Below are 41,604 nucleotides of genomic sequence, written 5' to 3' on the forward strand. Positions count from 1 at the left end.
AGGGTCCAGAGGTTAAATACCTCTCCCAAGAGACCGAATATATGGCTGCAATCTTGATTTCTGTTGGAAACATCAATTTCTGTAAAAACTTGGCTTGCAATTGGGGAGGAGTCCATATATGACTCGATCATAGTCTTGCTGCCAAGGACTAAATGACTGGCGCACTTGCGATTTCAGGTTAGCGATTCCGTCATAATAAGCGGCAACCGACTGATTTCGGTAAACCTGCCCATTGACAATGACTTGTATAGAACTGTTGCCGTGCGATTTGAGCAAAACCGGATTAAACAGATAATTGGGCTCGACTCGCGCGGACCCTGCCTGCCCGCATTGGGCTCTGGAAATTCCCCGTTTTCTTTCATGACGCTGGGGTTGTTGGATACATTTATGAATAATTGATAATTTTCCAGATAAATTTTTTACTGGCTGGTAACTGGCATTAGCTTGTAATTTCAGATAATTAATATAAGGGATTATAGAGATTAATGTTTAGGCCCAGAGGAAATCATCCTGAAAAATCCTTGCAGGCGGCAATGGAAAATACCATTAACAGGGCGTTAATAGCGCCAGCGTGTCAGGAGCCTATGCCCAATTTCCATTCCTGGTGAGGATTGAGCATAGGTAATGAATATCCAATAACGGTTAAGTAAGCCGTTATTGATCTAAAGGAATCCTTATTTTCTGACCCGGATAAATCAGATCAGGGTCTCTAATAACCTCACGATTTGCCTCAAAGATGCGCGTATATTGGCCGGCATTTTTATAAAATTTCTGGGCAATCCTTGATAAGGTATCGCCGCTTTCGATTATATAATATTGAACATTTTCAGGTTCAAGCATGGCTTTAACATTGGCATCATCGCTTGCTTTTACAGCGGAACCCGAGACATTAGCAATGTCAAGCTTGGATATTACATCGGTTACTCCTTTTACATTGCCGGCCATAAGAATCGCTTTTTGGGCGGCTTCAGCGCTTGCCGCAATGCCGCTTAAAGTTACTATTCCGTCTTTGTAAGTAACGCCCAATTGTTCAATTCCAGGATTATTTTCCAAAAGGTGCGCAGATATTTTTTCAGCCGCCTCTCCTTCCCTATTAAATAACTTATTTCCTATCTCTTTGATAAAATTGAATAAGCCCATCACTTTCTCCTTATAACCATTCGTTGAAAAGTCTTGGCAATAATCGAATTCAGCATTAACAAAATTGATGACTACGCGAATATTAGCAGCCTATTTGCTATACATTGTAATCATAAACTGTAAATCCCTATAAGACAGTATAATATTTTTTTAATCGCTTTTATCTGCTGTTTCAGTTCGTTATCTAACATGGATTGAAAAACGGCTCCTGATAGAATCCGACAGCCCTTCTGTTAAGTTGCAATTACAGCCCTCTGCTAAAGACAGGCGAAGTTCTGTTTGCTCAGTGGATGTTTTCTTACCGGTTCCGGCTGGCTCGAGTAAGAAGGCATTTTTGCTAGGTGATAAAGAAGCGGTAGTTATTAAAATAAGCCGGAGCTGGGCGGGGCTCACCGGTCTTTTGCCCCAGACGCCATGTAGCAAATTTTAAATATCTGTCCATAATGAATAATAAAGATACTCGATCAGATAAGAATACGTGTTCCGGAAGCGACAGGAAAGCTGTGCAAACCCCGATGATTCAGCAGTGTGTTAATGCTGAACTATAAGGAATTTTACTTAACTTATTTGATTTGTTACGCTAAATGCTACACTAAAAACGCACATGATTGACAGATTGCTTACTGCGAATTTTTTGTGGATGCTTGAAATTTTTTTCTTAAAAAAGCCCAAAACGGTCGTTTTTCTCCCATATAGAAATTAGGAACACAAGGTAGACTCGCCTCATTACTAAAAAATGATGCTTGCCTGCCATGTTACCCATCAATTTACGATGCCGTCATCAGTTATCGGCTCAACATTTCTCCGAATTCTGTTCCAGGCGAGGTTTCAGCCAAAAAATTAGACCTCTAGCGTTGCCTATTCTTGGTTTGGGGTTCATTTTTTTCGGCCAGACATGCAGAGCGCTTGAAACGGCATCTTTACCCAAAAGGGTTATCATTCCGGTCAGTTCAAAAGTTTCCAGCCATTTCCCTGCCAAATTGCAAAACACGCTTTGGTGGAAGGTAGCCAAACATCATCAACTGGATCCTTACATTTTATATGCCGTTGCGCTGGTTGAATCAGCCAAAGGGACTCCTTCAAATCATGTGACTCCATGGCCCTGGGCAATTAACAAGTCCGGCAAATCCATCATTCCCGGCTCGCAACAGGAAGCGCGGACCATCTTAAATAAAACCCTTGCCGAGGGTAGCCGAAATATCGATGTCGGACTGATGCAAATCAACCTCCACTGGCATAGACATCGGGTCGGCAAACCTGAGCAACTGTTGAACCCTGTCACGAACGTACAGATCGGTGCTTTAGTCTTGGCCGAAGCCATCCAATCAGCACCCCATGATCTGGTTTTAGGGATAGGGCGCTATCACAGCTGGCAAAATACCGAAGCCGCAGTGATCTATGGGCGCAGGGTGCTGGCGGTGGCGAATCAAATCAGGGCAATACTCTGATCGAGACCTGTATGGATGAAAATATCTACAACCTAAATCTGGATTATTTGATTCTGGCTCATGCGTTGATCCAGTCCGGCCGTAAACAACAAGCCATGGTCCGTCTCGGCTTAACACCGGAAGCGGTGACCATTTGGGCTAAAATGCCAATTGATCAATTGAAAGTGCTGGCGCGAAGCGATGTGCTCAGTTTTGCTCCCCGTTTCCCCGTCAATTCGTGGCGGACATTCTTGCGTAACGAACCCATGGTGAGCGAGCCTTTTGAACAACGCGCTCTCCGTCTGAGAATGTTTTTAAGCAAACCAGGAGGCCAGTCATGATAGCTGAAGGCTTGTCTTATGAGGAACAGTTGCAAAACTACCATTTGGCGTATGAGCTGCTCAAACGAAAGCTCAGAACATCATATGTCAGCCAACTGATTAAAAGCATCAGTTTGCCGGAAATTCGGGATATTCATCGCGCCATTCACCAAGGCGAGAGCCCGAGTTCGGGATTGCTTCCTGCTATCGAAGCCATCCCCCAAGTCCGAGAGTCTATGCTGTACATCTCTCTGTTTGCATCTCTTTATCGAGGTGCCAGCCAGATTGATATCAGGGCTGAAATGGATGTGCCCGCCATTATTTTTGCCTGGGATTTTTTTTGCGAGACATTCCCCAACTATGTGCGTGAGCGCAGACCTTATGGCAAAGTGCGCCCCGCCAATTTCAGCGAAGCCTGGGTCATCGCGCAAGCGCTAAAAATCGGCTTGGCAGCCTTGCATTATTGTAAAAGCTGTCATGGTGATCATATCGTTATCTACATCAAGTTTCCGCCCACCTGCCAGATTTGTGTAATCGCTCAATTGCGAAAAAGGGAAAACACTCCTGGCTTGAGGTAACGGCGGAATTTGAGTTTTTGTAAAACTCTCGGTTTGATCGGGCAGATTTATCCAGCACTTTGGCTTGAACCTGATACTGACAGTCTTTGTTCGGCCCAGACCCTATATTGATTTTTGAATGTCCGGTTTATATTAGATTGTCGCGGTAAAGATATCCATTGCTGGGCACCCCCCCGCACAGATCCCGGCGTGCGCAATTCACGCACCGGGCTCCCACCTCGGGTGAGTAACGGCAAAGCGTCTGTCAGGCCATGGATGAAGAATACGCGGAGGCGACAGCCAATGCGCGGCCAATCGTTTGATCCGCTCCCGGGAGAACGTATCTTTCTGACTGCGCCGTCGTAGCGCCCATAACCAATATCGGACCACCTGATGCCGGAATGAACTCAGCCGTTCGGCATTCGTCGGTACGGCATGATAGGCGAAATACCCCTGCAATACCTGGCGAAGCTTTGCGCCTTGTTCCGGAATCGGGTGATGCCGGCTCCGATGCAAGTCCTCCCGGATTTTCCGCAACGCCGCCTGCATCCGATCACGACGCATCAGACGCTGGAGCGCAAACCCGCCGCTCCGGGTGCGGCCACAGATGTGCGTGAACCCCAGGAAGTTGAACGTCTCCGGCTTGCCCCACTCCTCGTGCGGCGCGTTGTCTCGCCGCATGGCGTCCGAACTCGATCAACCGGGTCTTCTGCGGGTGCACCCAGACAGTTCGAACTGCTCTACGCGCTCCTGCATCTCGGCGAGGAACCGTTCGGCATCGGCTCAATGCTCGAACCCGACGACGGTATCATCGGCGTAACGAACGACAATCATGTTCCCGTGCGCCTGACCGCGTCGCCACCGGTGCGCCCAGAGGTCGAAGATGGTGTTCAAATAGACGTTGGCCAACAACGGGGAGATGACCGCTCCTTGGGGCGTGCCCGTTGCCGCCTGTGTCACTCTGCCCTCTTCCAGGACTCCGGCCTTTCACCACTTGCGAATCAGCCGTAAGAGGCGAGGATCACCTATGCGATGCTCCAGGAACCGTATCATCCATGTATGACTGATGCGATCGAAGAACTTCTCGATGTCGGCGTCCAGGATGGCGTTCACCCGGGTGCGCATGATCCCAAACGCGAGCGCATCCAGCGCATCATGCTGGCGTCGCCCTGGCCGGAATCCATAAGAGAACCCCAGGAAATCAGCCTCATATATGGCATTCAACACTTCCACCACGCCGCGCTGGACGATCTTGTCTTCCAGCGCGGCGATGCCGAGCGGCCGTTGGCTGCCGTCCGACTTGGCGATGTCTTTTCGCCTCGACGGTAACGCCCAATAGGCCCCACGCTGCAGGCGCGATTGCAGGTCAGCCAACCGGTTCTCCAGGTCCTCTTGGTAGTCCCGCCACGCCATCCCGTCCACGCCGGGAGCCGACTTCCGTTGGAGCCAGAAGAATGACTCGCGGAGCAGGTCCCTATCGAGGTAATGGAACAGCGCCGTGAACCGCTCCTTCATCCTTTGCCTTGCGGCTTGCCGTACACGGTCGAGTCGCTGGGACACGGCAGCCCGGCCCTGAGTCCGGTCCGTGTGTAACCCTACCGTGTTCCCCTTGGCCCCCGGCCTTCGCTCCCCTGACTCCGCCCCCGGTTCCCCGGGTTTGTTCGCCAGCTTCGACGCTACTGTGCCGAGGTCCGACTTCTGCCGCCCGTACATCATCGGCTACGGCTCCTCGCCTTCCCGATGCGACCCTGCAATGTGACCACCGCCAGGGTAGACGGCAGATCTCCCGGTTTCCGAACAACGAGCTTACGTGCATGCCAGGTTCTCAGACGTTGCCGGGTCAGTAGATCGCTTGCGATAACGCGTTCTACCGTGTTGCCTTCCGCCCAACACGCAGCGTCGGCACCCGGATTCAACTTTATTTCGCGCCTCAATGGCTGGCCTGCATGTTCCCCTGCCGACGCTTCGCCGACATCCTCACCGATGCCAGCGCACGGCTCGGGGCCGATGTGGATCGCTAATCCTTTATCGTAGTGGACTTGCACCACCTACTCCTTGCCGGCCTCCCGGCGCACGTATTGAAAAAGGCGGTTTTTCGAGAGATATCTGGGAAGGTTTATTGATGGGTTGTCGGAATTTTTCGGAAGCTGACGGCTGATTTTTGAATTCTCGTTGGATAAACTCCCTTACTTTCACCGTTAAGCGGGTATCACCATGGCTTTCGGTGCTTTTACTGCCAACCTCTTCGCCATTCGCCTGAGATTTTGCGCGGTTGCCACCAAGAGGAACTCATCCCGGGCACCGCTAAAACCTCTCAGCCGTAGCTTATCTAATCGCAAGATCCGCTTGAGATGGGCAAACAGCATTTCCACCTTCTTGCGCTCCATGCTGGATTGCTGATAGGCATCGGTTTTGGCAATGGCCGGTGCCACATCGCGGGCGGATTCGTGAGGGCTTCGGTCAATATTGCGCTGAGCCATATTAGGACAGCACTGCACCTTGAGTGGACAGGACTGACAATCCTGTTGGCTGGCACGATAGCGATAAGGGTTTTTCTTTTTGCTGCGCCACGCGGTCTTCAGGAATTTCCCGGCAGGACAAATATAACGATTGTTTTCGGCATCAAACCTGAAGCCGGACCGGCTGAAGGTACCGTCTTTGCGTTCGCTTTTATCCCAGACGGGCACATGCGGTTCAATGTGCTTTACATCGACTAGCCAGCCCAAGATCGCTGCGGTGCCATAGTTGGTATCACCGACCAACCGTTCCGGTTTGAGATCAAATGTCTCTTCGACGCGTTCGATCATGGTTTGGGTCGCTTCGGCTTCGGCGGTTTTACTGACCGCTGAAGCTTCCACGTCGACGATGATACCGGCTTTGAGATCCACCAGATAGTGGGTCGAATAGGCAAAAAAAGGAAAACCACCGGCAGCCGCTGTCCAGCTCGCCGCCGGATCGGTCAAAGAAATTTCCTTCGGCGTCGGCTTGGGATCATTCGTTTCTTCGAGTACTGCAAGGTACTCTCGAATGGGGCGCGTGGCCTGCTCAGGATCACCCCAGTCCATGTCGCTGTCACCTGCGACCCGGCGTTGCTGCTTCACATCGGCTTTGATAATGCTGGCATCGGTAGCAAAGCCTTCGCCACCCACCAGACCTTCGGTCATGCACCGCTGCAGTACACGCTCAAATACCCAACGAAAGGTCTGGCTGTCGCGGAAGCGGCCATGACGGTTCTTCGAGAAGGTGGAATGATCAGGGATAGGATCGTCTAGATCCAGTTTGCAAAACCAACGGTAAGCCAAATTCAAATGGACTTCTTCACACAGACGACGTTCGTTCGGAGCGAATCCCGAAGCAATAACCGAGAATCAGCATGCGGATCATCAGTTCAGGATCAATCGAAGGGCGTCCGAGGGGACTATAACTGCGCTAAGTGCTGGCGTAAATCGCGCAGGTCGAAATAGCGGTTGATGCCGCGTAGCAGATGGTCTTTCGGAATAGGGTTTTCGAGACTGAAGCAGAAAAATAATTGCCTCTGAATTCCGGATTGTTGACCCATCATAACGTCACCTCGTGATCAAGTCGGTGTTGGGCCTATTTTACTCCTCTTAGATCTATCTATCAGGAGACTTTTTCAACAAAATTTATCAGAAACTGCTCATTTAACGTCTGAATTCACTGGTCTGCGCAGCTTGCCGCGTTAGTCCAGTAATAAAGTGTTATTAGAATGTTTTCTTCTCGGCTTTTTGGATATTTTGCTCCGTTTCTGTGCCCTTGCGGACGCTTAAAAGTAGCTGAAATTTCACTTAACCGACTGTTCGATTTTTCCGGGACAGCTCTCTCCTCTAGAGGGGCTGCTATGATAGACTAAGTTTTCTAAGAGTTTGATAACAATTTATATTAATTAAAAGTTATAACCTACCGTCTTAAATTAAAACAATGGATATTGCTCCTAAAACCGACATTCAAGTCAAGATTCATTTTGGGCATGGTCTAGGAGATTGTGTTTATTTCGCACATCAGCTTCCGCTATATGTAAAGCGCGGTTATGAAATTACACTGTCCTGTAATTCGGATAAGCGAATCTTGTTTGAACCATGTGGCGTCAAAATAACAGATGATCGGGATGGTTCTCCAGAGGTTTCATGGGATGAGTCAGAACCAGTCAGCAACGTAACCGCAAATAATTATTGGATATGTAACAAAGCTGGGATTAACATTGGGAATCCACCAATGCCAAACATTGGCAATACTCAGGATCTTTGGCACGAATTCTGTAACGTCAAACTTGACGCAATATCTTTGATTCCCAAAGAAGATTGGGATGCAGTAAGAATCTTTTTAGAGCAATTACCTCGTCCAGTTATTTTGATTCACAGCATTGGTAATTCTTTCCAAGAAACAAAAAGCCTATCTCCGCAATTAACGATTGAACTTTATCGTAACTTATTGGACCGTTTTGAGGGTACCTTGGTCTTGCTTGATTGGGATAATCGCATGCCAAAACTTGCAAGCTCCCGTGTTCGGCATTTAACCGATGATTGGATGTGGATTGAGGTTCCGCGGCTGTTGGCGTTAATTGAAGAATCAGATCTGCTTATTGGTATTGACAGTGGCCCTTTCCACTTGGCCCGCTACACAAATACGCCGGCACTCGGCTTATTTCCAAACAATTATCATTATCCTGCTCGAATCGCGTTACCTCGTGATAAACAACTCACCATTGTCCCTCGGAATAGCACAATTGAATGGAATAAAAAAGTACGTATTGCATACAATATCGTACACTGCGAAGGCGATTCAATTACACCTGAATTCATTGCCGATAACGCGATGCGGATGTTGCAACCTGCGCGTTATTTGGGCGATGAGCGCATTGGCGCTGATGTTCAACTACAACAATTTGTTCTCGATTGGGAGCATGGCTATGCAAACGGATTAAGTCAATATGTTGATCGTCACCACAGTTATGATCTTGTGCTAAAGGAGATCAGTAACCGATTTTCTCATCCATTAATTGTCGAGACGGGCTGTATCAGAGCGGATGAAGATTGGCGCGGCGCTGGTTATAGCACCTATTTGTTGGGGGCCTATTTGCAACGTGTAGGCGGTGAGTTAATCTCAGTGGATATTAGTCCCGACAACTGCGATTTTGCTCGTTCGGCAACTGAAGAAATGTCATGCGTGACAATTCAGTGCGAGGACTCAGTTTCATTCCTAAAGGAATTTGATCGTCCAATTGATGTCCTGTTGATTGACAGTCTTGACACAGAAAGACCGGAATCCGCCGAGCATGCAATCAATGAAGTTCAGGCTGCGATGAAAAATTTACACAGGTCCTCGTTGATAATTTTTGATGACACTGTCTATCAAAGTCAGGCCTATATCGGTAAAGGCGCTAAAGCAATCCCTTGGCTCTTGGAGAATGGCTGGCAGATCCTTTACTCCGGTTATCAAACATTGCTTACGAGACCCCAGAATGTATTTATGAATAAATCATTACGAAAATTGATTCTGAGATGTCCACTCAGCCCTGGCGATATCTTAATGCTCACAGCGGCAGTGAGAGATTTGCACAAAACACATCCAGGCAAATTTTTAACCGATATACGAACAACTTGTGCAGAGATCTGGGAGAACAATCCCTATATAACGCAAATTGATGAAAATGATTCAGATGTTGAAGATATATATTGTGAATACCCCCTTATTAATCATTCCAATCAGCTTCCCTATCACTTTATACACGGCTTTCGATTATTCTTACAGGATAAACTTGGAGTTGAAATAAAACCCCATGCATTCAAAGGCGATATTCATCTCTCAGCGCTCGAAAAAAGCTGGATGTCACAAATTGAAGAAAGCGAAGGTTTAGGTACACGTTTTTGGATTTGCGTCAGTGGTGGCAAGTTGGATTACACCGCGAAATGGTGGGATCCCGATCAGATGCAACAAGTTGTGGATTACTTTCGAGATCGTATACGCTTTGTACAGTGTGGTGAGGCTAATCATATTCATCCTAAATTAAGAGGGTAATCGACCTGGTGGGTCAAACCGATCTACGTCAAATGATCAGATTGTTGTCTTGACCGCCGCATTGCAGGGATTTCGAGAGAGAGGGGCCGGACAATCAACAATTAGCGCCTTATCGAATCTGTTCGAAAACAAAGCCGAGTCAAATGCTGGCCGACGTGAGCGACAGCGTCTTGCCGAGCGAACTCCGAACATCGTTGTCATGATCGACGAATTGGCCGGCGGTGGTGCTGGATCGCCGTTTGTACACACAATAGCGCGATGGCTTGAAAACGAGTTTCTTGAGTGTTTCGAGGACGAGCCAAGTCCGTTTGCTATTACCTTAATTATCTCAGATGCATCTTTAGGCAACGAGATTGTATTGTCACGCTACCTGGATGCCGGCGAGCGAACGCCCGATAAAATTCTCGTATCGAGGTCATCAGGTGAGAGCCGCTTTCGCATCGCAGCAACCGATGTCAGGATCGGCGGCGTCAACCGTCCAACATTGCATGTGATGACCAACAGTTTTCCAGCAAGCTCGTTGCATATCCGATACCAGACAAAGCTCACCGCGGTTCGCATTGAAGAACTGAGCAATGGAACGCTGGAAACCCCACGGCAAGCGGTCAGAAGAGTAGCTGAAGACTCATCGCTAGACTTGGCCGTAGTTGAAATTCGGAAAGCCCTTGGAAAAGGAGCCGCCCAGGTCATCTATTTCGCCCAAGACAAACGTTTTCTCAGTGATTTACGTTCGCGATTGGCCAACTTTGAGGATCTCAGGCTGAACACTGACAATGTTCAGATCCTTGATTCATCGATTCCAGGATGGCGGAGAAAACAACTCATTGAACCGAAACTACGCGATTCGATCAAGATTTTCCTGATGACGTCGTCCGGGGCAAGAGGCGTGTCTTTCCCACGCACAGACTGGATTATCGCAAGTGTTCCTCGCTTCAATGTCGAGTCGTCGTTGATGGAGATCGCTCAACTGATCTACCGCGGGCGTGGCACCTATCTCGACGAGAATGGCAGCGAAGTTTCCGGGGATCATGCCGCTAGGCATTTAGTCATGCCGGTCGAAGACTTTATAGTTTCCGACCAGATAATCGACAAGCGGCAATGGTTGCGACAATCCATTGACCTGATGACGCTGCTGGTAATGCTGAGAGCCACCATCTGGACACGGATTACGGGCGCATCGGGCCTAAGGCAGCCGGTAGCATTGGTTCCAGTCGGCGCGGTGGGTGTCGAAGAGCTGGTCAGTTTAATGTCAACGAACGTCACACGTTTTATCGAAGAAGCAGAGGTATTCGCACGCCGAAGCTCTGACGCAGATCTCAAACGTCTCGTGAAAGCCGCACAGGCAAATGTCGCCGAACTGTTTTCACGACCGAAGCTCCATGCCAGTGCGCGTGGAGAAAGTGACGGCAGAATTTATGCAAAGCCAAGCGATCTTGTAGCGCTCCACTCGCTGGTAGTAAATGCTGTCGGGCCTCTTCTGGTTTTTGCCGAAAGCAAGTCGCTACCCGATCACGTATATTTCGCCGGACCAGTCATCGTTGAAAACTGGAGCAATTTTACCAAGCAGGAAGCATTCTCGTTTGAGGGGCACAAAACCCAAGAGCATCCCCTCAGTAGTTCATTACTCCGTCAATTAAGTGAGATTGATAAAGAGCGAACCTTCCCAGCGTCGTTACGAAGCCCAGCCATCAACCTCTACAAACTGCTGATCAGAGAGAAACATAAAGCCGCACGAGAATATACCACTATCAAGGATCTAAAATCCCCGAATACGTGGGTGGGCGTGCCTACTGGCTATGTCCAGTTCCTCAATACAGACGATACCACTGAAGGGCGTCCTTTTTATCTTGACAACCCTGAGTTGTGGCTTGACGCTCTCGCCGGTTCTTTGTCCGCGACTTCGGCAATTATTCCACCTCTACCGCGATTTCAAACATTTCCTTGGGCAGCCAGCGTTGGCAATGCAAATCCGCTCAGGTTGGACCAGGTATTTGACGACCGATATTTCATGGCATCCAATGAGATGAATCTCCTAAACACCTTGTTATTGTCGGCTTCAGAGGATGATTCTGAGGATTGATGTATGGGGTTGAGGCGTAGAATGGGTTTGAGGCGCACTGGAACGAAAAACCGAGTTAGCTCTTATGCTGCCGCGCTTTGGAATGACATCAAGTGGCAAAAATAGATCTTTTTCTGACTGCTAACCAAATTTTTTGACGGGTAGCAGTTATGTAAAGCAGCCAGTTTTTACAATAGAAGAAACCGTATTCATTAACCGATACGAGAAGATATACAGAAATTATCTAATTATTTATTAACCGCCAATTGGAGTTAAGATGAACAAAACTGATGCGGAAGTTATTGCGGCGATAGACAAGGCCAGGCCAGGAATCAGCAAATATTTGGCACTAATGGATCGACTCTACTCCGTAGATGTTTCAAGGGATGAAGACTTTCAGAGGATGTATAACGACTTCTACAAGATGCGACAAAGACAAGCCGATTGGTATTCGTTCTATTACGATCTATTAGAGAGATCGAAGAATTCGCGGCCTTCATTCAAAACTATCCTTGAATTATTCTATAAGAGGTTTAATCGCTGCGAAACATCATTTTCAAGCAAGTTCGTTGCTACACTGGATCCTTGGAAGCCAGTATGGGATAAGTATGTTATAGAAAACGTTAACCCAAACCCTGATGGTGGTCCTAATACGAGGCTTGATATTGCCCTAGCAAAATACGCCAGACTTCAGAAATGGTATTCAGAGTTCCATCAATCGGGGGAGCGGAAAGAGATGGGTTTTTCTATTCAATGAGAACGTCCCAATCTATTTCCGCATATCGGACACCAAGAAGATTGACTTCATCCTTTGGCAAATGCGGGACGATGACTAACTACTCTCTTACCAGTTGCGACGACTCTGAAAGGCCTCGACCTGAGCATAAAAGTTGAAAAGTTGAACGGCACTTTTCAGGCCGATTGTGTTGAAAAAAGTCCTTTTTGGGATAAAAAGCTGGCTTTCTGCACAAATAAAAAACAAAGAAAGTCTGGAACTTGCCTGGCCATTGACAGACTGTCGCCAGCTAAGACTAAAAAATAATAAACAGCCAATTAACCCATTTAAATTGGTTAAAAAGGCAAACCAATCCTTGACATCTCCCCCTACGATCTCGTAGTTTTAATCTATTTTGCTCGGATAAAACCTGTCGAAAACGGAAAAAACCCACAACTCCTTAATCATTTGTCGCTTCCCATTTGAGGAAGAGGCAATTACCCGGAGTTTAGACGATGGAAGATAGATGGTTATCCGTTGATGAAATTGGAGTCTATCTCGGCGTAAAGAGAGATACCGTCTACAAATGGATCAGTGAAAAAGCCATGCCTGCCCACAAGTTAGGCCGTCTTTGGAAATTCAAGAAAGACGAAGTCGACGACTGGGTTCGTAAAGGCGGAGCAAGTGAGACTCTTGGTGAGTAAATTGGTAGAGAAAAAAAGTAATTTTGAAAAGTTAGGGTTTGCCTTTCCGTTTGGGAGTCCCCACGTTTCCCGCACAATGATGCTTTCAGAATTGGGCGCCTTGCTTGAATATGTAAATGAACCTAAGGCATCGCGTGCAGAATATGTGCGGGCAATTATAGAAAACAATTGCCTTGGAAAGAGAACAGAGAAAAACCGCATGATATCAAAACGATATCTTGTCGAGCTGTATTCTCTCGACCCAGAAATCCCGCTATTCCGAGCTCTTCTGTTTTTTTGGCAGCGTGATCCAAATGGACATTCATTACTTGCCTTACTTTGCGCTTATGCCAGAGACACTCTTCTCAGAGCAAGCGCCAACTATATTCTCCCACTTGGGGAGGGCACTTTAATAACCCGCGAGACCATGGAGCAGTTTTTAGATGGCCTCGATCCGGGAAGATACAGTTCTGGAAAACTGGCTTCCAACGCCAAGAATCTAAATTCCACTTGGACCCAGTCAAGCCATCTCAGAGGGCGCACCAAGAAAGTACGCACGCGTGCTGTTCCTACTGCGGGAAGTGTCTCCTATGCCTTGTTTCTCGGATATTTAACAGGGGATCGTGGAGCTTCACTTTTCAAATCAGAATACATCAAACTGCTCGATTGTTCGTTTGAAAAAGCCATCGAGTTTGCGGAAGAGTCTTCTCGTAAGGGCTGGATTGTGTTCAAACGTGTCGGTGATGTCATTGAAGTTCTTTTTCCTAACCTGATCAACGCGCAAGAAATGGAGTGGCTCCGTGAGCAAAATTAAACGCCTCATTCAAACTTACAGCAAATACATTGCAGTGCCATGGCGAGACGACGCTGCTGCTGCGCAGCGCGTTATTTTTTGTGTTTACAATGAAACCGAAGAGCGCTGGTTGCGAGCTAAAATCGATGAATTCGAGATCGCAACCCGTCAAGCAGATCATGATTGGGCTATCTTTGATCTAACCGACACTTTTGCTACTTGGCTTTCGTCCCAACGATACGCTCACAGTTATTTCCAGAAGCCGCATTTGCTACCTACACTGCAGCCGAAATACCTCACGTATATCATGGAGGAGTTTGCGACTTTTCTGAAGAAAAACGAAGTTGGCGAAAACTCAGTAGTGGCCGTAAAAGGCGTGGGATCGTTATTCGGTTTTTTGAAAGTTAAAGAGGCCGTCGACAAGCTCGCGCCGATGGTGAAAGGAAGGCTCCTGATTTTTTTTCCGGGAAGCTACGAAAATAATAACTACAGACTGCTGGATGGATATGACGGATGGAACTATCTCGCTGTGCCCATTACTGCGGATAAGGAATTTTAACAAGGGGCAATAATGAACAATCGAGACATTTATCAAAAAGATCCAACTACTCAAAAACTAGTCAATGAAGGGGTGGCTAGCGTGAACGACGAGCAAACTAGCCAAGCTCTGGCTGTGCTTCGTTACGAGTTGGAAACCTTCGTCTGCGATGGTCAGTATGAAAAAGGTATGGCCCACCTTCTTGAAACTTATCTGAAAAACATCGACCAGGCCCAACAGCCGGCGGTGTGGATTAGCGGTTTCTTCGGCTCGGGTAAATCTCATCTGGTTAAAATGCTCCGGGCATTGTGGGTAGATACAGTTTTCGAAGATGGCGCAACGGCTCGGGGCATTGCTAATCTTCCTCAAAGCATCAGCGAAAGCTTAAAAGAGCTGAACATACAAGCTAAACGCCATGGCGGTCTTCATGCCGCATCAGGTACCCTCGGTTCCAGTTCGAGGGACAAGTCGGTACGCATGGCGTTGCTTAGCCTGATATTTAAATCAGCCGGCCTACCTGAACAATATCCGGTAGCCCGTTTTGTCATATGGCTTAAACACGAGGGAATCTACGAACAAGTGCGCAGCCATGTCGAGCAAAACGGTTTCGACTGGAATGAAGAGCTCGACAACTTCTACGTTGCGGAAGGTCTTCATGACGCATTGGCGCAAGCTAAGCCCAATCTTTTTCCATCTCCCACATCTTGCGTCGAGACATTAAACAATCTATACCCCTATGTTCAGGATGTCTCGAGTGACGACATGTTGAAGGTGATGCGTCAGGTATTAACTCGAGACGGAAAATTCCCACTGACGTTAATTGTTCTTGACGAGGTGCAACAATACATCGGTGAAGACAGCCAGCGATCTATTGATGTTCAAGAGGTCGTTGAAGCTTGCTGTAAGAATATCGGCGGCAAACTTCTCTTCATTGGCACTGGGCAAACCGCTGTCACCGGTACCAGTAACCTGAAAAAACTGGAAGGCCGTTTCACTATTCGCGTAGAACTGTCCGATGCCGATGTCGATGCAGTCATCCGTAAGGTTATTTTGGCAAAAAAACCCGAAGCGAAAGCGCCTATTGAACAGATTATGCAGACCAATCTAGGGGAGATTTCACGTCATCTTTCAGGCACCACCATCGGTCACCGACAAGACGATATTCCCTTTTTTTCGCAAGACTATCCTATCTTGCCAGTACGGCGCCGTTTTTGGGAAAACACGTTGCGCGTACTCGACCAGACCGGTACTGACAGTCAGCTTCGTAACCAACTCAGCATGATCCACAAAGTCATTCAGACGAACCTGAACAATCCTTTAGGGCATGTGGTTCCGTCGGATTACCTCTATTTTGATTCAGCTGACAAGCTGCTCCAGTCTCGTATCTTACCTCGCAAGGTCCACGAAAAGACCCTAAGCTGGCTCAAAGGCTCAGATTCCGAACGTCTTATGGCACGAGCCTGCGGCCTTGTTTTTTTGATCAATAAACTGGGCGGAAGCAATAACGAAATCGGAATTCGCGCCACCATCGATACCTTGGCCGATTTGTTGGTTGAGAACCTTTCCCAAGGCTCCAGCGTTTTGCGTGCGACATTGCCTGCCATGCTCGATAAGTGTGATTTGCTGATGAAGGTCGGAGACGAATATCGCATCCAGACCGAAGAAAGCGCGGCCTGGAGCGATGAATTTCTTAGCCAGAGGTCCAATTTGGCCAACGAAGCCCATCGCATTGATGCCGAGCGCGATGACCGCATTCGCAGAAAATTTGGTGAGATGGTACGCAAACTCTCGCTGACTCAAGGCAGCTCCAAGGTCACGCGGGATATCTCCCCGATTTTTGACTCTCAGTTACCGAATGACGCAGGCCAACGCATATGTGTCTGGGTGCGAGACGGGTGGAGTATCGACGAAAACTCTGTACGTGCCGATGCACGCCAGGCCGGCAACCAATCACCTACAGTCTTTGTGTTCATTCCGAAACGTTCTGCCGATGATCTCCGCCATCACCTGATTGATTTTAAGGCTGCCAGTGCCACTTTGGATAAGCGCGGTGTGCCGAATACGCCTGAAGGAACTGAGGCCCGAGCTGCCATGGAAACCACCAAGCAAACCGCGGAAGGAAAAATTCGTGAATTGTTGGATGATGCATTCTCGGGCGCCCGCGTTTTCCAAGGTGGCGGCAATGAAATCCTGGGAAATAATTTGCAGGAAATGGTTATGGAAGCTGCCGGCAATTCATTGCAACGCCTCTACCCGCAGTTCTATTTAGCCGATCATGTCGGCTGGTCCAAGGTATATGAAAAAGCCCAGAAAGGGGCGCCCGATGCTTTGAAAGCGGTTGGCGATGACGGTGAGCCGGATAAGAACCCGGTATGCAAGGCTATTTTAGGATACATTGCTGGCGGCAAAAAAGGTGCAGAAATCCGCGGTGAATTCGAAACTTCACGCTATGGTTGGTCTCGTGATGCGGTGGATGGCGGGATTCAAGTTTTACTGGGTGCCGGACTCATTAAAATCGACAAAATAGCAGGCAATAGCAATAATCTGCCTGCTCCAACTGAATTAGAGCGTAAACAAATTGGACAGGCTGAATTCAAGGTAGAATCGGCTACCATTACTACACCCCAGCGCATACAAATTCGTAAACTATTACAAAAAGTTGGCCTTACTTCCAAGCAAGGCGAAGAGCTGGCGTATGCGCCGCAATTTCTGCAAAAAATGTTTCAGTTGGCTGATCAGGCTGGGGGAGAGGCACCCAAACCGGCCAAGCCGATTACTGCGTTCCTGGATGAAATTCGTCTTACTGCCGGCAATGAACAGCTATTATCGCTTTATAACCGTCGCGATGAGCTATCTCAATGCATAGAAATGTGGACCGAACTTGCCGAACGAATTGGCAAGCGCTGGCCAAACTGGATGATTCTAAAACGTTTAATGGCTCATGCAGCCAGTCTTCAGGATGTCGAAGTTTTTTTGGCTCAGGTCAACACGATCGAACAACAACGCCAGCTTCTTGACGAGCCAGATCAGACCGTTCCATTGGTCGCTAATCTGACGCAGCTGTTGCGCGATGAACTCAACCGTTTGGATACCGAATACAAAACACGACATCATCAAGGTATGCAGAGGTTAGCCGAGGATGATAATTGGCAACAGCTTGAGCCAGAGCAGCGTAATGCCTTGCTGGCAGAGCAACACCTGACACAAGCTGACATGCCAGTTGTCAAGGTGGCTTCAACAGATGACGTCCTTAGCACTCTTGGACTGCTCCAATTAACGGCCTTCAAAGTCAGAGTTGCCGCCTTGAATGCCCGGTTTAACGAAGTATTGATAGCAGCCGCGGAGCTTCTTGAGCCACAGGCACAATTCGTATCCTTGCCAAGCCGGACAATCCGAACAGAAGAGGATATTGAAATGTGGCTAGAGGATTCGAAACACTCGATTCAGAAGGCGCTTGAATTGGGGCCTGTAGTTATTCACTAAATAAGGATCAAAGGAATGCTGCCTTTAGACAAATCTTTACGCAATAAACTGGAAAGAACGATCAAAGATGCCCGTGATATTGCCGAAGCTGCCGCTAAAGCCGCGTTGGAACAGCTTGGCGTCGGCGAAGCTTCGCCGTTTGTTCATTTAAGTGAAGCCGAACGTGAGTTGCGCCGCAAGCTTCGGGTGCATGGACGGCAACTGGGCGATGTGCGCTATGCGCAAATCGAGACTCAGGAAGTCGATCGGCTGGTGGAAGAAGTTGCCTACGAGCATTGGCACCGCATGCTCTTCGCTCGCTTCCTGGCAGAGAACAACCTGCTGATGTATCCGGACCCGGATGAGCCGGTGGCTGTCACTTTGGAAGAGTGTGATGATCTGGCCGCCGACGAAGGCGCGGCCAATGGCTGGGAGTTGGCGGCCCGCTTTGCGGCGCGGATGCTGCCGCAGATTTTTCGGCTCGACTCGCCGGTATTTCAACTTAGCCTTCCTCCGGAACATCAGCAAAAACTGGAACATCTGGTTACTGATCTGCCGCAGGAAACCTTCACGGCGTCCGATTCGCTGGGTTGGGTTTATCAGTTCTGGCAAGCCAACAACAAAGACCGCATTAATAAATCCGAGGTCAAAATCGGCGCCCGCGAATTGCCCGCGGTGACCCAATTATTTACCGAGCCCTACATGGTCAGCTTTCTGCTCGACAATGCGTTGGGGGCCTGGTGGGCGGCACGTCGTCTGACTGAAACCGACCTGAAAAGTGCTGCCAGCGAGGAAGAATTACGCAGCAAAACCGCCATTCCCGGCGTGCCGTTGGAATATCTGCGCTTTATTCAACAAGAGGATAATTCCTGGACACCGGCTGCTGGTACCTTCGAGCAATGGCCGGAACATTTGAGTGAACTGAAAACCCTCGATCCCTGCTGTGGTTCGGGTCACTTTTTGGTTGCAGTCTTTCTGATGTTAGTGCCGATGCGCATGGAGCTGGAAGGCTTGAACGCGCGTGAAGCCGTCGATCGCGTGCTCAGCGAAAATATTCATGGCTTGGAGCTGGACCAACGCTGCGTCGAATTGGCGGTGTTTGCCCTGGCGTTGACGGCCTGGCGTTATCCCGGTGCGGGCGGCTATCGTGGTTTGCAGGAATTACATCTGGCTTGTTCCGGGCTTTCGGTTAGCGTCGCCAAGGAAGAATGGAAACAGCTTGGCTTGGGCAAAAAGAACCTGACCATTGCGCTCGACTGGCTGCACGATACGTTTAAGGACGCACCCGTTCTTGGCAGTCTTTTGAATCCGGCCAAAACTCAAGCTGCCAAAATTGTCGAATGGGATGAGCTTTCGCGAACCTTGACTCAAGCACTCAGCCAAGAGCAAACCGACGAGCAGCATGAAATTGGCGTGGTGGCTCAAGGTTTGGCCAAAGCTGCGATCTTATTGGCTGGACATTACCAATGGGTGATAACCAATGTACCCTACCTAGCGCGGAGCAAACAAAATGAACGATTGCAGGACTTTTGTGAACGACATTATCCAGCCGCCAAAAACGACCTCGCCACCATCTTTCTTGACCGCTGCCTAGAACTCTGCATCGAGGGTGGCACATCAAGTATTGTGCTTCCACAAAACTGGTTGTTTTTGACTACCTACAAAAAGTTCCGCGAGAAGCTGCTGAGTAATGACACTTGGCATTTCATTGCACGCTTGGGGCAGCAGGCATTTCAAACACCTATGTGGGATTTCAATGTCCAATTAATTAGCATAAGCCGAAGTAAAGCAACACGACAATTAGGTGGGCTATTTGGCGATGCCGATGGAGACAATTTGATTCGCGGTGTGGATGTTTCCGAGCTCCGAAGCGCTGTCGAAAAAGCTAAGCAGTTACTTACTACTGAAATAATAAGCGTTAAACAGAGCAAGCAATTGGATAATCCTGATTGTATTGTTCAACTAAATGAGCACACTGCTGAAGCCCTATTTGCAAGTTTTGCGTCGTACTTTCAAGGAACTTCAACCGGTGACAATCCAAGATTTGTCGGATCATTCTGGGAGATTGGAGTGATTGCCGAACCCTGGCAGTTTATGGAGACAGTCTCCAATGAGTCGCAGCACTTTGGGGGAAAAGGTTCAGTAATAAACTGGGAAGTAGTAAATTCGTTTGAAGGATCTGCAGTCCGTGGCTGGGATGCATTTAGCCATAAAGGTGTGGCGATTGGCCAGATGGCACAATTACCAGCAACTATTTACTTGGGGCAACGCTTTCCTAATACCACTCCAGTCATAGTTACGAAGCATGAGAGAACTTTGCCAGCAGTTTGGGCGTTTTGCATGTCTGACTCCTTTTCGCTTGAACTGCGTAAAGTTAACCAAAAGTTGAGTGTCGACAATGGGTATGTTGGCAAGATACCTTTTGACCTTGAACACTGGACCAAAATCGCCGAAGAACAATACCCCAATGGCCTGCCGAAACCGTATTCCGACGATCCTACCCAATGGATTTTCCACGGCCATCCCTGTGGTTCGGTGATATGGGATCACAATGCAAAATGGACAGAACAGGGCACATTACGAACCGACGACACCGTTTTGCAAGTCGCCGTCGCCCGCTTGCTCGGTTACCGATGGCCTGCCGAGTTGGATGCCAAAATGGAGCTGGCCGATCAGCAACGCGAATGGGTCAACCGCTGCGAGTCCTTGCTGCCTTTTGCCGCCGATCGTTTGCTGAATCTATTGGCCGCGGCCTATGGCGATGCCTGGTCCAACGACATTCTGGCACAACTGCTCAAAAGTTCCGACCATGCCGGTAAAACCCTGGAAACCTGGTTACGCGAGAAATTCTTCACTCAGCACTGCAAGATCTTCCAGCATCGCCCGTTTATCTGGCATATGTGGGACGGTCTACGCGACGGCTTTGCGGCGCTGGTCAACTATCACAAACTCGATTACAAACTGCTGGAAACCCTGATCTATACCTATCTTGGCGATTGGATTCGAACGCAGAAAGATGCCATTGATAAAGGTATTGATGGTGCCGAGGAAAAACTCGCCGCCGCCGAAAATCTGAAGAAAAAATTGGAACTGATCCTTGAAGGTGAAGGTTATCCTGATAAGGAAAATCCAGAGAAAAGTTATGGCTACGACATCTTCGTGCGCTGGAAACGACTGGATAAACAACCCATCGGTTGGAACCCGGACTTTAACGACGGCGTCCGCCTCAACATCCGCCCGTTCCTGTCAGTCCCCGATGTCGGTAAAAAAGGCGCCGGCGTCCTCCGCGACAAACCCAACATCAAATGGGACAAGGACCGCGGTAAGGATGTGGAATCCGCGCCGTGGTATCACCTGTTTAATGGCGATCGAATCAATGATCACCACCTAAGCCTGGCCGAGAAACGAGCCGTACGAGAGAAGGAGTAAACATATGGTCAACACCTATACAAAAGCCCGATTCTGGAAATGTGCGCTACAGGTCAACCCAGCAGGCTATATTGCTTATCGTGGGACCGATCATGGTATGACGGAAGAACAATACAATCAGGAGCTCGTTAGATTGGCTTTGGAAAATGACATTAAAGTCGTTGGTCTGGCCGATCATGGTAATGTGGATGGCGTGGATGCGATCCGTAACATAATGAATCAGAATGGAATATTGGTATTTCCCGGCTTTGAGATTGCTTCCTGTGAAAAGGCCCATTTCGTCTGCCTCTATCCTGAAGATACAACAACCGTACAATTACATCGTTACCTTGGAGATCTCCAACTTCTGGATCCTGAAGATGGAGTTTGTCCGTCTAGCCTAAGCGCTCAACAGCTTCTTCAAAAGGTAGAAAATGAGCAAGGCGGTTTCATCTATGCGGCCCATTGCACCGATGATAGCGGACTCCTCAAACTGAGGCTCAATCACATTTGGAAAAACGAGTTATTAAAAGCGGCGCAAATACCGGGAGCTCTGGACGACCTAAAAAATGAAGTAGGGAATGGATACAGGCAAATTTTGTTGAATAAAGACCCCGGCTATAAACGAGAGCTTCAGATAGGAATCATTAATGCGAAAGATGTAGCCAACCCCGGCGACTTGGCTAATCCCAAAGCGTCCTGTTTGATCAAAATGACTAAACCTTCCTTTGCTTCTTTCAAGCTGGCGTTTCAGGATCCTGAATCTCGAGTACGCCTTAATAGCGATGTAGCGGAAAAATATTATTCTCAGCTCGAACGGATGAAGATTACAGGGGGATACCTAGATGGTATTGAAATTGAATTCTCTGAACATCTTAATTCAGTGATCGGTGGGCGTGGAACTGGAAAATCGACTTTATTGGAATGCATTCGTTATGTTTTGGGAATCCGCCCCATAGGAAAGATTGCACAGAAGCAGCATGATGAAATAATCAAGGAAAATCTTGGAAAGACCAAGGCGCGCGTTGAACTGACGATTCGTTCTTCGGACATGAATGGTAAGCGTTTTAAGCTGTCTCGCCGTTATGGTGAAAGTATCAGCGTACAGGATGAGGAAGGTAAACCATCGGCTTTTACCCCAGTAGACCTTTTACCTGGGATTGAAATCTATGGGCAAAACGAAATTTATGAAATCGCTCAAGACGCCAACAGTCAGCGCCAATTGCTGGAGCGTTTTTTAGAAAAAGGCCTGACCGATGTGGAAAAAGCCATTCATGAAGCGATCGGAAGACTGTCAGAAAACCGGAAAAAACTGGTTGAAGCCCAAAGCGGCGTTTCTGTCATTGAAGATGAGGTCGCGCGCCTGCCTAAATTAGAGGAGCAGGTCGGCCAATTTAAGACCCTAGGGATCGAAGGCAAATTGAAGATCGTTCCGTTGCTGGAAACCGAGAAACGGCTTTTAAAACGAGTATTGGAAGAGGAAGGTCCAAATCTGAAGAGGGGCTTTCTAGCTATACAAGACTGCCTTCCAGACACCACTTTCCTCAGCGACGTGGCGTTGGACAAGTTGCCTCATGCCGATAACCTACGAGAAATTCGGGCTGTCTTGAACACCATGCGCACGGAAACGGAAGCCATTCTCCAACAGTGGTTAGAAAAATATGGTCTGTGGGAAACTCAAGTTACATCATTTGCTAAAAATTTAAACACAGGTATTAAGAACGACGAGGATGCGCTTGAAAAAACCTTCAAAGAGCTACCCGCATGTGAGGGCAAGACAGGCAAGCAAATCGGGATAGAGTATCAACGGCTGATGCAGGAAATTGAACGTATTCGTCCCAAGCAAACACTGATTGCAACACGTAAACAACTGCTCAGTGAGTTACATAATCAACGCAGAATGATATTGGTAGAGCTTTCCGCAAAGCGGGCAGAGCGGTCGGCGCAATTTGAGCGAACTCTCAAAAAGCTGAACAAGCGACTTACAGGAAAACTTCGCCTGCAAATTAAAACTGAAGCCAATCGTACGCCCGTCATTGATTTCCTTTTGGGGTGCAGATTGGACGGAGTTGGTGAAGGCCGATTGTCATGGATAAGAGAGGCTGACACATTTTCTCCTGTTAGGCTGGCCGAGTTAATTCGGGCAGGAACAGAGGCTTTGCGTGACGAAAAATGGGGAATCACTCCAACAGTCGCTGAAGCACTCGTACGCCTAACGCCTGAAAAAATCTTGGAATTGGAGGAAATTGAGCTTTCCGATTCGATTGAAATTGAATTGAACACTGCGCATGAAGGCCAGGAAAATTTCCGGCCACTCAATAAACTCTCTACGGGACAGCAGTGTACCGCTATATTGCACCTTTTATTGTTGGAAAATTTGGATCCGTTGATTATGGATCAGCCTGAGGATAATTTGGACAATGCTTTCATTGCTGATCGGATTGTTACAGAGTTGCGGTCAGCAAAAATTGCAAGGCAGTTTATTTTTGCTACGCACAACGCCAATATCCCTGTGTTTGGTGATGCCGAGTGGATCGGAGTATTCGAGGCTTCTGATGGTCAGGCGCACATGCCTGCTAATTCACAAGGAGCGATTGATGTGCCCCATGTTCGGGATAAAGCCGCAGACATTCTGGAGGGCGGGAAAGCGGCATTTAATCAACGGAAAGCGAAATACGGCTACTAAGAATAAACCATGCTTAAAACAGAGCTTTTAGAAATCATTGCAAATGGCGAGAACTCCGGAGTCGAGTTTAAACGAGATGACATTCGCCCAGAGCAGTTGGCCAAGGAGATCGTAGCTTTTGCGAATGTTCAAGGTGGACGGATTCTACTTGGCGTCGAAGATGACGGAGGTATTACTGGTTTGCAGAGGGATCAGCCCCAGGAATGGGTATTGAATGTTTTCCGAGACAAGGTTCACCCGCAGATCATTCCCTTTTACGAAGAAGTAATCATTGAAGAAAACGTTAGAGTTGGCGTCATTTCTTTATCACCTGGAATATCTAAGCCATATGTTGTTCGCCATAATAATCGTGAAGAAACATATATCCGTATGGGGGATCGGTCTGAAATTGCTACTCGCGAACAACAGATGCGGCTGTTTGAAACGGGAGGAATGCTGCATGTTGAGGTGTTGCCCGTTGCTGGAACGTCTATTGCGAGTTTAGATCTAGATCGCCTGGATTATTATTTGCGCTCTGTGATTCGGGACCCTGAAATTCCTACAAATGAAGGTGAATGGATTGAGCGTCTCCTTGGATTGGGTTTAATGGCAGAAGATGGCATGGGCAACAAGGTTTGTTCAGTAGCGGGGCTTTTATGTTTTGGAATAACCCCCAGGCGCTTTCTGCGGCAGGCAGGTTTGCGTGTGATGGCTTTTGCCAAAAACGATAAGGATTATCAGGCTCTTCTGGATGTCCAGTTAGATGGTCCCCTTGTTGGCCGTTGGCAAGTTGATGAGAAAAGTCAGAGACAGCTTGTTGATGAGGGACTTATCGAAAAGTTTGCCGCTACAATTGAGCCGTTTGTTTCTAAGGAAACATCGGATATCGATGCAAATATGCGACGTGAAAAAACCTGGCACTATCCTTGGGAAGCGATCAGGGAAAGTGTTATTAACGCCTTGGCCCATCGTGATTGGACGCGGTCAGTTGAAATAGAGGTTACTGCTTATGCTGATCGTTTAGAGATTATAAGCCCGGGCAGGCTCCAAAACTCAATGACGGTCACAAAGATGATAGCGGGGCAACGCTCCTCAAGAAATCCTCTGATGGTGGACATTTTGCGTGACTATGGGTACGTTGATTCTCGTGGCATGGGGGTGCGCACCAAAGTGATTCCTCTCATGAGAAACCTGAATCATACAGAGCCTGTTTTTGAAGCGACTGAGGATTACTTGAAAACAGTGCTTTTTATGAAGAGGTCTGATGAGCAAGATTCTTAAACACCTTCTGAAAGCCGTTCGCGAAGCCTCGATATTCAACCCTGAAACTCGGGTTGCTCCTGTGTGCATTCTTTGGCCTGACCGTGATCGCCAATGGGAAACAGTTATTCCTCTACTCCAGGTTGAATTGCCTGAGTTGTTCATTCTGGGCGACTATGCTCCTGATAAGCGCATTGGGCCGGCCATTTGGTTGCGTTGTGTTATCGCCGGCAAGGGTGATCATGCTTTGTCAAAGGCGCATCCTCCCATTTTTTATTTACCCGGCGTAAGCCGTCAGGATTTACGTGCAGTCGAAAGTTGCCCTGATCTTCTGAAACCGTTGGCAGAGCTTCAATACCGTGGTGTTATCTGGTCTCAGATCAACGCCAAGGATTGGACGATATTAGCCTTTATCAAATCCGATCAAGGTGGGCTAGGGCTTGATGTAGCGCAAGATAATGACACTAAAAATGCGATGCAACTGGCTCTTCACCGCTTGCTGGACGAAGATATTGAATTAATCAAGGGTAAACGACTGGATAAGGATTATTTCAACACTTTATTATCGGGAGGCGACCCGGTTAGAGACTTGCTGCAATGGCTGGATCAGGAGCATGCATTTAAAAATGCACGGACTGAAAATGAATGGATGGCTTTTGTTGCAGTGTGTAAATCGCAATTGGCGTTTAATCCTCAACAAGAAGGGGTTCTGGCCGGTGCTGAAAAATTAGCGAATCATCAAGGCCCCTGGCTAGGCGTTTGGGAACGGTTTTGCGAAGCCCCGCTTAGATATCCAAATATTCCGGCGCTCATTCGAAAATGCAAAATGCCGCACCCGGATATTTTTGCAAATGAATCGACTTTTGGCGGATGGCCGCAATGGAATGAGGCTGAGGAAAATGGTTTGCGTAACCGATTATTATCTTTAAATAATGGGCTTGTTCAGACGGTACGGTCTGAATTGCAAGAATTGGATCGACAACACGGTCCGAGGCGGCAACTGGTGTGGGCCGAACTAGGGGAGGCCCCCCTGGACAAGGCATTGGAAAAATTATTAGAGGTTGCTGAGTTAACGCAAATTGCTTGTGCCTCCGGTACGCTTGAAGAGCTATCTGCTCATTATAGAAGCGTGGGTTGGCGTGTCGATGATGCGGTTTTAAAAGCATTGGCTCTGATTGAAAAAGTTGTGGATCTTGAAGCCGTAACGGCGGTGATTCGGGCACTTTATTTGCCTTGGCTAGAGAATTCGGCGCGCTATTTGCAACAACAGGTGGGAGTATCAGGTTATCCAGGTGAAGCTCTTGCGACTGCAAAAGCAACTGCATACCCAGAAGGACAATGTCTGCTATTTGTGGATGGACTGCGCCTGGACGCGGCTAAGCGTCTACGCGAAATGCTTGAAAATTTAGGTCTGGATGTGACGGAAAAAGTAATCTGGACGGCATTGCCGAGTGTAACGGCTACCGGGAAAGCCGCAGTTTCTCCTATTCGAGATAAGATCACTGGCAATGATGGTAATAGCGATTTTGAGCCGTGTGTCATGGCAACCGGCCAATCTCTGAAAGGCGGTTACCATTTTAAAAAGTTAATCCAAGACTCCGGCTGGAAGATTCTTGATCATATGGATAATGGTGACGGACAGGGCAATGCCTGGTGCGAATTCGGTGATATTGACCATGAAGGTCATGATCGAGGCTGGAAACTTGCCAAACACCTGGCTAATTTGCTGAAAGAAATCAATGAGCGTATCGATGCCCTTTTAAAGGCTGGCTGGAAAAGTGTTCGTGTAGTTACCGATCATGGTTGGCTGCTGATGCCTGGCGGATTGCCTAAAACCGAGTTACCCAACACGTTAACCGATAATAAATGGGGGCGTTGCGCCTGCCTAAAACCGGGTGCTTCCACTGATCAAAAGCTTTATGCCTGGTATTGGAATCCTTCTCATCATTTCGTGCTGGCCGATGGCGTCAGCTGTTTTAAAAATGGCGATGAATATACACATGGAGGGCTGAGCTTGCAGGAGTGCTTGACCCTTGAATTGACGGTTAGTCGAAATAAATCCGTTATGCCACCAGTCTCAGTTAAAGTGACCGATCTAGTCTGGAAGGGATTGCGTTGCACTATCGGCGTAGACGGTTCATTTGCGGGGTTATCGCTTGACATAAGGCAACAGGCTGGTGATGCCTTAACGAGTGTAGTTGTTGAACCAAAGTCTCTGAAACAAAATGGGGCTGCCTCAGTTCTCGTAGAGAACGTAGATTTGGATGGCCAAAAAGTTGTTTTGGTACTGTTAAATGATGAGGGTTCCTTAGTAACGCAAATGGATACAGTAATCGGAGGAAATTCGGCATGATTGAGTTGGATTCGGTTGATCGCAAGGCAGCATCTGTTCTTGATGGGTACTTGGTTAGAAAGGATCTGGTTAGAACTTTTAGCCGTCAATTTCCGGTACCGACTTATGTGGTTGAGTTCTTATTAGGTCGTTATTGCGCCAGTATTGATCAGGATGAAATCAATGAAGGACTCGAAATTGTTCAACGCCAATTAAAGTCGCGCACCGTAAAAGCGGGTGAGGAAGAGCTTTTTAAGGCGCGTGCCCGCGAAAACGGAGAAGTTAAAATCATCGATTTGATTTCTGCGAGACTGGATGCTCGGACAGACTCCTATGTTGCAACTTTGCCGAGCCTTCGTTTAAACGATGTTCGGATCAGTTCCGAATTGGTCAATACGCATGAACGCATATTGACCGGTGGCTTTTATGCTGAAATTTCGTTGACTTATGATGCATCTATTGCCCAGGAAAGCAACGGACGGCCTTTTGGTGTAGATTCGCTCAGAGAAATTCAACTTTCCAAACGCGACGTTCTAGATGTATTGGCTGAAGCGCGCAAAGGTTTTACGACAGAAGAATGGAAAGATTTTTTGTTCAGATCAATTGGTATTGAACCGGTCGATCTGACCGAAAGGCAAAAAAATGCATTGCTGCTGCGCATGGTGCCTTTTGTTGAGCGTAATTACAATCTAGTCGAACTTGGACCTAGAGGAACAGGTAAGAGCCATCTATTTCAGCAAATCTCTCCGTATGCACACTTGATATCCGGCGGTAAGGCTACTGTCGCTCGCATGTTCGTTCATATGGGGACGGGGCAAAGAGGCCTTGTTTGTCAATACGATGTTGTGTGCTTCGATGAAGTGTCAGGCATTTCATTCGACCAGAAAGATGGTGTGAATATCATGAAAGGCTACATGGAATCAGGCGAATTCAGCCGCGGTAAGGACAATATTCGCGCTGATGGAAGCATTGTTCTAGTTGGCAACTTTGATGTGGATGTCGAGCATCAACAACGCATCGGTCATCTGTTTGGCCCGATGCCTCAGGAAATGCGGGACGATACCGCTTTTATGGATCGCATTCATGCTTATTTACCCGGTTGGGATGTGCCGAAAATAAATAAAGAATTGCTGACCAGCCATTTTGGCCTAGTCAGCGATTTTCTTTCTGAATGCTGGAGCCAGCTACGCAATCAAAGCCGGGTCAGTGTTATGCAAAACCGGGTTTTCTTAGGCGGCGCACTGTCCGGCCGCGATACCAACGGTCAATAAAACGATAAGCGGTTTATTGAAACTGCTCTATCCAGACAGTGAAAGTTTTGTTGCTGAAGAGGATTTGGAATGGGCTGTTCGTATTGCGATGGAGGCTAGGCGCCGGGTCAAAGAACAACAAAAACGGATTGGCTTTGCCGAGTTTCGGAATACACATTTCAGTTATGTGATGGGAACCGATGGTGTGGAAAAATTTATTTCCACACCGGAATTGCAAAGTGAGAACAGCATCGGGGGTGATCCGCTAGAACCCGGCCAGGTTTGGGTAATCAGTCCTGGTGGGGGCGATGAGAATCCAGGTCTTTATCGGATTGAGGTCAATGAAGGCTCCGGTAACGGAGTGAAAATTCTAAATAAACCTGTGCCGCCTGCTTTTCGCGAAAGTATGGGCTTTGCTGAGCAAAATCTATATGCCCGTTCCAAGCAATTAGTGGGCGATAAAGATCCACGACATCATGAATTTACTGTGCAGCTTAGGGCTTTTGATGCTTCCAAGTCGGGATCAAAATTGGGGGTGGGGGCGATCATTGCGTTGAGCACTGCTCTCTTGAAAAAGAGTGTCCGTGGTGCACTTATTATTTCTGGTGAAATCAATCTCGGGGGATTAATTGAACCCATTCATAATCCGGTCAATATTGCCGAAATTACCGTAGAAAAGGCGCTATAGCGTTACTGATGCCCGTGTCATGCCGTCGTCAGTTATTTGATCTTTCTGATGAAATGGCGACCAAAGTTGATATCCAGTTCTATTCGGATGCCCGTGATGCCTTACTGAAAGCAATAGTTGAATAGCGCATCAGGATTATCAAGATGATTTCTGTAAACCTGAGTAGCATTTCTAAAAAACGTAAATTAGGGAATTCATATTTTTTAATCATCCTCAATCCGATCGTAACAGTCTATAAAATAGCATTTCAACTACTTTGCCCAGCTTGACGTAGTGTATTGAATGCTTTAATAATTCACCTTGAACGTCGGGCTGTCCTCTGGGCGCGTCTTGCGGTGATCATAAATCCGCGTCGTGGCGATGTTGGCATGGCCGAGCCACTCCTGCACCTTAGCGATATCGGCCTGATGGTTAAATAGACGGCTACCGGTTGCCAGATTTTGTTTCTCTTTTTCCCTTAATAACTTTTTTGCGAACCAACTAATACAGCCCTAAGCAGGAAGGATTCCCTACCGACATCCACAAATTTGGAGAAAGACCTTTCAGTTCTCAGTGGCCTTTCCTTCGGATTCACAATCGTTGCCGTTTTCAGACATTGTCTCCGGTTCCGCCATTAGCCCCGATTCTTCTCGGGCTGAACGCACTTCCTCACCTTTCCCTTGTGCATAAGCTGCCTGATGCGCCCGCTGTTCAATCGAGACAATGCGCCGGGCTAATCGGTGTAACCGCTGTTGCCATTGATACCTTGCGGTTGAGCATTGCTTGCTGGTCAATATCTGGCAAAGCCATAGTGTGTCCACGGCGATCATCAGTTGATCCAGCAAGCGGATCAGCTCCACAAACTGAGCGATTTGCGGTGAGGTGATGCGGGCTTTGAAATCCGTCGGGTGGGTATAGCGAGGCGATTCGGCTATGCCGTTATCGGCGCAGAGTTTATCGAGCCGCGCTTTTTCCTGCTGCAGTTGCAGTGCACAGTCGCCGATCATTTGACTGACGATCTCCTCGATATCATCGATCGCCTGTTCCGCGCCGACGATTCGCAAGGTGACGTCAATCGCATACAGGGAGCGAATCAGGCGGCCGTAACTCCGGCGAATCACCCGAATGGCTTGTTCACTCTGGATTTTAATCGTGCGTTCAAAAACCGGACGACTGATGGCCGGACGAACGGTTTTCTCTGGTGCTGTTGTGCCTGCCATGCCATTTCCTCTGAATAATTGCCGTATCACGCCCGATAGTAAGTTGCTTTGTTCTGACCACTCCTGCAAAAAATGGCCGATTTAACGATCTATTGCTGACTGTAATCGGAGATTATCCGCTTCAATATTTGGCAATGGCGCTGAATTTCGTTGTTAACATCAGCCTGGCTTTTTCCATGGGTACTTTTTTGCTGATCAAGTGGAAACATAACATTTCCTGCCGTCTTACGAGACGCTGTGGACCGACTTTGCGTCGGCGTTCCGCCTTCAGGCGGCGTGGATGGTATTCATCGACGAGTCGGGTGCGTTAAGCCCGATGATGTGAGTGCATTGTGCATTTGTTAATCCTGTTCTGGGAAAGCCAATTCCCCGGTCGGGTTGATTCGTCTCCCGAGCATCTAACTCACAGCCGTGCCGGTGGGTTTTAATTCAGTCTTGATCCGGGCACGGACGGAGGAGGTCTGTAGTATGGCAAGTCGTGGTGTTAACAAAGTCATCCTGGTCGGCAACCTGGGTGCCAATCCCGATATCCGGTTTTTAGCCAATGGCGACCGGGTCACCGTGATTCGTCTGGTAACGGGCGAAGTCTGGAAAGATCAAAACGGCACTCGGCAGGAGCGCACCGAATGGCATCAGGTGGTGTTTTATCGCCGCCTGGCTGAAATCGCCGGTGAGCTGTTGAAGAAAGGCAGCAAGATCTACGTCGAAGGCAGTTTGCGAACCCAGCAATGGGAGAAAGACGGTGAGAAACGCACGACCACCGAAGTGGTCGCCAACGATCTGCAAATCCTGGATCGGGCATACGGTCACGAATTTGCTTTCGGGAACAACGATAAGCACAATTACACCAAACCTCGGCAAAACCGTTCGTACTCATCGGCTCGACGCGGATGAGAGGGGCAGTGATCCATTGGTGAGTTAATTCTTCAACTCACAGAAAAAGTTTTTCAACTCGAGTATTCATTAACCCTGCCGCTGCAGTTCTCGCTGTCTCGGTATTTTTTAACCCCATGGGGATGCCATTCCCCGTCTGGGGCATTGCGTCCTCACTTTATTAAGGAGAAACGCAATGAGCTATCCATCCAAAAACACGCAGCCAAAGACCCGGAACCTGCCGATGCCGGTCGACGCGCATCAGGTTTACGGGCTCTCGGAGCAATCCTGGAAAGTCCTTACTGAAGTGACCTTTCCAACGGCCAAAACCCCGGAAGCCATCATGATGGCGCTGGATTACTGCAGGGCCCGCAAGCTCGATATTTTCAAAAAACCCGTGCATATCGTACCGATGTGGAGCACCGCCTTGGGGCGCAATGTGGAAACCGTCTGGCCATCGATCATGGAAATACAGACCACGGCAACCCGGACCGGGCTTTGGGCGGGCATGGATCGGCCGATCTGGGGGCCCGATGTCACCCACACCTTTACCGGCAAATTCAAAGACGACACCGATACCTGGCAGGAAAGCACGGTCACCGTGACTTTTCCCGAGTGGGTGGCGGTCACCGTTTACCGTCTGGTCGGTGGCCGCCGCTGCGCCTTTACCGAGGAAGTGTACTGGATGGAAGCCTACAGCACCGCGGGCGGTAAAAACTCTCAGCTGCCGACGGCCATGTGGATCAAACGCCCAAAAGGTCAGTTAGGGAAATGCGGTAAAGCCGCCTCGCTGCGCGCGGCCTTTCCGGAGGAATGCGGTTATGCCGCCGAGGAAATGGACGGCAAAAGCCTTGACGATCTGAACGACGGCGCCGGGATTAACGGCAGTGCCAGCCGTGTCGATGCGATCGATGGCGACACTGCTGCCGACACCGGCCCCCGTGTGATCGATCTATCGATGGTCAGTCCCAAGGTCCAGAAAGCGGTCGCGGAACTGGTCAGGCGCACGGCCATGGCCGGTGCCTGGAAAGCCGCCTACGACTATGCCAACAACAAGTTCGCGGGACTGGAATTGACCTATGCCATTACCGAACTGGACCAAGCGTCACAGGCGGCGAAAGCCACATCGAACGCCTTCGATCCTGGAGATCAGGCCATCGACGAGGCTTCGATGCCGCCGGTTTCCACTGTCGCATCGGAAGCCTTGCATAAGGCCCGTGAGACCTTGGGCGCGTTGCGCTAGTTGAGGTCAAGCCTTTCCTTTTCACGCCGACAATCCAGTTGGTCGTTATCCACCCTTCCAGGGCGTCATGTTTCTCCCTCGGGGTGAATGGCATGACGTCCTGCATTAAAAGGAGATGTCATGAACGCCATCGATCAATCATTCAATCGAATACCTTGCCATACGGACTGGCATCGCTACGACTCGCCCACCGTGATCCGTCGGCATGGCCGCAGTTTTTTGGAACGGGTCTGGAAACCGGAAGGGGCAGTCAAAAACACCGCTACGTTATCGAAAGACCAGCTTCACAGCCTGGTCGAGAGCTATGGCGGTCGCTGTGTGACGACGTCGGATTCCATGCTGCTGATCTTTGATGACTATCACTGGACCCGCCGTTGCGATGCCCAACTCGTCAAGCTCGGTCAACCGACGCAGCGTTGGGGGTGCTACATCCAGCTGCACGGGGTGGAGTGATGAAAGTCATCAATGTTTCGCAGCGCTCGCCCGAATGGCGGGTGTGGCGGTCACAAGGCATCAGCGCCAGTGAAGCGGCGATCATCATGAACCGCTCGCCGAACAAGACGCCCTGGCGGCTATGGGCGGAGAAGAAAGGACTCGTGCTGGAACAGTCGCTGGAAAATAATCCATTGATTCGCCTAGGCCTCGAATGCGAGCCGCAAGCGCTGCAACGTTTTGAGGATAAGCACGAGGTGCTGTTATTGCCGCTCTGCGGTGAATCGGAGCGCTATCCTCTGTTGCGGGCATCGTTCGATGGCTTATCCGAAAGCCAAGAGCCCGTGGAGGTGAAATGTCCCCATGAATCCACTTTTCTGGATGTGCTGTTAAACCGCGAGCAATCGGCGGCCTATCAATTGTATTGGTGCCAAGTGCAACAACAGCTCCTGGTCGCCGAAGCCGCACGCGGGTTTTTGTTTTTTTATCACCAGGGGCAAGACGTCGAGTTCGTGATCGAGCGTGATGAAGCTTTTTTCACGCAACTGATCGAAACGGCCATGGATTTCTGGTCGGCCGTCAAAACCGGACGGGAGCCGAAAAAAGATCCGGAACGCGATCTTTATCTGCCCCAAGGAGATGACGAACAGCAGTGGCAACGGTTGGCCGCTGATTATCGCCAGAATGCGGAGAAGATCGACGCCATCAAAACCCAGCTCAAAGCCATGGAATTGCAGCAAGCCACGATCGAACACACGTTGGTCGGTTTGATGGGACCCTTCCTGGCGGCCGAGCACTCCGGATTGCGGATCAGCCGCTTTCAGGTGCAAGGGAGCGTTGATTACAAAGCGGTCCTTAACGCCATGCTGCCGGAGGTGCCGGAATCGGCGCTCGAATCCTACCGGAAAAAACCGTCCGAGCGGGTTCGAATCACCTGCCGCGATGACGACGGCAAGCGTGCGGAAGTGCCTTTCGATGCGGAAGCGTTGAAAGACCTGGCCGGTGTCGATTACTGGTTCTGAAGGTTGTCTTTGATGGAACGGGACCCCTGCATGGCCTTTAGGCCTGCGGGGCGTCCTGATCCTTTTGCCGGGCCCGGCATCGCCAAGGATGTCAGTTTGATCAGTCAATTTTTCCGGTTTTTCCTCTGTCCTTGTGCGCCAAGGCCAGAGGAAAAACCATAACATTCAGGCGTTCCTTTCGAGAAACCCCGAATCCGGCGCTTGCCGGCGTTCCGCTATTGAGCGGCAGGAAAGGTACCTCCTTTCCTGGGTTAGGTGCGTCAAGCCTGATGTTGTCGTCCCGTCGGGGTTCATCGCCCCGCCGGGTAATGGTGGCCCCTTGTTTTAATTAAAGGAGGTCCCTCATGAACAAAGAATTTTTGGAAAACCTTGTATACCTGGCTGGAAACGGCCAGTCTGGAAGAGATCAGGGTCAAACAACAAACCGTGCGGCAACTGTTGGCTGAAAGCCGCGACCGCGACTTGAAAGCCGACATTCGCCGGATCTTGCGCTTTATGGACGAAGAGATGGTCGCCCGCTCCGAACTGGCGAACGTCATGCGTTTGTCCATGGCCCACTGATCTCGATTTCTTTACTCATCATTCATCCCCTGGATTGCCAGGGAATCTCATCACCCGAAGGGGACACAGTACCCTTCAGGGATATGGTGTGTCTCCGGTTTCGGGTTTCAACCCAAACTTAAGGAGTTCACCATGATGCAACAGTATTCCATTGCCGACACCTTCGGCATTCCTGCGCCCGCTTCGATGAAAGTGGAAGGTTTTAGCCCGGCGCACAATCCGTATGTGCCGATCAAAAAGGCCTATGTGTTTCGCAAGGATCATCTGCGTGATGTGCTGGCGTTTCTGGGCTCGGCCAATGGCGATGGCTTGAATCTGACCGGCCCCACCGGCTCCGGCAAAACGTCGCTCTTGGAACAAGTGGCCGCCAGGCTGCATTGGGGCGTCCATTCCGTCACCGGACACGGACGCCTGGAGCTCAACGATTTGCTCGGCCAGTACATGCTGGCCGATGCCGGCGCCATGAAATGGATCGACGGTCCGTTGACGCTGGCGGTTCGTCTTGGGCACATCTTGTTGATCAATGAAATCGATGCGGTCGATCCGGCCGAATTGATCGGTTTGAACGAAGTCGTCGAAGGCAAGCCATTGACGATTCCGCAGTCCGGGGACGTGATGCTACCGCATCCCAAGTTTCGGCTGGTCGCCACCGGCAACAGCCAGGGTGCAGGTGATCAGTCTGGTTTGTACCAGGGCGTATTGAGACAGAACCTGGCCTTTCTGGACCGGTTCCGTTTGATGGAAGTGGGGTATCCCGAGCCCGAAGACGAAATGAAACTCCTGGCCGACATCGTGCCGAGCATGCCGGAAACGCTGCGCGAAAGCATGATCAAGGTCGCCAATCAGATCCGCAAGGTCTTCATTGGCGGTCAGGATGGCGCAGGGATGTTATCGGTGACGCTGTCGACCCGCGGCTTAGTGCGGTGGGCGACACTGGTGGCGACCTTTAAAAGCGCCCCCAATGCCTTGGCCTATTCCCTGGACAGAGCCTTGACTTTCAGGGCGGAAGCGTCGGAGCGCGAAGCGATTCATCGCATCGCCAAGGACGTGTTCGGCGATGACTGGCAGGTGTAGTCATGGCGGTCTGGCGTTTATACCGTTATCGTCACAGCGATGGCCGCTCGAAAGACTGGGCGGTCAGCGCGAATGCGGACGGCACGATCACGACTCGATGGGGCAGAACCGCAGCGCGTCTGCCTGGGGTGAGTACCCGGAAGGGTGTGAGGCTATTCGACATCGAAAAGCAAAAACAGGCCAAAGGCTATGTATTCGTCGCCGAGGTGGAGATCGACAGCGAAGGACACGTGCATTTTCCTGAGCCAGCCAAGCCCGATCCACCGCCTTCAGGAAGTGGCGCCTTGTATTGGCATATCGATTGCCGGGTCAGTCAGGAAGTCTGCTTGGCCTTGGCCAGCGAAATCAGGCGTCTGATCGATGTGATTCACTCCTTGCCGGACTATGCCGCGATGCCCCATCCCCTCTGGAAAGGGTGGCAGCGATTGAGCGATCTGGCACTGGGCGCCGAGCCGTTTTCGCAAAGCGGCCAGATCAAACCCGCCCATGGCGTTCTGCCCTGGTTGTTTTTGATGACGTTGAAACAGCAGGGCTTTGCCGGCGTTGAGATCGGTATAGCAACCGAAAGCAGCCGCGAGGTTTCCGCCGATCTGAAGGCTGAACAGGAAGTATTGGATTTTTTTGGCACGGATCTCGACCGAATCAGAGGAACGGCTGAAATGTTAGGTTTACTAAAACCCCGGTTGAATCTGGCCTCATTGTTGTCCGATACAGACGATCGTTGGTTTTAGAAGATTAATCCCGTTCATTTTTATTTAACCCGGAAGGGGCGTGTCTGCCCATCCGAGCCGGCTGCGTCTCTTTTCCCCAAGGAGGTTTTTATGATCCAAGCAGCCAATATCATTTTAGACCGCGTCGTGTTGGTGAAAGTCGAAGCCAACATTTACGGCGCCCGCAAAAAACTGAAAAAGGAAGACCTGGTGCTCGCGGACGGCAGCAAATTGCCGCCTGAGGATTTGGCCAGTCTGGGTTCCAAGCGTTTGCTCGATCCGGACCGGCTGACGGTGTTCAACCGCCTGAAAAAGGAAGCTGAACGCATCTGTTTGCGGGTCGGTACCCGGTTTTTGGGCGGTTTTGCGATTCCCAGCGAATCGGCCGCCGGCATTACCCTCGAGCTCGAACGGATTGCCCAGGACTTTGCCCATGCCAAAGCGGAGTTTTTGGCCGGCTACGATGCCGCAGTGACAGACTGGGTGGTTCGCCATCCGGAATTTGCCGGCATTATCGAGCAAGCGGTGGATTCGGTGGAGTTCGGCTCGACGCGTTTGTCGTTTGACTTTTTGATTGTTACGGTCGGCGTGCCGGACACGTTGCCACCGGAAGACCTTGCGCGCCTGGAAACCAAAATCGGTTCCTTGAGCGAGCAGATGTTCTATGAAATCTCGGTAGAAGCCAATCTATTGATCGAGCAATCGTTATTGGGTAAGGATCAGGTCACGCGCAATGCGCTCCGGCCGATCCGCCGCATGCGTGACAAGCTCGATGGTTTGGGCTTTCTCGATTACCGGGTGGCGCCCGTGGTCGGCACCATCGATGCGCTATTGGCAAGGATTCCTGACAAAGGCGCGATTACCGGCAGTATCCTGCAGGAGATTCTCGCCACCGCCATGCTGTTGGCCGATCCGGACAAAACTCGGCGCCACGGCGAAGGGCTGCTGGCTGAGCAAAGTCATGCGATGGACGATGATGGGCGGGATATGGAGGATGATCTAGCAGAAACCACTGATTGGCTGGCAACGGCGGATCAGTCTTTACCGCTGCCGCTTTTATCACCGCCAGTTCTGTCTGACTGTGACATCGGCGTGGCTTACGGACAAGATGAGCCATCCACCGCGGTCGAGACCGAGGAAGGTGGGGTTACCATCGCTGCCCGAGAAAGTACCGAGCCCAGTCCGGACAGCGATCTGTTTTCCGGGTTGTTCGACGGCATTTTCGAGGACGAGGGGGCAGGGGATATGGAACAGGGTGATCGCCGAACGGAGAGTTGGAAAGAACTCACCCGGATGGCCGAAAGCACTGGCCAGCCGTCAAACTCCACTGGTGTTACAGCAGTAACCATCGAGGCGTCCAATCCGGACGCGTCAAGATCGTCTAATGCTGAGCCGGAAACGGTGATGACGGTAGACGATGATAATGAGGGTGCCGACACAGACCCCGATTATTGGTTTTAACGGATAGCATTCATTTATTTGATACCCAACGGGGCAGTTCATCGTCCCTTTTGGGGCGGTGGCTTGCCCCTCACTTTTAGGAGCAAGCCATGAGAGATATCACCTTACACCATGCTTTTCCGATTGTGGCGGCTGCCATCGGTAACCGCTTCGGCATCCAGGTCAAAGTCGGCGGCGATCAAGCCTATACCGACGGCAAGTTGATTCAATTGCCGGCTTACAACGGCAACGATCCGGATTATCAGGATTATGCCTGGGGATTGTTGGCGCACGAAGCCGCGCATCTTCGCTATTCCGACTTTACCCTGGCCTATGGGCCGTCGGTATTGCGTCGGCGGCTGTGCGGCGCCATTGAAGATGTCCGTATCGAATACGAACTGGCCAAGGACTTTCCCGGGACCAGGCTCACGCTGCGCACGGTGATCGAAAAAATGATCGCGAGCGGCGGCTTTGTCGCCGCCAAAGATGATGATCATCCGGCCAACGTGTTGTACGGTTATGTGCTGAAAAGCCTGAGGGCGCGCGTGCTCGGCCAGACGGCTCTGAATCCCTTGGTCGAAATCAGCGAACAGGTGCTGAAATCGCTTTTTCCGGCCGGCGCGGTGATTCGGCTGAAAGGGCTGTTATCCGAAGTCCCGGATAGCCTGACATCAGAAACCGATTGTCTGTATTTGGCGGATCGCATCCTGACTCTAATTGAACAGGAATGTGAGAAGCCCGCACAGGAAAACACGCAGCAACAGCAAAACCAGGCGGCTCAGGGAAATGCCGATACCGAAGCGAGCGTGAGCAAGGGCGATATTGAGCCTGACGATGATCACGATCGTTCGGATATAAACGCGGATGGTGCTGATTTTTCAGCGGGATCTTCCTGCCCAAGCGAAACCACCGATCGCGATGACACGACCGACTACGATTTCATGCCCAGCCAAATGTCTGACAAGGAATTGGCGGAACAAGCAGACGGATCGAACTACCCGTCTTTGATGGCAACGCTGCAATCGGCTTCGGATGCAGATCTCGACCGCGATGTCTTTGATGTGGTCAAGTCCGCTTTGGCACTGGACGATCGGGATGCGCCTGAGACGGTGATGCCGGTCGGACTTAAGCCGCTGGGCAATGCGGCGGCAGGCCTGGGTCTGCTCAACCACGTGCAAAGCGAATCGGTGAAAATTCGTGCTGCCTTGCAAGGCTGGGTGCAATCGCAAAGCCTCAATCGTAGCCATCCCGCATGCCGGGGCCGGCGCGTGATCGGTCGAAAGCTTCCTCAACTTGCACTGGGCGATCCCCGGGTATTTGTGCGCCGTGTCGTCAAACCCGCGCCGAATACCGCCATCCATGTGCTGCTGGACAAGTCCGATAGCATGGATGAACCGGTATGGGTCGGTAAGAATCAGTCCGTGACAAACCGGTTATCGATCGCCTTGGAAGCGTCCATGGCACTGGCCTTGGCATTCGAAGGCATAGCCGGGGTTAATCCGGGCATGACGGCTTTTCCCGGGAGGGATGACACCTCGGTGTTTCGTCTGCTTGAACACGGCGAACGCGTTCGCGCCAATTCGGCGGCATTCTCTTCACGAGCCGGCGGCACGACGCCGATGACGGAAGCCGTCTGGTTTGCCGCCGCGGCGTTGCTCCGTTGCCGGGAACCGCGCAAGGTGTTGCTGGTGATGACCGACGGTCAGCCCAACGACATCCTGAGCACGCTGGAGATCTTGCAGCGGTGCCGGAACAGCGGGATTGAGACCGTGGGCGTGGCCTTGGGCCTCGATGTCAGCCATCTGTTTCCGGTGGCGATCATGATCAACGAACTGAGGGAACTCAGAACGCAATTGTTCGCGTTGTCGAAAGCGGTGCTGTTAGCGGCGGCCTAAATACCAAACAGTTATCCGTAGCCCAATCCCTGAGCAGATGCAAAGGGATTGTGGCTACGAGTAGCCGATTGGCCCGTGCCTTTTTCCCATGCTCTCGGACAGAATGAGAGCATTGGAAAAACAGAAACTTCATGCATTCATTTACGAATGCTGAATCCGGCGTTGGCCGGCGTACCGTCTACAGGCGGCGCATAGTCTCATCTATGCGGGTCGGGTGCGTTAAGCCCGATGGTTAAGCGCATTTTGCAACCACAAGATGTATTTCACTCAATCCCGCTTCGGGCGACATCGCCCGCGGGGCGACGGTTCATTCGAAGGCAGGTGTTTAACTTTCAAACAGGAGACCTTTAATGAACTTTATCTTTGGCATCATCATCGTGGCGATGTTCATTCTCGCGCTGCGGGTGATCTGGGCAACGACCTTTCAACTACTCGTGATCGTTAAAACCGGTTTATCCGCCATCCGCCGCCACACGGCGCAACGGTCGGCCAGAAAGGCCGAGCCGGTCATCATGCCTCGAATCAGCCAAGAGGTCGATTGGGAGGCGATGTCGGAAACGGTACGCCGGGAAATACAACGGCGCAACAGCGGATCAGGCAATGAACTGGATCGTCTGGAGCTTCAATATCAAGCCAAACAGAAAACCATCAAGTTGTATGAGGCGGAAATTGAAATCGCCAAGCTGGAGCGGGAATTACACAAGTTCAAACCGGTGGACGTAAGCCCCGAACCGGAAGTCAAAAAGCGCCGCAAGGCTAAAACCCAGCCGGCTCAGGCGGTCACCAATGACAATTCATCCAAAACCGCCCAGCAGGTTTTTCAATTACGGGAAGCATTGAAGGGTGGCGGAACGACGCCACCGGTCAATCAGCCAGCCCGCCATTGAACACCTGCAAGGTAGCGCCGGTTCGCGTGTCAACAGCACGAACCGGGCTATCCAGGGTAGGGGAGTCAGCGCTAAAGACCCAACTGCCTTCCGGCAACAGCGATAACAGGTCGCTCTGGGTCTCGCGTCTGAGTTGCCGGATTCGGCATAAAAAGGGCCAGGCTTGCTCCGGGTTGTCAATTCGGCTCAACACCTCGGCTTCAACCGCATCGAGTTTTTTGAAAATGTGTTCGCACTGTTGAACGGTGTTGAGTCGCTCATCGACCGGAATTCCCATCGGTTTAGGCGGCTGATGTCGAGTCTCCGTCCGGTTAGGACTGAGAAAATCAAAAATGCGCAATATCGACTCAAACAGGGCTTATTTCCCGTTAATTCGTGAAAGATAGCTACCATAATCCGTTTTTTATGCAAAATCAAGCGGGCTGGGCAAGCCGTTTTTTGGCCTTATCCGCTTCAATTATCCGGCCGGAACAGCCATCCTGACGGATGGGTTTCCTGCCACATTCTTTTGGAGATCCCTCATGTCCCAATCCCGTATTCATATCAGCCAAGCAATGGCTGATGACACGATAACCCGGTACCTCAATGATTACCGCTGCCCGGATTGCCTGCTCGATTGGCAGGATGAATGGGACTGCGCTTGTAATGATCGCTGCCCGGCTTGTCATAAAGAAATCGTCCCGCTGCATAGCGAAGACATTGCACTTTAACCTGGCGAGAGCCTTCGTCCCATGGGGAAGAGGCTTACCGTCGCTCATCGTGGAGAATATTTATGACGCAACACTTTGTCGTCTCGTATGAAATCGATTAGGTATTGCTAATTAACTATAGATAATCTCATTATTTCTTTTAGCCATCAGAAGCCTTACGGAATATTCCAACATCTTTTGGCACTTGCTGTAGCATTTTGACTTGCGGCGCAACCTGGCAAGGAA

The 41,604-nt window shown here is 49.9% G+C and carries 30 protein-coding genes and 4 pseudogenes; 26 read left to right on the forward strand and 8 right to left on the reverse strand.

Features of this window, described 5'->3' with window-relative positions:
* Positions 1–654: 654 nt before the first annotated feature.
* Positions 655–1,140: a peptidoglycan-binding protein LysM gene (lysM, locus tag HUX64_RS09235; protein ID WP_174625945.1), complete on the reverse strand. Its 486-nt coding sequence runs from the start codon at positions 1,138–1,140 to the stop codon at positions 655–657.
* Positions 1,141–1,994: 854 nt separating this feature from the next.
* Between lysM and HUX64_RS09240 the strand changes: the two genes are divergently transcribed.
* The 3 genes from HUX64_RS09240 to HUX64_RS09250 are packed head-to-tail and all read left to right on the forward strand — an operon-like array spanning position 1,995 to position 3,465.
* Positions 1,995–2,588 carry a lytic transglycosylase domain-containing protein gene (locus HUX64_RS09240; RefSeq protein ID WP_246246974.1) on the forward strand — a complete coding sequence of 198 codons (594 nt, stop codon included), beginning with the start codon at positions 1,995–1,997 and terminating at the stop codon, positions 2,586–2,588.
* 11 nt (positions 2,589–2,599) lie between these two features.
* A complete protein-coding gene (locus tag HUX64_RS09245; protein WP_174625947.1) occupies positions 2,600–2,908 on the forward strand; it encodes a flagellar transcriptional regulator FlhD in 309 nt (102 codons plus the stop codon).
* Positions 2,905–3,465, forward strand: coding sequence for a FlhC family transcriptional regulator (locus tag HUX64_RS09250; protein ID WP_174625948.1), 561 nt, complete (start codon positions 2,905–2,907; stop codon positions 3,463–3,465). The genes HUX64_RS09245 and HUX64_RS09250 overlap by 4 nt, the downstream gene beginning before the upstream one ends.
* Positions 3,466–3,663: 198 nt before the next feature.
* On the opposite strand, the gene HUX64_RS20245 is transcribed toward HUX64_RS09250, so the two are convergent.
* From HUX64_RS20245 to HUX64_RS09260, 3 genes and pseudogenes are all read right to left on the reverse strand, one after another.
* Positions 3,664–4,008 (reverse strand): group II intron maturase-specific domain-containing protein, encoded by a 345-nt coding sequence (locus HUX64_RS20245; protein ID WP_343034389.1) that lies wholly within the window; start codon positions 4,006–4,008, stop codon positions 3,664–3,666.
* A 219-nt stretch (positions 4,009–4,227) separates the two neighbouring features.
* Positions 4,228–5,160 (reverse strand): annotated as a pseudogene (locus HUX64_RS20250) (reverse transcriptase domain-containing protein).
* 482 nt (positions 5,161–5,642) lie between these two features.
* A pseudogene (locus tag HUX64_RS09260) lies at positions 5,643–7,006 on the reverse strand (transposase).
* A gap of 377 nt (positions 7,007–7,383) precedes the next feature.
* Here HUX64_RS09260 and HUX64_RS09265 point away from each other — a divergent pair.
* From HUX64_RS09265 to brxL, 12 genes and pseudogenes are all read left to right on the forward strand, one after another.
* Positions 7,384–9,480, forward strand: a complete 2,097-nt coding sequence (locus HUX64_RS09265; protein WP_174625949.1) for a class I SAM-dependent methyltransferase — start codon at positions 7,384–7,386, stop codon at positions 9,478–9,480.
* Between the two features lie 49 nt (positions 9,481–9,529).
* On the forward strand, positions 9,530–11,560 hold the full coding sequence (locus HUX64_RS09270; RefSeq protein ID WP_174625950.1) for a hypothetical protein: 2,031 nt from the start codon (positions 9,530–9,532) through the stop codon (positions 11,558–11,560).
* 256 nt (positions 11,561–11,816) lie between these two features.
* Entirely contained in the window at positions 11,817–12,296 is a 480-nt protein-coding gene (locus HUX64_RS09275; RefSeq protein WP_174625951.1) for a hypothetical protein, read from the forward strand.
* Positions 12,297–12,769: 473 nt separating this feature from the next.
* Positions 12,770–12,958, forward strand: a complete 189-nt coding sequence (locus HUX64_RS09280; RefSeq protein WP_174625952.1) for a helix-turn-helix domain-containing protein — start codon at positions 12,770–12,772, stop codon at positions 12,956–12,958.
* Positions 12,951–13,751 (forward strand): hypothetical protein, encoded by an 801-nt coding sequence (locus HUX64_RS09285; RefSeq protein WP_217426485.1) that lies wholly within the window; start codon positions 12,951–12,953, stop codon positions 13,749–13,751. Before HUX64_RS09280 ends, HUX64_RS09285 begins: the two co-directional genes overlap by 8 nt.
* Complete coding sequence (locus tag HUX64_RS09290) at positions 13,738–14,289, forward strand: BREX protein BrxB domain-containing protein (RefSeq protein ID WP_174625953.1); 552 nt, start codon at positions 13,738–13,740, stop codon at positions 14,287–14,289. The genes HUX64_RS09285 and HUX64_RS09290 overlap by 14 nt, the downstream gene beginning before the upstream one ends.
* A gap of 12 nt (positions 14,290–14,301) precedes the next feature.
* On the forward strand, positions 14,302–17,751 hold the full coding sequence (gene brxC, locus HUX64_RS09295) for a BREX system P-loop protein BrxC (protein ID WP_174625954.1): 3,450 nt from the start codon (positions 14,302–14,304) through the stop codon (positions 17,749–17,751).
* A gap of 15 nt (positions 17,752–17,766) precedes the next feature.
* Positions 17,767–21,159: an Eco57I restriction-modification methylase domain-containing protein gene (locus tag HUX64_RS09300; RefSeq protein ID WP_174625955.1), complete on the forward strand. Its 3,393-nt coding sequence runs from the start codon at positions 17,767–17,769 to the stop codon at positions 21,157–21,159.
* Positions 21,160–21,163: 4 nt separating this feature from the next.
* Positions 21,164–23,824: a TrlF family AAA-like ATPase gene (locus tag HUX64_RS09305; RefSeq protein WP_174625956.1), complete on the forward strand. Its 2,661-nt coding sequence runs from the start codon at positions 21,164–21,166 to the stop codon at positions 23,822–23,824.
* Between the two features lie 9 nt (positions 23,825–23,833).
* The gene (locus tag HUX64_RS09310) at positions 23,834–25,084 is read left to right on the forward strand and encodes an RNA-binding domain-containing protein (protein WP_174625957.1); all 1,251 of its coding nucleotides are present in this window, start codon (positions 23,834–23,836) and stop codon (positions 25,082–25,084) included.
* Positions 25,068–27,416 carry a BREX-1 system phosphatase PglZ type B gene (gene pglZ, locus HUX64_RS09315; RefSeq protein WP_174625958.1) on the forward strand — a complete coding sequence of 783 codons (2,349 nt, stop codon included), beginning with the start codon at positions 25,068–25,070 and terminating at the stop codon, positions 27,414–27,416. The genes HUX64_RS09310 and pglZ overlap by 17 nt, the downstream gene beginning before the upstream one ends.
* Positions 27,413–29,333, forward strand: a pseudogene (brxL, locus tag HUX64_RS19225) (BREX system Lon protease-like protein BrxL). Before pglZ ends, brxL begins: the two are co-directional and overlap by 4 nt.
* A gap of 287 nt (positions 29,334–29,620) precedes the next feature.
* On the opposite strand, the gene HUX64_RS19670 reads toward brxL, so the two are convergent.
* Both HUX64_RS19670 and HUX64_RS09330 read right to left on the reverse strand, forming a co-directional pair.
* A complete protein-coding gene (locus HUX64_RS19670) occupies positions 29,621–29,818 on the reverse strand; it encodes a tyrosine-type recombinase/integrase (protein WP_217426488.1) in 198 nt (65 codons plus the stop codon).
* Positions 29,819–29,875: 57 nt separating this feature from the next.
* The gene (locus HUX64_RS09330; protein ID WP_174625959.1) at positions 29,876–30,532 is read right to left on the reverse strand and encodes a hypothetical protein; all 657 of its coding nucleotides are present in this window, start codon (positions 30,530–30,532) and stop codon (positions 29,876–29,878) included.
* Positions 30,533–31,000: 468 nt separating this feature from the next.
* Between HUX64_RS09330 and ssb the strand changes: the two genes are divergently transcribed.
* The 10 genes from ssb to HUX64_RS09380 all read left to right on the forward strand — a co-directional run bounded on the left by ssb (position 31,001) and on the right by HUX64_RS09380 (position 40,669).
* Positions 31,001–31,426, forward strand: coding sequence for a single-stranded DNA-binding protein (gene ssb / locus HUX64_RS09335; RefSeq protein ID WP_174625960.1), 426 nt, complete (start codon positions 31,001–31,003; stop codon positions 31,424–31,426).
* 175 nt (positions 31,427–31,601) lie between these two features.
* Complete coding sequence (bet, locus tag HUX64_RS09340; protein ID WP_174625961.1) at positions 31,602–32,648, forward strand: phage recombination protein Bet; 1,047 nt, start codon at positions 31,602–31,604, stop codon at positions 32,646–32,648.
* A gap of 120 nt (positions 32,649–32,768) precedes the next feature.
* The gene (locus HUX64_RS09345; RefSeq protein ID WP_174625962.1) at positions 32,769–33,101 is read left to right on the forward strand and encodes a hypothetical protein; all 333 of its coding nucleotides are present in this window, start codon (positions 32,769–32,771) and stop codon (positions 33,099–33,101) included.
* The gene (locus HUX64_RS09350) at positions 33,101–34,102 is read left to right on the forward strand and encodes a YqaJ viral recombinase family nuclease (RefSeq protein WP_174625963.1); all 1,002 of its coding nucleotides are present in this window, start codon (positions 33,101–33,103) and stop codon (positions 34,100–34,102) included. The genes HUX64_RS09345 and HUX64_RS09350 overlap by 1 nt, the downstream gene beginning before the upstream one ends.
* 369 nt (positions 34,103–34,471) lie before the next feature.
* A complete protein-coding gene (locus tag HUX64_RS09355; RefSeq protein WP_174625964.1) occupies positions 34,472–34,663 on the forward strand; it encodes a hypothetical protein in 192 nt (63 codons plus the stop codon).
* A gap of 132 nt (positions 34,664–34,795) precedes the next feature.
* Entirely contained in the window at positions 34,796–35,737 is a 942-nt protein-coding gene (locus tag HUX64_RS09360) for an AAA family ATPase (RefSeq protein WP_174625965.1), read from the forward strand.
* A 2-nt stretch (positions 35,738–35,739) separates the two neighbouring features.
* The gene (locus HUX64_RS09365; RefSeq protein WP_174625966.1) at positions 35,740–36,468 is read left to right on the forward strand and encodes a hypothetical protein; all 729 of its coding nucleotides are present in this window, start codon (positions 35,740–35,742) and stop codon (positions 36,466–36,468) included.
* 90 nt (positions 36,469–36,558) lie between these two features.
* Positions 36,559–37,908 (forward strand): DUF3150 domain-containing protein, encoded by a 1,350-nt coding sequence (locus HUX64_RS09370; RefSeq protein WP_174625967.1) that lies wholly within the window; start codon positions 36,559–36,561, stop codon positions 37,906–37,908.
* Between the two features lie 89 nt (positions 37,909–37,997).
* Positions 37,998–39,782, forward strand: a complete 1,785-nt coding sequence (locus HUX64_RS09375) for a VWA domain-containing protein (RefSeq protein WP_174625968.1) — start codon at positions 37,998–38,000, stop codon at positions 39,780–39,782.
* Positions 39,783–40,132: 350 nt separating this feature from the next.
* Entirely contained in the window at positions 40,133–40,669 is a 537-nt protein-coding gene (locus tag HUX64_RS09380) for a hypothetical protein (RefSeq protein ID WP_174625969.1), read from the forward strand.
* Here the strand turns inward: HUX64_RS09380 and HUX64_RS09385 are convergent.
* Positions 40,647–41,009: a hypothetical protein gene (locus HUX64_RS09385; RefSeq protein WP_246246976.1), complete on the reverse strand. Its 363-nt coding sequence runs from the start codon at positions 41,007–41,009 to the stop codon at positions 40,647–40,649. The genes HUX64_RS09380 and HUX64_RS09385 overlap by 23 nt on opposite strands.
* 181 nt (positions 41,010–41,190) lie before the next feature.
* On the opposite strand from HUX64_RS09385, the gene HUX64_RS09390 reads away from it, so the two are divergent.
* On the forward strand, positions 41,191–41,379 hold the full coding sequence (locus HUX64_RS09390; protein WP_174625970.1) for a hypothetical protein: 189 nt from the start codon (positions 41,191–41,193) through the stop codon (positions 41,377–41,379).
* A gap of 111 nt (positions 41,380–41,490) precedes the next feature.
* On the opposite strand, the pseudogene HUX64_RS09395 reads toward HUX64_RS09390, so the two are convergent.
* Positions 41,491–41,604 (reverse strand): annotated as a pseudogene (locus HUX64_RS09395) (IS1 family transposase); the annotation flags it as partial.

Source organism: Candidatus Methylobacter favarea, assembly GCF_902806695.1.
GTDB lineage: Bacteria > Pseudomonadota > Gammaproteobacteria > Methylococcales > Methylomonadaceae > Methylobacter_B > Methylobacter_B favarea.

Excerpts from the sequence above, each read along its gene's own strand:
- HUX64_RS09380 (WP_174625969.1), top strand. The coding sequence starts at position 40,133 with ATGAACTTTATCTTTGGCATCATCATCGTGGCGATGTTCATTCTCGCG.
- HUX64_RS09265 (WP_174625949.1), top strand. The coding sequence starts at position 7,384 with ATGGATATTGCTCCTAAAACCGACATTCAAGTCAAGATTCATTTTGGG.
- bet (WP_174625961.1), top strand. The coding sequence starts at position 31,602 with ATGAGCTATCCATCCAAAAACACGCAGCCAAAGACCCGGAACCTGCCG.
- HUX64_RS09300 (WP_174625955.1), top strand. The coding sequence starts at position 17,767 with ATGCTGCCTTTAGACAAATCTTTACGCAATAAACTGGAAAGAACGATC.
- HUX64_RS09365 (WP_174625966.1), top strand. The coding sequence starts at position 35,740 with ATGGCGGTCTGGCGTTTATACCGTTATCGTCACAGCGATGGCCGCTCG.
- HUX64_RS09390 (WP_174625970.1), top strand. The coding sequence starts at position 41,191 with ATGTCCCAATCCCGTATTCATATCAGCCAAGCAATGGCTGATGACACG.
- HUX64_RS09345 (WP_174625962.1), top strand. The coding sequence starts at position 32,769 with ATGAACGCCATCGATCAATCATTCAATCGAATACCTTGCCATACGGAC.
- HUX64_RS09310 (WP_174625957.1), top strand. The coding sequence starts at position 23,834 with ATGCTTAAAACAGAGCTTTTAGAAATCATTGCAAATGGCGAGAACTCC.
- HUX64_RS09370 (WP_174625967.1), top strand. The coding sequence starts at position 36,559 with ATGATCCAAGCAGCCAATATCATTTTAGACCGCGTCGTGTTGGTGAAA.
- HUX64_RS09250 (WP_174625948.1), top strand. The coding sequence starts at position 2,905 with ATGATAGCTGAAGGCTTGTCTTATGAGGAACAGTTGCAAAACTACCAT.
- HUX64_RS09280 (WP_174625952.1), top strand. The coding sequence starts at position 12,770 with ATGGAAGATAGATGGTTATCCGTTGATGAAATTGGAGTCTATCTCGGC.
- HUX64_RS09350 (WP_174625963.1), top strand. The coding sequence starts at position 33,101 with ATGAAAGTCATCAATGTTTCGCAGCGCTCGCCCGAATGGCGGGTGTGG.
- ssb (WP_174625960.1), top strand. The coding sequence starts at position 31,001 with ATGGCAAGTCGTGGTGTTAACAAAGTCATCCTGGTCGGCAACCTGGGT.
- HUX64_RS20245 (WP_343034389.1), bottom strand. The coding sequence starts at position 4,008 with ATGCGTCGTGATCGGATGCAGGCGGCGTTGCGGAAAATCCGGGAGGAC.
- HUX64_RS09245 (WP_174625947.1), top strand. The coding sequence starts at position 2,600 with ATGGATGAAAATATCTACAACCTAAATCTGGATTATTTGATTCTGGCT.
- HUX64_RS09360 (WP_174625965.1), top strand. The coding sequence starts at position 34,796 with ATGATGCAACAGTATTCCATTGCCGACACCTTCGGCATTCCTGCGCCC.
- HUX64_RS09305 (WP_174625956.1), top strand. The coding sequence starts at position 21,164 with ATGGTCAACACCTATACAAAAGCCCGATTCTGGAAATGTGCGCTACAG.
- brxC (WP_174625954.1), top strand. The coding sequence starts at position 14,302 with ATGAACAATCGAGACATTTATCAAAAAGATCCAACTACTCAAAAACTA.
- pglZ (WP_174625958.1), top strand. The coding sequence starts at position 25,068 with ATGAGCAAGATTCTTAAACACCTTCTGAAAGCCGTTCGCGAAGCCTCG.
- HUX64_RS09375 (WP_174625968.1), top strand. The coding sequence starts at position 37,998 with ATGAGAGATATCACCTTACACCATGCTTTTCCGATTGTGGCGGCTGCC.
- HUX64_RS09330 (WP_174625959.1), bottom strand. The coding sequence starts at position 30,532 with ATGGCAGGCACAACAGCACCAGAGAAAACCGTTCGTCCGGCCATCAGT.
- lysM (WP_174625945.1), bottom strand. The coding sequence starts at position 1,140 with ATGGGCTTATTCAATTTTATCAAAGAGATAGGAAATAAGTTATTTAAT.
- HUX64_RS09275 (WP_174625951.1), top strand. The coding sequence starts at position 11,817 with ATGAACAAAACTGATGCGGAAGTTATTGCGGCGATAGACAAGGCCAGG.